Source organism: Paenibacillus tyrphae (assembly GCF_000722545.1).
Classification (GTDB): Bacteria; Bacillota; Bacilli; order Paenibacillales; family NBRC-103111; genus Paenibacillus_G; species Paenibacillus_G tyrfis.
In genome coordinates, this window is sequence record NZ_JNVM01000040.1 from 1 (window position 1) to 49637 (window position 49637).

Annotated in this window: 56 protein-coding genes, 1 pseudogene and 1 other annotated feature; of the genes and pseudogenes, 9 read left to right on the plus strand and 48 right to left on the minus strand. The window is 51.4% G+C overall.

Annotated elements, in window-relative coordinates:
• A pseudogene (locus tag ET33_RS31350) lies at window positions 1-610 on the minus strand (DNA-binding protein); the annotation flags it as partial.
• A gap of 744 nt (window positions 611-1354) precedes the next feature.
• Between ET33_RS31350 and ET33_RS31355 the strand changes: the two are divergent.
• The gene (locus ET33_RS31355; protein WP_036691535.1) at window positions 1355-1864 is read left to right on the plus strand and encodes a hypothetical protein; all 510 of its coding nucleotides are present in this window, start codon (window positions 1355-1357) and stop codon (window positions 1862-1864) included.
• Window positions 1865-1911: 47 nt separating this feature from the next.
• The gene (locus ET33_RS31360; protein WP_036691537.1) at window positions 1912-2709 is read left to right on the plus strand and encodes a LolA-like protein; all 798 of its coding nucleotides are present in this window, start codon (window positions 1912-1914) and stop codon (window positions 2707-2709) included.
• 209 nt (window positions 2710-2918) lie between these two features.
• Here the strand turns inward: ET33_RS31360 and ET33_RS31365 are convergent, their stop codons facing one another.
• The 34 genes from ET33_RS31365 to ET33_RS31535 form a co-directional block, all read right to left on the minus strand.
• Window positions 2919-3590 (minus strand): glycoside hydrolase family 73 protein, encoded by a 672-nt coding sequence (locus ET33_RS31365; protein ID WP_051775865.1) that lies wholly within the window; start codon window positions 3588-3590, stop codon window positions 2919-2921.
• Window positions 3587-3991 carry a phage holin family protein gene (locus ET33_RS31370; RefSeq protein ID WP_051775867.1) on the minus strand — a complete coding sequence of 135 codons (405 nt, stop codon included), beginning with the start codon at window positions 3989-3991 and terminating at the stop codon, window positions 3587-3589. The genes ET33_RS31365 and ET33_RS31370 overlap by 4 nt, the downstream gene beginning before the upstream one ends.
• A gap of 80 nt (window positions 3992-4071) precedes the next feature.
• Complete coding sequence (locus ET33_RS36795; protein ID WP_152570734.1) at window positions 4072-5199, minus strand: phage tail-collar fiber domain-containing protein; 1128 nt, start codon at window positions 5197-5199, stop codon at window positions 4072-4074.
• A gap of 21 nt (window positions 5200-5220) precedes the next feature.
• The gene (locus tag ET33_RS31380) at window positions 5221-5784 is read right to left on the minus strand and encodes a phage tail protein I (RefSeq protein ID WP_036691542.1); all 564 of its coding nucleotides are present in this window, start codon (window positions 5782-5784) and stop codon (window positions 5221-5223) included.
• The gene (locus ET33_RS31385) at window positions 5777-6898 is read right to left on the minus strand and encodes a baseplate assembly protein (RefSeq protein WP_036691544.1); all 1122 of its coding nucleotides are present in this window, start codon (window positions 6896-6898) and stop codon (window positions 5777-5779) included. Before ET33_RS31385 ends, ET33_RS31380 begins: the two co-directional genes overlap by 8 nt.
• On the minus strand, window positions 6895-7215 hold the full coding sequence (locus ET33_RS31390; protein ID WP_036691546.1) for a GPW/gp25 family protein: 321 nt from the start codon (window positions 7213-7215) through the stop codon (window positions 6895-6897). The genes ET33_RS31385 and ET33_RS31390 overlap by 4 nt, the downstream gene beginning before the upstream one ends.
• 12 nt (window positions 7216-7227) lie before the next feature.
• Window positions 7228-7617 (minus strand): phage tail protein, encoded by a 390-nt coding sequence (locus ET33_RS31395; RefSeq protein ID WP_036691548.1) that lies wholly within the window; start codon window positions 7615-7617, stop codon window positions 7228-7230.
• Window positions 7614-8063 (minus strand): phage baseplate assembly protein V, encoded by a 450-nt coding sequence (locus ET33_RS31400; protein WP_036691551.1) that lies wholly within the window; start codon window positions 8061-8063, stop codon window positions 7614-7616. The genes ET33_RS31395 and ET33_RS31400 overlap by 4 nt, the downstream gene beginning before the upstream one ends.
• Window positions 8063-9070, minus strand: coding sequence for a phage late control D family protein (locus tag ET33_RS31405; RefSeq protein WP_036691553.1), 1008 nt, complete (start codon window positions 9068-9070; stop codon window positions 8063-8065). Before ET33_RS31405 ends, ET33_RS31400 begins: the two co-directional genes overlap by 1 nt.
• A complete protein-coding gene (locus ET33_RS31410; protein ID WP_036691556.1) occupies window positions 9067-9279 on the minus strand; it encodes a tail protein X in 213 nt (70 codons plus the stop codon). Before ET33_RS31410 ends, ET33_RS31405 begins: the two co-directional genes overlap by 4 nt.
• Window positions 9272-12223 carry a phage tail tape measure protein gene (locus tag ET33_RS31415; RefSeq protein WP_036691559.1) on the minus strand — a complete coding sequence of 984 codons (2952 nt, stop codon included), beginning with the start codon at window positions 12221-12223 and terminating at the stop codon, window positions 9272-9274. The genes ET33_RS31410 and ET33_RS31415 overlap by 8 nt, the downstream gene beginning before the upstream one ends.
• Before the next feature lie 147 nt (window positions 12224-12370).
• Window positions 12371-12694: a phage tail assembly protein gene (locus ET33_RS31420; protein ID WP_051775871.1), complete on the minus strand. Its 324-nt coding sequence runs from the start codon at window positions 12692-12694 to the stop codon at window positions 12371-12373.
• A 15-nt stretch (window positions 12695-12709) separates the two neighbouring features.
• The gene (locus ET33_RS31425; RefSeq protein ID WP_036691561.1) at window positions 12710-13228 is read right to left on the minus strand and encodes a phage major tail tube protein; all 519 of its coding nucleotides are present in this window, start codon (window positions 13226-13228) and stop codon (window positions 12710-12712) included.
• 15 nt (window positions 13229-13243) lie between these two features.
• On the minus strand, window positions 13244-14683 hold the full coding sequence (locus ET33_RS31430; RefSeq protein ID WP_036691564.1) for a phage tail sheath family protein: 1440 nt from the start codon (window positions 14681-14683) through the stop codon (window positions 13244-13246).
• Complete coding sequence (locus ET33_RS36800) at window positions 14683-15027, minus strand: hypothetical protein (RefSeq protein WP_051775872.1); 345 nt, start codon at window positions 15025-15027, stop codon at window positions 14683-14685. Before ET33_RS36800 ends, ET33_RS31430 begins: the two co-directional genes overlap by 1 nt.
• Entirely contained in the window at window positions 15014-15535 is a 522-nt protein-coding gene (locus tag ET33_RS31440) for a hypothetical protein (protein ID WP_036691567.1), read from the minus strand. The genes ET33_RS36800 and ET33_RS31440 overlap by 14 nt, the downstream gene beginning before the upstream one ends.
• A complete protein-coding gene (locus tag ET33_RS31445; RefSeq protein WP_051775873.1) occupies window positions 15532-16101 on the minus strand; it encodes a phage tail protein in 570 nt (189 codons plus the stop codon). The genes ET33_RS31440 and ET33_RS31445 overlap by 4 nt, the downstream gene beginning before the upstream one ends.
• Window positions 16098-16442 (minus strand): hypothetical protein, encoded by a 345-nt coding sequence (locus ET33_RS31450; RefSeq protein WP_036691571.1) that lies wholly within the window; start codon window positions 16440-16442, stop codon window positions 16098-16100. The genes ET33_RS31445 and ET33_RS31450 overlap by 4 nt, the downstream gene beginning before the upstream one ends.
• Window positions 16439-16729 (minus strand): hypothetical protein, encoded by a 291-nt coding sequence (locus ET33_RS31455; protein WP_036691575.1) that lies wholly within the window; start codon window positions 16727-16729, stop codon window positions 16439-16441. Before ET33_RS31455 ends, ET33_RS31450 begins: the two co-directional genes overlap by 4 nt.
• Window positions 16730-16742: 13 nt before the next feature.
• Window positions 16743-17888, minus strand: a complete 1146-nt coding sequence (locus ET33_RS31460; protein ID WP_051775875.1) for a major capsid protein — start codon at window positions 17886-17888, stop codon at window positions 16743-16745.
• 15 nt (window positions 17889-17903) lie between these two features.
• Window positions 17904-18299, minus strand: a complete 396-nt coding sequence (locus ET33_RS31465; RefSeq protein ID WP_051775876.1) for a head decoration protein — start codon at window positions 18297-18299, stop codon at window positions 17904-17906.
• Window positions 18300-18307: 8 nt separating this feature from the next.
• The gene (locus ET33_RS36805; protein WP_051775882.1) at window positions 18308-19405 is read right to left on the minus strand and encodes a head maturation protease, ClpP-related; all 1098 of its coding nucleotides are present in this window, start codon (window positions 19403-19405) and stop codon (window positions 18308-18310) included.
• Window positions 19389-20897, minus strand: coding sequence for a phage portal protein (locus ET33_RS31475; protein WP_235206870.1), 1509 nt, complete (start codon window positions 20895-20897; stop codon window positions 19389-19391). Before ET33_RS31475 ends, ET33_RS36805 begins: the two co-directional genes overlap by 17 nt.
• A 186-nt stretch (window positions 20898-21083) precedes the next feature.
• Window positions 21084-21578: a hypothetical protein gene (locus ET33_RS31480; RefSeq protein WP_036691582.1), complete on the minus strand. Its 495-nt coding sequence runs from the start codon at window positions 21576-21578 to the stop codon at window positions 21084-21086.
• 30 nt (window positions 21579-21608) lie between these two features.
• Complete coding sequence (locus ET33_RS38055; protein ID WP_036691586.1) at window positions 21609-21827, minus strand: hypothetical protein; 219 nt, start codon at window positions 21825-21827, stop codon at window positions 21609-21611.
• 44 nt (window positions 21828-21871) lie between these two features.
• Window positions 21872-22309: a hypothetical protein gene (locus tag ET33_RS31490; RefSeq protein WP_036691589.1), complete on the minus strand. Its 438-nt coding sequence runs from the start codon at window positions 22307-22309 to the stop codon at window positions 21872-21874.
• Window positions 22310-22663: 354 nt separating this feature from the next.
• Window positions 22664-24526 (minus strand): phage terminase large subunit family protein, encoded by a 1863-nt coding sequence (locus ET33_RS31500; protein ID WP_036691594.1) that lies wholly within the window; start codon window positions 24524-24526, stop codon window positions 22664-22666.
• The gene (locus ET33_RS31505) at window positions 24441-25040 is read right to left on the minus strand and encodes a hypothetical protein (protein WP_051775884.1); all 600 of its coding nucleotides are present in this window, start codon (window positions 25038-25040) and stop codon (window positions 24441-24443) included. Before ET33_RS31505 ends, ET33_RS31500 begins: the two co-directional genes overlap by 86 nt.
• A 129-nt stretch (window positions 25041-25169) precedes the next feature.
• Entirely contained in the window at window positions 25170-25694 is a 525-nt protein-coding gene (locus tag ET33_RS39400) for a hypothetical protein (RefSeq protein WP_036691596.1), read from the minus strand.
• A 99-nt stretch (window positions 25695-25793) separates the two neighbouring features.
• Complete coding sequence (locus tag ET33_RS31515; RefSeq protein ID WP_036691600.1) at window positions 25794-26204, minus strand: hypothetical protein; 411 nt, start codon at window positions 26202-26204, stop codon at window positions 25794-25796.
• A gap of 104 nt (window positions 26205-26308) precedes the next feature.
• Entirely contained in the window at window positions 26309-26509 is a 201-nt protein-coding gene (locus tag ET33_RS31520) for a hypothetical protein (RefSeq protein ID WP_036691604.1), read from the minus strand.
• Window positions 26510-26513: 4 nt separating this feature from the next.
• The gene (locus ET33_RS31525; protein WP_036691607.1) at window positions 26514-27890 is read right to left on the minus strand and encodes a DEAD/DEAH box helicase; all 1377 of its coding nucleotides are present in this window, start codon (window positions 27888-27890) and stop codon (window positions 26514-26516) included.
• Complete coding sequence (locus ET33_RS31530; protein ID WP_036691609.1) at window positions 27887-28168, minus strand: PDDEXK family nuclease; 282 nt, start codon at window positions 28166-28168, stop codon at window positions 27887-27889. The genes ET33_RS31525 and ET33_RS31530 overlap by 4 nt, the downstream gene beginning before the upstream one ends.
• A gap of 267 nt (window positions 28169-28435) precedes the next feature.
• On the minus strand, window positions 28436-30787 hold the full coding sequence (locus ET33_RS31535; RefSeq protein WP_036691612.1) for a virulence-associated E family protein: 2352 nt from the start codon (window positions 30785-30787) through the stop codon (window positions 28436-28438).
• A gap of 65 nt (window positions 30788-30852) precedes the next feature.
• Here ET33_RS31535 and ET33_RS31540 point away from each other — a divergent pair, with 65 nt between their 5' ends.
• Both ET33_RS31540 and ET33_RS31545 read left to right on the plus strand, forming a co-directional pair.
• The gene (locus tag ET33_RS31540) at window positions 30853-31047 is read left to right on the plus strand and encodes a hypothetical protein (RefSeq protein ID WP_036691614.1); all 195 of its coding nucleotides are present in this window, start codon (window positions 30853-30855) and stop codon (window positions 31045-31047) included.
• Window positions 31048-31160: 113 nt separating this feature from the next.
• Window positions 31161-31721, plus strand: coding sequence for a HEPN domain-containing protein (locus tag ET33_RS31545; protein WP_036691619.1), 561 nt, complete (start codon window positions 31161-31163; stop codon window positions 31719-31721).
• On the opposite strand, the gene ET33_RS31550 is transcribed toward ET33_RS31545, so the two are convergent.
• Together ET33_RS31550 and ET33_RS36815 are read right to left on the minus strand one after the other, a co-directional pair.
• Window positions 31722-33389: a DNA cytosine methyltransferase gene (locus ET33_RS31550; RefSeq protein WP_036691687.1), complete on the minus strand. Its 1668-nt coding sequence runs from the start codon at window positions 33387-33389 to the stop codon at window positions 31722-31724.
• Window positions 33390-33501: 112 nt separating this feature from the next.
• The gene (locus ET33_RS36815; RefSeq protein WP_051775886.1) at window positions 33502-34092 is read right to left on the minus strand and encodes a hypothetical protein; all 591 of its coding nucleotides are present in this window, start codon (window positions 34090-34092) and stop codon (window positions 33502-33504) included.
• A gap of 95 nt (window positions 34093-34187) precedes the next feature.
• Here ET33_RS36815 and ET33_RS31560 point away from each other — a divergent pair, with 95 nt between their 5' ends.
• The gene (locus tag ET33_RS31560; protein WP_036691622.1) at window positions 34188-34529 is read left to right on the plus strand and encodes a hypothetical protein; all 342 of its coding nucleotides are present in this window, start codon (window positions 34188-34190) and stop codon (window positions 34527-34529) included.
• A 1-nt stretch (window position 34530) separates the two neighbouring features.
• On the opposite strand, the gene ET33_RS31565 is transcribed toward ET33_RS31560, so the two are convergent.
• From ET33_RS31565 to ET33_RS31605, 10 genes are all read right to left on the minus strand, one after another.
• Window positions 34531-36498, minus strand: coding sequence for a DNA polymerase (locus ET33_RS31565; protein WP_200879259.1), 1968 nt, complete (start codon window positions 36496-36498; stop codon window positions 34531-34533).
• A gap of 304 nt (window positions 36499-36802) precedes the next feature.
• A complete protein-coding gene (locus ET33_RS31570; protein WP_235206871.1) occupies window positions 36803-37231 on the minus strand; it encodes a nucleoside triphosphate pyrophosphohydrolase family protein in 429 nt (142 codons plus the stop codon).
• Between the two features lie 68 nt (window positions 37232-37299).
• Window positions 37300-37896, minus strand: a complete 597-nt coding sequence (locus tag ET33_RS31575) for a DUF2815 family protein (protein ID WP_036691625.1) — start codon at window positions 37894-37896, stop codon at window positions 37300-37302.
• A 263-nt stretch (window positions 37897-38159) separates the two neighbouring features.
• On the minus strand, window positions 38160-39350 hold the full coding sequence (locus ET33_RS31580; protein WP_036691630.1) for a DUF2800 domain-containing protein: 1191 nt from the start codon (window positions 39348-39350) through the stop codon (window positions 38160-38162).
• Window positions 39347-39748, minus strand: coding sequence for a hypothetical protein (locus ET33_RS31585; RefSeq protein ID WP_036691635.1), 402 nt, complete (start codon window positions 39746-39748; stop codon window positions 39347-39349). The genes ET33_RS31580 and ET33_RS31585 overlap by 4 nt, the downstream gene beginning before the upstream one ends.
• A 23-nt stretch (window positions 39749-39771) precedes the next feature.
• Window positions 39772-39906 carry a hypothetical protein gene (locus tag ET33_RS40350; RefSeq protein WP_268808342.1) on the minus strand — a complete coding sequence of 45 codons (135 nt, stop codon included), beginning with the start codon at window positions 39904-39906 and terminating at the stop codon, window positions 39772-39774.
• 183 nt (window positions 39907-40089) lie between these two features.
• Window positions 40090-40362: a hypothetical protein gene (locus tag ET33_RS31590; protein ID WP_235206872.1), complete on the minus strand. Its 273-nt coding sequence runs from the start codon at window positions 40360-40362 to the stop codon at window positions 40090-40092.
• Between the two features lie 22 nt (window positions 40363-40384).
• Complete coding sequence (locus ET33_RS31595) at window positions 40385-40564, minus strand: hypothetical protein (RefSeq protein WP_036691638.1); 180 nt, start codon at window positions 40562-40564, stop codon at window positions 40385-40387.
• Window positions 40557-41405, minus strand: a complete 849-nt coding sequence (locus tag ET33_RS36820) for a hypothetical protein (protein ID WP_051775887.1) — start codon at window positions 41403-41405, stop codon at window positions 40557-40559. The genes ET33_RS31595 and ET33_RS36820 overlap by 8 nt, the downstream gene beginning before the upstream one ends.
• Window positions 41402-41599, minus strand: a complete 198-nt coding sequence (locus ET33_RS31605; protein ID WP_036691641.1) for a helix-turn-helix domain-containing protein — start codon at window positions 41597-41599, stop codon at window positions 41402-41404. Before ET33_RS31605 ends, ET33_RS36820 begins: the two co-directional genes overlap by 4 nt.
• Before the next feature lie 270 nt (window positions 41600-41869).
• On the opposite strand from ET33_RS31605, the gene ET33_RS40520 reads away from it, so the two are divergent.
• From ET33_RS40520 to ET33_RS31625, 3 genes are all read left to right on the plus strand, one after another.
• Window positions 41870-42409, plus strand: a complete 540-nt coding sequence (locus ET33_RS40520) for a helix-turn-helix domain-containing protein (protein WP_051775889.1) — start codon at window positions 41870-41872, stop codon at window positions 42407-42409.
• A gap of 5 nt (window positions 42410-42414) precedes the next feature.
• Entirely contained in the window at window positions 42415-42885 is a 471-nt protein-coding gene (locus tag ET33_RS31620; protein WP_036691643.1) for an ImmA/IrrE family metallo-endopeptidase, read from the plus strand.
• A gap of 161 nt (window positions 42886-43046) precedes the next feature.
• On the plus strand, window positions 43047-44240 hold the full coding sequence (locus tag ET33_RS31625; protein WP_051775891.1) for a site-specific integrase: 1194 nt from the start codon (window positions 43047-43049) through the stop codon (window positions 44238-44240).
• Between the two features lie 224 nt (window positions 44241-44464).
• On the opposite strand, the gene tyrS is transcribed toward ET33_RS31625, so the two are convergent.
• Window positions 44465-45721, minus strand: coding sequence for a tyrosine--tRNA ligase (gene tyrS, locus ET33_RS31630; protein ID WP_036691647.1), 1257 nt, complete (start codon window positions 45719-45721; stop codon window positions 44465-44467).
• Window positions 45722-45775: 54 nt separating this feature from the next.
• Window positions 45776-46076 (minus strand) — a binding site (T-box leader).
• A 187-nt stretch (window positions 46077-46263) separates the two neighbouring features.
• Between tyrS and ET33_RS31635 the strand changes: the two genes are divergently transcribed.
• A complete protein-coding gene (locus ET33_RS31635; RefSeq protein ID WP_051775893.1) occupies window positions 46264-49452 on the plus strand; it encodes a transglycosylase domain-containing protein in 3189 nt (1062 codons plus the stop codon).
• The last annotated feature ends 185 nt before the right edge of the window (window positions 49453-49637 follow it).

A 49637-nucleotide genomic window follows, 5' to 3' on the forward strand; every position in this document is an offset into this window, starting at 1 on the left:
TTAATTCGAGATTGTACATATTGGCCTTGCCCCAAGTTCGAAACTTCTCAACCTCCTTTTTCCCCATGTCATCCAGGCACTCGAACCATCCAAGGTCTGAATACTCGGCCACACATTTTTTCGCTTCTTCATATCGCCCTTGCATGGTGAGAACAAACCCTTTGATCCTGAGCCCATGACCATAATATACCACTAAATGCCGGTCAGTATGTAGGTTTTTAACAAAATTTTCTTTTTTTAATCGGTCATAAACAAAAATAGAACATTCATACAATTCGTCCCCATAGCGCTCGACCCTTTTCCAGTCACCAAGTGAATAGCAGACATTCGCCAGCAGTAACAAAGCATCAAGTCGCGTTTCTTCTGATAGGCGGCTATAGAACGGCTCAAAGCGCTCTAGCGCTCCCTTATTTTCTTCCGTGCTAATTCCAACGAGGCATTGAAACAGCCGGAATTGACACAGGAGAAACGTTTGATCGTTATGATCTGACCGTTCAGTGATAATACGATACAAGGGCGCTGCTTCTGCCTTCTTTTCCTCTTTGAAAAGTTGCTCTGCTACAGCATAGAATTGATCTTTCATTTCTGCCCCAAACCCTAGATTTGTCATTTGCCCCAAACACTCCCTTCAAGAGATACCATAATATTACATCTGGTAGTTTTCAATGGCAATATAGAACATTTAGAGGAGATTAACCGATTATCAGCAAAAAACAGAAAAAAACGAGACTAAAACAACGAAATTTGACATCAAACGTCAATTTAAGACATATTTTTACAATCAATTTCAGAAAAAGCCTATCAATATCGCTTAATCTAGTACTACTAAATGCTCATAAAAAAGTAGTTTTGTCCCATATGATTATATTGGTATACATGGTACTTTTTAGGAGAACAATTTAGTCGGCCGACCATTGTTCAAAATCAATCAATTTGGAGGGATGTGGCCGGATTTCAAGTGCGTGAGCGCATCGAGAAGCTTTACGCGAGCGGTTGTTTTTTTTATAGGGCAAAAAAAAGACACTAGCGTGTGCAACATTTTTATTTCATTATCCGTTTAAGTATTTAGGGTTGAATAAATTCCCAAATATAACTTGTTTTAGGATAATGAAAAATTGGGCTCGGTGGGAGGTGAAAAATGGAATAGCCCTGCATTTTAGTTTTTCTCTAAATGCTTATGGTCGGGGAAAGTCAGGAACGTATTCTGTATCTGTCTCGGATCGGCGCGATATTTGAACGACCATACGGCATCATACTATTTTTGTATTTAATGGTTTACAATTCCATATTATTGCATTAAAATACAATTTAGCTAGAAAATAATTGATTATATTTAGTAAAGGAGTCGAAGCGCATGAGGCAAAAAACTTTGTTTTCTCTGGTGGTTCTTATGTTATTTTTATTAGTATCAGGTACATCTTACGCTGCAACCACCATTGTCTACGATGGGGGAACGAACTGGTCCCAGGGGACCAATACCGGTGATGTAGGTATTCCCAAATCATCTGCTTGTGGTTATGACGGTAAAATGCGTTGGGTTAATGGAAATGGATATAGTACAGAGTATGTGTGGGGGAGATGGGATTATAATGTACCTTTTAATACGGATATTTCGTTACAGTATCAAGTATACATCCCCAATTGCAATTCTAGCGCATCCGTAAATTATTGGGTTATTTATGGCACGCAAAGTACTACTGTTTCCGTTGATCAGAACCAATATGTGGATGCATGGGTTAATTTAGGAAATTACTTTATTCCTGCAAATAAATCGTATGTCCAAGCTTTTATTAAATTGTACAACGATAATCTATCCAATGTTTACAAAGTAGGTTTTGATGAAGCTGCTTTTAATCAAGATTAGCTTATGATAAACCTCTAACTAAAAATTCAACCTTGAGAGGTGTAATTATGAGTATCAAGAAATATGTTACATTTACAATCATCGCTGCAGGCATAGTCGGAGTTGGTGCGTCAATTTATACAAAAACAAGCTTAACGCAGCACGCTGAAGCTAGTGATGCAGGAAAGAATAACGCCGTTTTTTCTAAGGCTAAAGAAGATATAAATAATATTCCTGTCATTAAAAACAAAGCACTGAATACGAATGCGAATTATTCGGTTTTGGAAGGAAGTATTTCAAGAACGTTTCATGAAAATGGGGATAAGCAAATTGTAGAGTTTACAATTGAACAGCCCGGCCGATTCCATGCAAAACACATACCAAATGCCAAAAATCCAAATCTATTCGAAGAATCTGTTAATGATGGGACGTTTGTTAAAACCAAAGGTTCAGACGGTAAATTAAACGAAAGCATCCCTCCTTCTATAGCTAAAAAGGAAAAAGCTCAAGATCTTGATCTTGATAAGAAGATTTCTCCTGATTACAATGGCACCTACTTGCCTTTCGGTGGCGTTAACGAAATGCTTCATCCTGAAATGTTCATTCAGGGGGCACTAAATAGAGGTAAAGTCACCGTTAAAGGCGAAGAAAAAATTCTGGGTCGTGACGCAACCGTGATTGTAATTGACCGCGATGTTAAAGAAGGCAAAATAGGCAACAGACAAACGTTTTGGTTTGACAATCAGACGGGAATTATTTTAAAAGCTGTAGATGCGGATGGCGATAAACCTCTTAGAACAACTGTTTTTGAAAAAATTAAATTCTCAGATAAAGCAAATGAAGCTATCTTTAAGTCTTTAAAGTAAAAATCTCAGCTTGCAAATCCTCATTTCCCCGGCACAGCCACTGCCCTTTTGCAAACCCGTGCGAAAAATTGGGGATTTCAGCCTTGAGCGACGATTTTGATTTCGTGGAACAATGCAAAAAAACGGCTCTTGTTCGCATCCTGAACAAGAGCCGTTTTTTATTTGTTGCCTCTTCGAATTGGTGGTTTAAAGGTTCCACGTTGTTTTTGTTAAACCTCAATTTGTTGCCCCGAAGCCTTCCGCAGCTCATTTGCGAGCCAATGAATGTAATCGGCCTGCTCCTCATACGCTGCGGCCGTGGTGCCATCTCCAGCCTGTTCTGCCTCCTGCCGTTTTGCGTCCAGCTCCTTCCATGCCGGACTCATCCAAGTACCGATAACTGTATTGGCTACACCTGCATCAAGCATTGGCTCCTCCGCCTCTGTATCATATTTTTCAAGCTCATATTCAGAAATGATGTGATTCAACTTTTTTGTATAGGCCGGATCGGTCGCATAGCCGCAGACCCGGAGCATTTCCGTCTGTTCCTGCGGCGTCTGAGCTGCGCGTACACGGTCATATCGGCTCCATTGGAAAAGTAGATCCTGATCGCGGAAACAATCTTCTATGCAGTCGTAGGCCCTCCAATGAGCTTGCACCCCATCCACGCGTACGCCGTTGTACACTTCCCAGGTCTTTGTACTTACCGATTTTCCTTTCCAAAAGCCGTTAGGCTGGCCGCTGCCGACTTTGTATCCTACGAGGTTATTCCATGCGTGGATTTTCCCGCCAGTCTCAAGCAAAGCCTGGGCGATCCGGACGGAAGGAAAGATCGGGGACCCTTCCTTCCGCAGTTGCACGGCGATCGGTGCGAGCCTTACGACGAATTCTTCTCTTGTCATCGGTTCTCCCCGCCCTTCCCTTTGCCCCGCAGCACCTCAATAGCCTGCTGGAGAATCGGAGGGAACGATACGCCCAGCCGCCCGAAGTTTTCGAGCACACTCAGCAGTTCGTTCGCCATCACATAGAAAACCGTCGCATCTCGGAATAGATGGGCGTCACCAAGCGCCGTGTCAATTAGGTGTGCGATAGCAACAACAGCAAAAAGACACACTTTTTTAACGATTCCCCATAACCCGATTTCGGAGGAAAGCTTCCCCTCCTTGCCCCCTGCTGCTACGCCTGTCGCATAATCGAACACAACGAATGCAAGCAAGATGGACAACAAACCGGACCAACCTCCAAACAAAAATGATGCAGCGGACCCACCAACAGCAACTATACTTTTGAAAAATGTATCCATGTTAAAGCCCCTTCCGCCCTCTTTCCGGGCAATGAAAATAACCCCGATCAGACCGGGGCGTTACGCTGCATATGTGGCTTTTACTCCATGATAACAGCAGAAGCGTACACCTGATTTAATACCCCTGCCCCCACTTGCACCTCAACTGTACCGGACTTACTAAGGACATACGTTACAGGTAAAGTATAGCTTCCTACAGCGTAAGGCTGTGATGGCGTCAGGTCTAAGTACTGCGTACCAGGCGGCGATCCTCCGCTTGCATAGTCCGTGTACTTTATTCTTATCGCCACGGTTGTACTTGTTGCTACTCGAAAGTATACAGATACGCCCACCATTTTATCCGGGGTCGATGGTGTAACTGATAGAATGGCATTGTAGTCAGGAGCTGTAATAAGCTTTTCTGTGACTTGATGACGGAACGAACTGATCGCCTGGGCGGTACGAAGCGGGGTCATATATTTGTCATTGGCCGTTCCCGCCTCTGCCTCACCCTGCGATGCAATACCAAAATTCTCGACATTGCCAAGGCCGACATCCCCTTTCTCCAGGGAGACAGCACCCGTTTTTCCGGCCACGCTTTTGACTGGTGCAAACTTATCAATCGCTTGCTTCGTCCGCTCCGGCGTCATGTAGGAGGCTCCATCCGTCCCAGATTCGGCCTGCTGCTGTGTGGAGACCGGATAATTCTGCACATTTTCAAGCCCGATTTGTTTCTTCGTGACAGCATGCGGATTATTTTTGTCGTTGATATGAGCATTCAACTGCGCGACGGTTGCGTATACGAGCGACCCGTCGATAACCGCGCTGACGTTTGGGGCATTCCCAACCAGCGTCACCACATCAATCTGCTTTTCGATCATATCAGGGCCGCCGCCTGGCGGGATATATTCGGCATTGTTCCCGGCATTTGCATAGCAGTATAGTATTTCACCTGCATCCGGATCTTGCGCGTATACGCCAAGCTCGCGGAAATAGAATCCTGTTGTGACGCTTTGGTTGGACATGGATGCGCCGACAACGGCCTTGCCGCCCGATTGGGTTTGAAGCTTGTTGAGCGGCAGCGACATCTTCAGGTCAATCAGCCCGTTCAGGTTTGGGATCGATTGGCCGGCGAGCTGCCCGGAGCCGATTCCAATTCTCGTATACTGCAGCTGGGTACCTGTTTGCGCCTTGGCCTGCAGCGCACGTCCCCGATTGGTGATTTGCATCCCCCCGAAAGCTCCCATATACTACACCACCTGTTCTACAGTCATAAATTCGCCCATGTGCAGGGCGTTCCCGAAATACAAATCCATCTCTCCAACGGTCGTGATCTCGATCGATTCAAGCCATGACCGGGTATTTTTCACGGAAGCAATTGCCGCAAGGAATTCCTTTGCCCGTTCGCTCGTGGCGGCCGGGTCGCTCGTCGTCACTTTGAAATGATACGGCTGGCCGCCGTATTCCCACCACTCGATGACTTCCCCGCTGCCGAAGATGGTCGTAATCAGCTCCGCGACCGCCGACGGCGTTCCTTTTCTTTTGTGCCACCGCAGGCTATTCCGGACCAGCTCCCTTTTTTGCTCCAGGGGAAGCGACGGTGTGTAGAAGTCAACGTGCCACTGCCAGGCGAGCTGATCAACCCATTCCTCCGGCAGCGTGTCGATGTGGTGAACGATAGCGACGCCGGGGATAATGTCCGTCACCTGCTTCAGTTCTCGGTCAATGGATTCAGCTGCAGCTTGTACTTTCTCATCGTCCCGCAGATTCGGAGGGATGAGATCCAGCAGCTTCACTTTGCCGATATCAATCATTTTCAAGCCCTCCATAGTTCGCCGTTATCGTGCCGGCTATCGCAACATCGGTCGGAGCGACAACGGTAAATGTTGGCGAAACGATCGCGACCCGGCGCGCGCCGGCGTTCATAATCAGGCGCGTCAGCTCCGAAGGGTTTATATCGCGACCGATTTTTGATTTTTGCCAAGATACATAGGCACCGATGGCACGCTGCACATTCGTTTGTATGGTCGTCGCCTCCGTTGCATTGGCGCTATCTATCCAATATGTGAGGTCGATATCGTATTTGACCACGTTCGGCGCCTTCACTGTAACCAAGTCGGTCAATGGCCGGACCGTTTCCGCGTTGCAAGCGGCTTTCACGGCGTCCAGGACCTCCTGCGCGGGCAGCTCGCCGCCAACCATGAGGACCCGGATCTCGACTTCCCCCGGGTTCGGAGACCAGACCAACACATTCATGATATCCTTGGACGCCGTCCGCGCCCAATACTCGTAGGCTCCCGTTGGTCCAGCGACCGAGAATCGTTCGGGCGAAATGTAGATCCGTTCCCGGTACGGATCGTCGGCTTCCTCGTCTGCCCCGCCGTTGCTTTCTGTAGTATTCGCCACGTTCGAAATGAAAGGCAGCGGGTCGACCAAAATATTGATCTGGCCGGGAATGTACCCATTTCCGACAACTCCGGCCGTAAGGCATTTCACAGGAACGTCCACATGCAGCTCGCCCGGCTTGATTTCGCCCACGGCTGCCACCGCAAAAAACAGATCATTACCGGGACTCACCCGGGTCCCGGCTGGGATCAGGACGACTTCCGGCCGTGGCGCCGACAGGTGAAAGCGGACTGTCGTCATGGACGGCGTGGCCGGCAGCCGCGGTGTCTCCATGTATGCCCCCAACTGGTCCAGGAAATCCCCGCTTGCGTACCGGAGCAGGTTCATTTTGGCAGCGTGGTTGATTAGGATACGTTGTTGAACAATCATGTCCCCTACCGAATATAAAAAAAGCCGCACCGGGTCGCCCGGATACAGCTTTTGACCAGATACGGCCTCGTAGACCGTCACCAAATCGGTTTTGATTTTTTCAGGCTCTACCGGTACAAACTTGATATCCTGGAGATCAAAAATACCATTCACACCGTGCCCCCCTCTCGCAATCGAATTTTCACAACAGGCAGGAGCCGGCCCTCTCCTTCTTCCGCCAAAAAGTTGACGCTCACAACCTCGACCCGCGGCTCATACTTCCGGACGGCGTCAATAATCCGCCCCGATAGCAGCGCGCGGGCCACCTCGATCGGCGTATCAATGTCGACGATATCGATGCCAAACCCTCGGTCAAGCGGAACGGTACCCTGTACGGTGGTCAGTATGGTCCGGACATTTTGAATGATCGCCTGTAGGCCGGTCGCCCCGAAAATAACCCCTGTCGATTGCGTTGAAACCGTATATTCCACGCCTGGCACCCCCTACACATATTCTTTCAGCGTCAGTTCGGCCTCGGCCGTGATGACATGACCGTGGTTATCCACGGCCGTCCACGTTTGGTTTATAGACTCGATGTACCAAAGCCCCACGCCGAGCCCCTTCCCGCCGATCGTGAGCGTCTGGGCCGTTCCGGAACGCGACATATCAAGCAGCTTGTCGAGCTCTGTCCGCGGGTTGATTCCGTAACGGATATCGAAACGCATCGTGAAGGATAGCGAGTCCTGACCCGGTCCGATATACTCCGCTTTCGGGTATTTCAGGTGGATCTCATGAACTGCCCAGCGTGCCGCCGTCGTGCGGGAAAAACTTTGAAACGTCCGAATCAATTCTGCAGAAGCCACAAATATAACATCGCCAAATGAGCCAATCATACCGATACGCCGCCCCCCGTGATCGATCCGTCGACCGTTAAGTTGCCGGAAATATGAACATCACCCGCAATTTCAAGGCCGGACGCCGCCTTGATGATGACTTTTCCTTTGGCATGAACCGCCAGCGTGCCGCTGGCCTCGTCAAAATCAATGTAGCTCCCGTCCCGATACCATGTTCCGCGCTTTTCAGGGGCCGTTGTCGGCGGTGGAGACGCATTAAAATAAAATGAGCCAAGGCAAAACCCTGTTTCCAAGCCATTGCCAAGGAAAAGGCAAAGGACCCGATCGTTCACTTTGGGCAGCACGTATTCCCCCGGCAGAACGACAACCGGCAGAAAATCCGAAACTAGGTCATCCCGATCCGGAAAGACGACACGCACCGCGCAACGGTCCGGATCGATGACGGAAACCGTTCCTACGCGAACCATATTTGCCAATGTAGCCATCAGTACGTCAGCACCTTTCTCAATTCGATCGAAGTCTCATACCCATTCCCGCCGACGGTGTGCGTGGCCGTCTCGATGTAATATTTATTGTCGAATTTTCCGAATCCTTGGACTTCCACTGTCACGCCCTGTACGAGCACCGGATCGCCCATCAATACCATGCGGGCCTTCTGTGCCTCCTTGTTCTTCTGGCGAAGCGCCTTCCGGGCCTTCCGGATCGCCTCCGCCTGAGAGGCCACCCTTTCGTTGATCTTGAGCAACGGCCCATCGCCTGGCGCCCGGAAAGTACCCGAAATGGTGCGGCCGCCTTTGCCGTCCGTATAGCTGACTTGGCAAGCGCCGTATGCTGCATCGATTGCCGACAGGTCGAACGAATACGATTTAATATCGCTCTTCCCGCGCGTGAGGGCTTTCACAGGCGGCATGGATTCGTATTTTAGATCGTCGAAAATGACGAGCGAGTCGTTTGTAACTTTGAGCGTGAGCCCTTCCTGCTCGGCCAGCCGGTCCAAAAAGGCAAGATCCGTTTGCTGCGTCTGATCAACACGATCAAAAGTCACGTCATCCGTTTCAAACATGAAATTGAGACCTGCATACGAAGCGATGCGCTTCGCAATTTGGGAAAGCGTTACTTTTTCCCAGGCTTTCGTTTTCTCCTCGTTTTTGAGGCCGGAAACCGGCGGGAAGGAAGCAGCTTTGATATCAACGGTGTCCGGGGGTCCTGCAAAGCCGACGGTATCGACTTGGAAAGTACCGCAAGGCAATGAAACTTTCGTGCCATAATCTTCCCAGTGATGCAGGATGATGTTGGCTTGAATGCGGTCGCCGTTCTGTGGCAGCCACGGATCGCGCCACATTTGATACCAGTCCGCGAGCGAAATCTGCAGGTCATCCGCCTTCCCAGTGCCATTGTCGGTATATGAAAAAGACAGCAAAAAAGGCGCGATATCCTGAGAGATATTCACGCCTTCGTATACGATTTCGATTTCCGCTCTACGTGTGTTCATAAGCCGCTGCTCCTTTTCCATGGCGGGAGGTCCGCGGCCGGCTTCGGCGGGATCGTAGGGACGGTCAAGCGAATGCCGGCTGAAAAAAACACGGTCCGGATGTGCTTCGGATTCAACTCCATCAGCGTCGACATTTGGGAGTCGCTGCCGAATAGCTTGAAGCTGATCACATCCCAGGTATCACCCTGGATCGTAACGTATTCAGACATTGAAATTCAGCCGCCTTTCTTGCTTCATCATAGCCGAAAATCGTCGTTCAAACTCGTCCTGCGCCTTTCTCAGCGCTTGTTCGAACTGTCCGCTGGCGTCCGCTCCGCCGCCCTGCACCGTAATTTGAGGCGCGAAGGTAACGGTAACATTGCCGCCGCCAGTATCACGCCCCATAATTCGGTTGGTCGCGTCCAGAAGTGCATGCGAACGCGGCGAATCGTTGAGAGGGATGTACGCCTCCGGCCCAGCCTCGCCAAATACGCCGAAGTGTGGAGACGTGGCGAATCCGCCTTCAGCATACGGCTTGGGATTCACAAACATAGGGGATGCAGGCTGCTGCTTGGGTGTATTTTCCTTGATGAACCGTTCTGCCAAGTTTACATTGCCCCATCCCGAGTTCTGCCAAGCCACCGATACATTGATCTTCTTTTCGGTCGGTATCAAATTCATTTCCTTATTAAGCTGAATAACGGCTGCGGCAGCTTCATTAAATCGTGCCTTTTCTTCGGCCGACAGCCGATTGAATTTTGAAGCTTGTTCTTCGAGCTTGCCGCCAAGGTTCAGCTCAATGAGATTTTTCTGTGCCTGATACAGCTCTTCATAACTTGACTTGGATTGCCCCAGTTCTCCCAGCTTTGTGACATACTTATCTATGGATTCGATTCTTTTTTGGGTCAAATCATCGATGGTATCGCCAAGGCTCATAAGTTGCGCGTTAGCATTAAAATGATACCCAACACTTTCCCCGACTTCATTGACCTTTTTTCGAAGCTCTTCCAAGCTGGCAGTACGATCATCGGACGGTGTCTGTTGCATGATCTTGGCAAACTGGACTTCGAACTCCCTGAATGCGGGTATTGCTGCATCCATAGCAGCTTTTTGTTTTTGAAACTCGGCGGTTTGTTTCTCAAGAGAACCAATCTCGTCTTCAAGCTTCGTTGTGTCCCGGCTCTTTTCTGCAACTTCTTTTTCCAGCTTGAGACGTGACAGCTCGCGTTCTGCATCAGATTCCTGTTTGACTAACCCCAGCTTTTCCTTGATTTTTCCGTTTTCAACGTCGTACTGGGTGATTGTTTGAGGATGCAGTTGCTGCAATTGCTTGGTGATTTCGGCCAAACGCGCCTTTTCAGTAGTCAGATCTTTGGAAGAGTCCGTGTTACTTTTTATGATCTTATCAAGCTCCCGATATTCCCATACCAGGTCATTCGTAAGCTTCGCTTTATTGGCAACTTCCTTGTAATTGTTCGAGGCTTCCTGGAGCTCTTTTCCCATATTTATGAGCTGCTGGCGGGCTTTCTCCTGATGCTGCTTATATGCGATAATGCCCAGCGTAAGAGCCCCGACAGCAGCAACGGCAATTCCAACGGGGTTCGTGAAAAAAGTTAATGCCGATCCGAGCATCCCCACCGACCGGCTTGCGAACGAGGCACCGGTGGCTGCCTTTGCGACAGCTCCTTCGACCATTCCAAAACCTTTCACAACACTAACGGCATTCTTCCCGATCATCGCAGCCGGCACGGCCAGCGCAAGAAATTTCATGAGATCCTTATTTTCGCCCGCCCAGGCCGCCAGTTTTTTAAGGACCGGCATTAGATCCTGTGCAATTGGGAGGATTAGGTCCGTCATCAGTTGCCGGCCGATCAGTTGGAAGTCAGCGCCGATCGTATCATATTTGGTTTTAGCGACTTCATCCATTGTTTGCTTGGTCAAATCAAACTGACTTCGGGCTGATCCCATCGCGGCGATAACCGTTTGCTCCAAATCCTCGAATTGCGTGCCAAAAAGAGCGACCCCGAGTTGGTTACGTTGGAGCGGATCTTTGATCGCCTGCAACTTAGATATGACCAGTTGCATCGCTTGCGCGCCGGTTTTTGACCCATTGGATAGATCGGTGAACAACTTTTCAGAATCGCCGAAAATGGAGTACAGCGCGTTCATCGCGTCGGAGCTGCCTTTTTTCAGGTTGTCGACGAGCTGCTTGGCCGTATCCTTGGAAACATGCTGCAGCAGCTCCAAGTATTCCGCCGATTCGGTGCCCCCTTTTGTCAGCGCAGCAGCAAAATCTTCGATATTATTCGGGGCAAAAAGCTGGGCCATAGCCTCCGTGGTTGATTTCGAACCGTCTTTCAGCCGGATATTGAATTCCTTCGCGGCGTCACCAACCTTGTCGAGGTTGAAAGCGCCGGCTTCAAGTCCAGCCGAAAAAATATCGAACATTTGATTCGCTGTGAATCCCAGCGCAGCAAATTGCGGCGCGTATTCATTTGCGGAATCGAGCAACTCGTTAGACTTATTGAGCCCTTTTTGCGCACCTTGGGCAAGCAGGTTATATGCTTGACTGCTATTGATCCCAAATTGCTTCACCATTGTATCGGCTGCCTTGACCGACTCTTTCACATCTTCCCCGAATACATCCCGGAAGGCGATGGCATTCCGGGTCGTCTCCTTCAGCGTATCGCCTTCCTGCTTCGTCACCTGCTTTGCGACCGTCAGAGCGTCGGTGATATCCTTGAACCCCTCCCCAATTGGGGTACGGTACAATTCCTTTGCGATCTTCTCGACTTCCGCCATTTCGGTAGCACTCGCGCCGGTCGCCGCTTGCACTTGCTTCATAGAGGATTGAAATTCTCCGACAGTTCCAACAATGTCTTGAAATGAACCAACTACACCTTGAACAATGGTAAAGGCGCCCGTATACTCGGCTACCCGTTTCAGCGTATCGCCAAAGCCACGTGCATCTTTTTCGAGTGATTCGATGGTATTTCCGGCTTTACGCGCGTCGGCCCCAATGCGGTCAAAGGCGTTCGATTGTGAGAGCTGCCGCAGGTCCTTTTCAATATTTCCGATGCTTTCCGATGCACTGCCAAACGATTTTCGGAATGACGATTCAAGCTCGGCGTTTAACTTGAAAGCTATTTCATATTCTCTACCCTTATTTGCCATGACCGGCGCCCCTCCTTTCTTTCAACCGATTTATCCGCTCGATCCAGTCAACCAATTCCCGAATGGGAAGCGAGAGAAAAAAAGGGATCGGCGTATAAGTGACCATTGAGAGAGAGGCGGCCAAGTCCTTGACGCCGATTTCTTTCGTCAATCCGATCCGAGTAAAAAATTTTGGGCTCTCAACGTCACACGGGAAAAGTCAGACGCTGAAAGCTTGCGAATCAGCTCTACCTGTACGCCCGCGGCCCGAGCGACAATATAGGACTGATATTCTTTGGATGTTTCCTTAACGTACGTAAAATCAGGCTGCCGGGCCTGATACTGCCGCTCGCAAACGATAATATCGTCACCGCTCAAGCGCTCGAAATCGAGCTTGAAGCTGCTATAATGCTCCCCTTCAAATTCGATGGGGAAACGGAGCGTAAATACGCTGCCGTCATGCTCTTGGACTTGTTCTTGTTTTTCGGTCATTGGGTTGTCCTCCTTTTACATTCCGAGTTGTTGGCGTACTTCCGCGAGGTAATCGGTACCTTCAACGCGGAAAATGAAGTTGAATTTGTCGAGTTCCAGCACTTCCTGCCCGTCCATGAAAATCTTGATATAGGATACCTCGAATTCGTTCGACGTTTCAGTTGGCGAAGCTGGCGCAAAGTTGCCGAGCGTGCCGGTCTTGGACATGACTTTCATTGTGACACGAATACCGGAAGGTCGATATTCACCCGTAGCAGAATTGTACAACTGATGCGACCCACGAAAATCGATCGCATGGGACTTCTGTCCGAGCAATCGGATCGCCGAGCGGTCAACGGTCCGCCAGTTGATTGTCGTGGTCATGCTGGAGAAATGTCCAAGCGTCGGGCTGTCCACTTCGCCGGCAATCCCGGCGCCGGAAAGGGTCTCCGTCATAGATTCAAGATTTGGGAGCGTCAGATCCGCCGCCCCTAAGTATTCGTTCCCGTTCAGATAGGCACTAAAGTTGATCAGTTTCTCAGGAATTTGTCGCATTTAGGTTCCCCCTCCTTAGCCTGCGGTCAGCGCAGACAAATACTTTGCATCGTACTCGACGATGAAGTCGATCTCCCGCGCAGGCGACGGCGGCGTCACATAGACATGGAATTTTACGGTGCCGTCCATAATGGCAGTATTCGGATTTTCCGCGGCCAAGAACTCGACGCGGCCGCCGAGAATGTAGCCTTGAGCGGACAATCCGTTCAGCCAAAGGTTCAAACTTCCGGTAATTGCCTCGATAAGTCGGCGCGTGATCGGCGAGTCAACATACTGCCATGTGCTCAGAACGATCGTATTTTCGATCCAGTTCATCATACGGCGTATCGGGATGAAGCTATCTTTCGGGTCCGTCGTTCCGGGGTACGTTCCTGTACGGTTCCCCCACGCCTTCCATCCACCAATGAAATTCAGCGCCGTCACGATACCGTTCCCATTGAGGTATGCGCCCTGATCTGGACCAAGGAAAACCGGGGTCCCGTCCGCCAGCTCGGCGCCGTTAGCCTGGAAATTCTGATTAGACGGCGACTTGTACGGGACGCCGCCGTTTGCCCCGTCCGTAGCCGCCATGACACCAGCAAGCTGCGTCGACAGGTGGAATTGCTTGTCTCCCAGCGCCAGTTTCGGGTAGCCGACAATTTGAAACGGCGAAGTGTAATTGTTGTTCTCTTTCCACGCCGGCGCGTCCGCGTACTTGGTGACCGTGTTCGTCGGAATATCTACGAGTGCCATCGCCTTAAAATTGCCGTTTATGTTGCTTGCCTTAGCCGCCATCACCGCGGCGACCGTCGAGTCGGTCGAGTAACCCGGCGCCAACACTGAGCCCGGGACTAGCCGGAAGCGCGGGAAGATTTGGTCCAGCAGCTCCAAGCCCGTCGGCTTTCCATTGGCATCTATGCCGCCGATGATGTCGGCCGCCGTAACGCCGCTCGGGTTGAGCTTGTCATAGTTGACTTTGAGCTTCGCATTTGCGGCAATCTGCCCCGACGGAAGCCGCTGAATAACTAGATTTCCAGCAGCGTCGAAATTGGTTTCATAGTCTGTTCCCAGGACGTACGTCGTTGATCCGTCGCTGTTCTTGACGACAACTGACGGTTTGAGAATGCCTTGTGTGAGTGTGGCGCTATCTTTTACAAGCGTCACATCACTAGCCGGTACCGCCGTTTTGTCCGTGGCCGGGTCAAGTACATTGACTAGGATTGCCGGGCTTGCACCGTATAAGGCAAAATATGAATACATGAATTCGCAAAGCGTGAAACTCCAGTCTCCCGAATATCCCAACGCTTCGACCGCTTCAGCATACGTATAGCACAGAACCGGTTCATTTACTGGTGCCTGCCGTTTCGATAGGTTAACCGGCGCTGTCCCGAACACAACCGGGATGATATCGCTCGCCACGGTCGGTGTGATCGATGTCGGGATCTCGTTGATATACACACCATGTTTGTAGGCCATCAGGATTCACCTTTCCTTTCGCGCAGCACGTCCTGCGCTGCTGCATATTCAATCGTTCCAGGCGTCGACGTTCGCGCCAAAGCCTCCGACAACCCCGAAACCGGTACAATCAGCCGCTCGATCTTCGGCTGCTCCCGGAGCGTGCTCTCCAGATATTCCGGGATTCCTCCGCGGAAGATACGAAAGCGAGACAACAACCCGCCCGGCAAGTTCGGCCCGATGTAAATGAAGGCTTCCTGCGGCGCCGTTTGCGCGGGAGCGGTGCGCTGCTGTTTCAATTTCGGTTTTTCTTGAATCGGCGCATCCGGCGTTACCCCTGCGTCATCAAATTCAGATGTAACCATGAAGGTCCACCCCCTCGATCATTTGTTGTGTGGCACTTTGCACCGTCCAGGTACTTTGTGCCGTGCCGACCCATAACGGGTACGGCTGCTCCTCCGGTATTTGCCACCTATACGGCTTCTCGATCCGGAATTTATTTTCTAAAACACCTTTGCGGAACAAGGCTATACGTACATGCTCCATTAAATTAAGAAGGTCATATGCCCCATCTGGATGTACGAAGCCATCATCTGCAGCGCTCTCGTGATATATCCCAAACGCAAGGTCGACCCGAATCGTAGAAAAAAGCGGCGCCATCGGCTCATATACCGGATCGTCCCCTTCAATGATGCGGGCTACGATATACGGAAAGTCTGTATGTTGCTCTGCTTTCGGATTTTTGAATGGCAAGAACCAATCAAACACCTTCGGGACTTGATATTCTCCACGTCCGCCTTGAGCTGCCGCATATTCGGCGACCGCCTCGCCCAAAAATGTCCTCAACGCCTGCAACAGCAAAAATGCCGTCATGGTTTGAACCTCCCAAGCACGCGATTGACTTCATGATCCAGCCGCTGCCCCATTCGTCGCTGCGCTTCTTCCTGAAGATGTTCAGCGACGCCAGGCTCCCCAAGCATGACCGGGATCGATGGACCGTATAGCTCGTCAACCGGTAGCCGTTTTTTACCCGCGCGCCGGAACACACCGACATGGCCGCTGCCCATTTGGACCACAAATGCGCCCCGGATCGGCTTCTTCCCGCCTTCTTTTTTGACAGCGGCTTTCAACACTTTCGGCTGGCGAGCCGGTGGAGTGCTCGGGGTCGTCCGAAATTTGATGAGCGGGATACTGGGCCCCCGGGAAGTGAGCAGCATTTCCAGCTTTGCCGGATTGGCCTTGCTAACCTTAATCGTTTTTAAAACGTCACCGTGCTTGACGTAGTACGTTTCCCTTACCTTCTTTGCCGCTTCTGTCTTGACCCCCGCGGAGACCCGGTTCATGGCAGCGGAAAAAGCCTTCGGTATGTTCTTTTCAACAAACCGAAGGCTGACCGTTGCCTGCTTCAGCTCTTTTCGAGTCGACGTAAAATCGATCATGTTTCGCTCGCCTCGATCGCGATCTCTAATATACCCACGTCCGAAGTTACGCGGCTTACGATATACGGATAGACTTCCTCGCCGGCGGGTGCAAATTTGATCAACTGATTTTCAACTGGGCGATATCCAAGATCCGCTTCTCGTATAAAAAGCGTGATCTTCGAAGCAAATGTACCGTCTGCGTGTTGATACAGCGGACCCTCTGTCGTATCGCGATCCACGACGGCCATCAGCTCCTGTGTTTCAAACCCACTCGCACCGAACAGGATCGGCTCTCCAAACTCATCCGGATTGATGAACACGGACATGTTGTCGTTTGCAACGATGTCTTTGAAATTCATTTTCGGCTCCGCTTAGGAGCAGACCCAGCGGCTGCATCCACAATCACATCGTCAGCGTGAAACGCAGGGACAAGGTCGTCATGGCCGTCAGCCTCCGCCCCGCCAAGTGCTTCATCGTCGTCAGCCGGGGCAACGTAGTTATCCGTCCCAAATGTTTCGCTGTAGACGGCAACGGTGCCATTCTGCAGCAGCTCTTCCATGTCATCAGGCGAGGCATCGAAAAAGGAGCCTTTCGAATGAAAGACCCCCTCGTGTTTCACATATCCCTTATTTACTTGGAATTTCATGTTCCCCCCTCCTTTACGTCGTTACCGTATTGATTACTGCCCATGCAGAAACATCGAAAGGTTGCGGCACCGGACGAGATTTTACGATCAAAGATTTGGTGTCGTTGTTGCGGTCGATCGTTACTTTCGTGGCCCTTGGAGCTTCGATGGTAACAAAATTATCGGACCCTTGCGGGATAAGCGTATTTGCCCCATACAGACGCTCGGCAATATTTTCAGGTCCAACAATCACCTTTTCTGGCGAGATGTACGGCTTCATCTTCCCATCATTCTCATCGAAATACCATGCATCATATCGATACAGGTCCAGTCCGAGCTCCGTCAGTCGGCCGATATAAATGTACCCGTTTCCGTTAGCAATGTTCAGCTGCGGGTTGATCGCTCCGAATTGTGCATATCGGAGGTCCATGTACTTATCCATAAAGTTACTATCAGCCCGCATATTGGCCCATGCCTCGCTACCAAGAATAGCCGCGGTCGGGTTGTAACCAGCTTGCCTAGAGGTAGTTACGGCCTTTTCCAAATCGTTGTATTTTTTTGAGGTGCTTTGATTCCATTGGTCGGCTCCGGTCAGATTGATGATGTTTTCGAATCCATAATCAATCGTATCCGTCCGCACGACGGTCGCGGAATCGTCGACATAACCCGTAATCGTAGCAATGCCATATTGCAGCATTTGAGCGATCATGAGCTCCTCGCGGCGAGTGATCATATCGTCCAACTCCATATAATCCTGCTGCATCAATTGGAGCGCACGCTCGTCGGGTGTCAGCCCGCCAAACACGTTTTCCCCTGGGAGCCTCGTCTGAAGAAGGTCAACATCGTATGGTGCTGATAGATTGATGAATGGGGCCTCGTAGATTTCCGTGCGAAAGCCATCACGACGAATATTGATCGGGCCGGACCCCGCAGCTACAAACGGAGCTACGCGTTGCTTATTTTTCTTGAAATCGAAGATAACGTGTTTCGTCGGAAAGGTATCGTATCCCGGAGCGAACATGTCCCGCAGGAACGTCGTGACCGGCATCCGTTTCTGGAAGGCCGGGCGCATCGTCTGAGGTTCATAAATGTTGATGTTACCGCCCGTTACCGTGGCATTTTGCGGGCGCATCATTTGATTTTGGAAACTGTTACGAATCGATCTCATCGAAATTTTCATATGATTCACCCTTTCTTAGTTAACCGTTGCCGGATAGTCCGTTTTGTAATAGATGCTTACGGCCCGCAGTTCATCCTGATGTGCTTCGACCTTGTCGCCGTTAGCAACATAAAGTGCATTGTAGTTAAAAATACCGCGCTTATACGCGACAACATCCAAGTCTGCGCCCGCCTCATTGGTATCAATCGATTCGATCGCCAGTATCATGGAAGCAACTTGGCAGCCATCGGTAGCAGAAGCATTCACGAGCTTATAGGTTTTGTCAGCCGTAACCTTTCCGAGTACAGCACCTTTACGCAGCACTCCTTGTCCGGCTGCCAGTTTGACCGATGTTGTCAGGGCAGAAACTTCCGTGCCGGCGAAAAAAGTACGGTTTTCAATGCTTCCGAAATTTGTCGTAATATCTGCCATGGTTAAGTTTACCTCCTTCTGATATTTCGCGGCTGATCGGCCATCGAATTCGTTGCGATCTGCGCGAATACTTCATTTACATCCTTGAGATTGCTCAGGTCATACTCCCGCTCGCCCCCCTGTGGTTGCGCCTGCGCTTGAACATCCCCTGTGCCGGCTGCTTTGTTTGCGGCGACAGCAGCGTCGAATACGCCGGAATTGATCATCTTGCCTTCCTTCATTGCCCGGAAAGCCAGTTGTTCGGCATTCATCGGATTGGCGCCATATTTTGCTTCTTCGACTAGGGCAGGGTCAATGTTTGATGCAATAGCGTCGATCGCTTTCAGGCGCTCCCGCTCCTGGACGGCGGCGTCGGCTGCGTTTGTGCTGACCGCTGCCACCGTTGTCGTCGGGGGTACCGTCCCGGTTGTAGATGCTGCAGCCGCCTGCGGGGAAGCAGGATTTTGTGTTTGAGGATGATCCATATTGTTCTTTTCTCCCTTCGGTTTCTGTTTCAAAATCTCGTTTCGTAGGCGGTCGATGACTTTGGCCGGGATCATTTCAGCGCCGGCCGAAGCCACCGCGCGCAACTGATTGCCTTCGTCGAACATGATTTCGTCGATGAAGCCTTTCTCCAGCGCATCCTGTGCGTTCATCCAAGTTTCTTTGTTCATGAGCGCAAGGAGCTCGCTTTGCAACATACCAGTTTTAAGTCGATACGCATTAGCAATAGCCTGGTCTACTGTATGCAAAAAATCTGCCGCATGTCGATGATCGCGTTTGTCGCCGTCATTCCTTGCCCTCGCGTTGTGGATCATCAGTAAAGAGGTTGGGGACATCTCGACTTTGTTTCCGCCCATAGCTGCGACGCTGGCCGCACTGGCCGCAGCCCCCACAATTTTGACCGTGACATTTCCAGGGTAACCCTTCAGGGCTGTGTAAATCTCCGAACCGGAAAACACGTCGCCACCGCCGGAATTGATGACGACCTCAAGATCATCACCACTCGCGTCCGAAATGGCTTGCGAAACTCTGCCGGGGCTGGTGGACTCCACTTCAAACCAGTCATAGATCCATTGTTCATCATTCGGAATTATGACCCCTCTGATATCAATTCTCGTCGGCATTCGTTTGTTCACCCCCTCTCTGTGCGGTGTCCGGTGTGACCGGCAGTTCGCGGCGCTTCTGCCATTCCCGCTGCAGCACATCCATGTTGCTATCCCAGTCCATGCCTGTCTGCTCGGCCGTCTCCCGCTCATGCGTTGAAAATCCGTTCGCGATCTTCCGCTCTGATGCCTGAACCTCTTTTAGAGGATCAATCTGACCCGGGCTCGGCCCAATCCAAATCGCTTGACTCCAAAGCTTGCGCCGAACTGGGTCATTGAAGAAACCAAGCGCCTGAATTCGGCCGGTCGCCACGGCTTCAAAAAGCCAAGTTTCATACACCGGCTGGCAAAAGTCATGCGCGAACCAGTCTCGCCGATCACGAAATGATCGCCACGCCTGAAGAAGCGCCGCGCGGGATGCTGAATAGCTGCTGTTGAATACGCTCAGCAGCACCTCGTACGGCATATCCAGCGAAGCGCCGGCGAGCTGCGCCATGGCCTTCATGAACGTATCAAAGCCGGCTGTCGGATGCTTCGGATCTCCAAATGACACGCTTTCCCCTTCGCCCAGGACGTTGATCGTGCCGGGTCCCATTTCGTAGGAGGCCAGCCGATCCTCGATCGGAAGCTTGACCCGATCCTCTTCCGGAATAGAATCCGCGAATGGGATTTCATTTTTGGGTCCATCTCCAACCGTAATGAATGCGGTGAAAAAGCTGTTTACGATTGCGGCCGCGATCTCTGCCTCGGCATAACGATTCATCTGCTTGATTTGCTCGATCACCGGCGCCAGGTATGGGACACCGCGGTATTGCTCCGCGCGCTCCGCATCCATCACGAACAAAATGTTCGGCAAGCCGCTGACCGGGTTGTATGCTTCCACGCGCGCCCACCGCATCGGCTGGTTGAACGGGATCAGGCTGTTGGGGTATTTATTGCTGATCCAATACGCCACTACGCGACCATCCGGGTCCGTCTCAACTCCGTTATGGATTGCCCCGCCGTTAGAGAGGTTGATGTATTCCACTATCTCCGTATCCGCAGCAATAAACGCAGGACCATATCCCGAGTGCTGTTCCGGGTTGTTCAGGCGGTCCGCTTCGATCAGGTGCAGACGGAGACGATACGGGTTCAATCGCTCCGGTCGGTCCGTGTATTTCATGACCGACAACGAATCCCCATTCAGTAGCCACCCGGTCAGCATGATCCGCTGCGAATCGTAAAAATCGTTCAGCCCAGTGTTGTCGACTTTGGAGCTCGCCCACAGGCTGAATTCGAATTCGGTCCGATCCTCCCACTCCTTCGCCTGCTCCGGTGTCAGGCCAAGCATGCGGTAATTAAGCTGGCATTTCAGAGAGAGTCCGGAGCCGAGAACGTTAGACTGGTTCTTTTTGATAGCGCCGGCCGCAAGCCCGCCCGACATATACAAGTCGCGGCTGCGCTCCCGCAGCAGGCGCAGGTTATTGCCGATATCCTCCTGCGGACTACTGCTTGTACTATTCCATCCCTGCATAGACTTCTTTTTCCGGCTCGCTCCACTATGCGAGTATCCGCTGTTTGTAAATTTCCGCAAGAAAGAGAGCCTTGCGCGTGCAGCTTCACGCTTCAAGGCTCTTTGCGGGGAAATCCATGCTATCGTTTTGTCGAGAAAGTTCACAAGTTACACCACCTCACCCATGCGCTGCTATAGTTCTACCTCTTACCTATAGATGATTATGTCAGCATCGAAATTATCGATAGGAAACGGCCAAGGGTCTTTTGCCCATATCCTAAGCACTGGATGGAACCTAGTACCGTCCATAGAGATATCTGTGCTACTCAGAATCAGCTCCTCGCCCCTTGGACTCATAAGGCTGGTACGTGTGCAATACCACCCGCCACCAACATTATAATACGTACACGAGTTCCAAGGAGAAAAACCGAGCATGGAACCGGATGCGGTTTGTAACTGCGTATTTAAGGTGATGATTATGACGCTTGTGTTAGACATGTTCCATCCAGGAACCTCAAACGGAACGTCAAGCTGGTATATGAAGTCGTCGCTTTTGTTAACAAGAACCTGTGTGGCTGCGCGTGCGTAAGTGCCCGCTGTTTGCATTGTCCCTGCTGCGTTATAGTACTGTCCCGCCGAAAATTTTTTACCCTCCCGCACGTCTGCGGGTGTCGCGTTCCCCGGCAAAACTAATTGTGACATAATTGTCAGCTCCCTTTCAGAACCCGAGAGTTACACACGTGGAGGCCAGCCCCATTGTCCACCTGCGTTCCCGCGCTTGACATTCAAATTGAAAAATTGCCCGGTCGGATTGAGTACACACAAATGGACTGTTTCCTCGTCGACAACACCCGTGATAATGGCGGCTCTTGGTTCGCTTTTGTATTCGCCGCCGGGCGTACCGTAACTTTGGTAATGAACAATTCTGCCTACTGTTGGTTCTTGATTCATGGTTTATCATTCCTCACAAAATAAAAAGCCGCTCGAATGAGCGACTATTTATAGGATTTGAATATTTTTACTATTTCCGTTTTATGGGCATCGGTTGCTTTTATTGCTCCGCCACCAAATAGCATCACAAGATTTCCATTAGTAAACATCTGTGCATCGTCGGACATTCCAATGTGCTTTTTAATGCCAGCTCTTAGACGTTTTTCTGCATCGTCCATACGAAGATCAAACACACTTACCCAAACATCTCCCTCGGCAAAACTTAAAGTCAAATCCACTCTTCCTTTTATTTCAAGTTCTGCCTCTAGGGGCGCGTACATTTTTTTTGACGCTTCGCTGTTTCGTGTCGTGTCTTTGGCTTTGATCCCGTTCTCCACGAAATACTCGTCCAGTTGGCCGATGTCTTTTATCTTCTCGGCCCCACACCCTGCCAGCAGAAGAAACAACAATGAAAATAGCGCTAATGACAGATATTTCCTCATTCTTCGATGCACTCCCTGTAAGGTTTTGCATCTATCGTACCATAAAATGTGGAAAAATGTCCTAAAAGTCTCGAAACAACACGCGGTACGACTTCCGTTTTGTCGAGCTCGTGCAGGTCGCAAGCGCCGCTTCGAGCTCATCTCTCCGTTTCTGTAACTGGCGGATCTCATTCTGGACGTATTGCAGATCGCCGCGCTTCAAAAATCGTGTACCGATTCGATATTCCTGGGCACCGGATAGTATAGCGTCCTCGGCCGAGTAATATGCATCCAATCGTTTCAGCACAACATCCAATTGTGCCCTGATACGTTCCTGTTGCTTTGGGTCGCAGCGTGACAATTCCATTCACCTACCTACCACACATCAGATTTTTTAACCAAGCCCTTTGCTGCCGTCAACTTCTTGGAGGGAACTGCTGGCAATGCGGCCGTCCCTTTCAGTCTCCGTTCAAGCGCATCGTAATTGGGCTTGAGCATTTCCCGCGCCGCCGTTGCATAGTTCCGCGTGTCCAATGCCTCGTTGCGAGCGCTGGAAGATATTTTTTCCCATGAGTACCGGGTCACGCCGTTCTTTTTCCGGGGCACCAGCTTTTCGGAAAGGAGTCCCTGAAAATAAAAACGGTCATAGCCGCGGCTATCACCGATTGGGAAATGGCAGTATTTTGGACCTGGTTCCTTCACTTTCACAGCTGAATAGATACTGCTCTTTCCATCGTCAACGCCGAGAATAACCACAATTGCGTTTTCTTTGTTGTTTCTGGAAATCTTGTGGATCAGCGGAATACCGGGGCCGCCTTGCCCTTTGATTGCGATCATTCGACGGTGTTCATTCCGCTTCGAGTATTTGTACACCTCAGTCGTGAAGTGGCCGCCCGAGTCAATGCAGCTGCAGGCGACTTTCAAACCCTTTCCATCCTCGAACCGGTAGACCTTATCCAGAACGTCATCGAGCTGCTGCCATGTCTTCGAGTCATCGGGCTTCCCGATAATGACCCCATATTCGATACCCCAGCTCTCATGCCCGTGTCCCCATCCGACGATCTCGTATTCTAGCCGATCGTCTTGTGTGTCGACGCCAGCTGTCAGAAGCAGAACACCGTCCGGCAATTCGGTAGGACCATAATCCTCCCGGCGTTTAAGCAGTACATCCTCTTCCATCTGCTCGCCGCGGTCCTCCCAAGATTCGCCCAGCACCGTGTTCATAAAGACTTTGAGCTTTTCGGGATCATTTTTGGATTCCAAGAATTCCTGAATAATCTGTTTCCAGCTGTACCATGGCGAGACGAACGCATTCAGCCAAAAGCTGCGGACGCGATTCTCCAGCGCAACCGGATTTTCGGCGATCCACTTCGCCGGCTGCCTTTTCATGGTGTATTCGTCAAAGTCCTGAAAGCATGACGGGCATCTCCACCAGATATCATACACCTGGTATATCTTTCGTCCGCCGGTTTCGTGAACCTCATGATCAAACCGAATGTCCCGAAGCACGATCGGATGATAGGCGCCGCAGCTCGGACACTCAATGCTCCATTTCTCTTGCGTCCCCATTTCGTACTCTTGCTCGATCCGAGATGCGCCTTTGATTGTCGGCGTCGAGACAAACAGCTTTTTCCGATTCCAGAACGTCACTGTCCGTTTCTCGCCCAGCGAAATCGGGTCGCCCTCGGAGCCTGCACTATCCGGATACCTGTCGACCTCGTCGCAAAGCAAAATGCGAATTGGGCGGCTCGCAAGGCCAGCAGGACTATTCGCGCCGGCCATCGCAAGAAAGCCACCGGGAAAGACTTTCATCAGTATCGTATTGTTCAGATCACGCGTTTTGGAATCGGCCACTTTCTGCGACAAGACTTCGGTATCCTTGATCATCGGGCTGATCCGGCGTTTGGAGTAGTCCTGCGCAATGTCGATCGTCGGTTGGATCATCAGCAGCGGACCTGGATCGATGTCAATGAAATAGCCGATCGTGTTGTTGATGATCTCAGATTTTCCTACCTGAGACGACCACATCAGAACGACTTTTTCGATTCGTGGGTCCGTAATGCTGTCCATCGGTTCCCGTTGGTACGGCGCCCGATCGGTTCGCCATTGCCCAGGCTCTGCAGCTGTCTCGGATGAAAGCCTTCGAAACTGGTCAGCCCATTCGCTGATCGTCAGCTTTGGAGGAGGCGCAACGGCCCGCACTATTCTCCGAAACAGATTCCTCGTTTTCGTCTTCATGGGCATCATCTCCCGCGAACATGGCCGGGTCATATTCGCTTAGCTCGCTCAACGCTTCGAGCAGTTCGTTGTTCACGGTATCACTGATTTCGGCCAAATTTTTAACGCCAAGCACCTTGGGCGCTATCTTATCCGGAATGGACAAAATACGTGTACGGAAGGTCACGAGCATATTTGTAAGAACCAGCTCCACATCGGCGGCATCATGCACTTGGTTCTTTAGCTTGGCAAGTCGCAGCTCGGCCGTCTCCCGCTTCGCTCTTTCATGCAGCGCCTTCTCCTCCCAATACAGGGCCTGCGCTTCATCGTCATCGTTGCCCCGGTCTTTGGCGCCAGTGCGAAGATACTCGATATACCTCTGCACATTTTTCATCAACGGAAAGCGACCGGCTGCTTGCTTTTCCAAAATCCCCTCTTTGGCAAGCTGGTTGATACGCTGCCGTGTAAAACCAAGCAAATTCGCCATGGCATCGGTGTTTACGATCAATTCCGACACGTCTTTTTTAGCTGTCATAAGATCACCTTATCGGAAAGAAAATCCATTTAAAAAAAATTTATGCCTAGCCTTTTTTCGGGGTCGCCAGCACCCGCAGCCGAGCCGGACCGTTGGAGGGACCCATCGGGAAGGAATTCTTCAAACCGGTCACCCCTTCAACGCAGCCAGCAGCGCATTGTACGCATTCGCCGCATCTTGGACGGTTGCGGTCGCCGGGTTTGCGATCGGTGTCAGCGCAGCGATCTGCGTCTTGGCAGCGATAGCCGTGACAGCTCCGGCCGCGTTGACAGCATTCGCCGCGATCCCGTCCAGCTTTGTCTTATCCGCTGCAGACAGGAAGCCGGCCGCGCTGGTGGTTGCTGCAGCGTGAGTGTGGTTGCCTGCTGCTGCCGTTGCCGCCGTGGTTCCGATGGTCGGCGGGAATGTCGCGGGCTTGCCCGATACGTTCGCCCAGGCGACAGCACTCGCCGAATCGGCTGTGCCAGCAAACGGTGCTTTCGCGTCGGCTGCGAGTTTGGCCGTCGTCACCGCGCCGTCCTGGATCATGGCCGTCGTGATTGATCCGTCCGCCGGTGTGCCACCTCCCCCGCCGGACAACGGCAACGGATTCTTGGTCGACACGGTAACCGGCTCCTTCTTGTCGTCATCCCAATATTGGATTAGCCCCACCATGTTCACGCCCTTTCGTAGAAATGAAAAAGACCGCCCATAGGCGGCCTGCTGTTATTCGGACATATTTTCACGATTTCAGTATATCAGGTTTTTGCAACTTCATTTTTCACTCTTTTTGCACTTTCGTACTTGGCTGCTAATCTTCGAAATGAAGCTGTAAGAATACCCCAATTCATCCGCGATCTTTCCTAACGGCATCCCCATGATATCCCGCATATAGGCGACTTGATACTCGATCCCTTGAAAGTCCCGTATGTTCGATTCGATCCGTTGCCGGATCAGCTTCTTCTGGGCCAGCCACTCCGACACTTCCCTGATCTTAGAGACAACGCTGTCGTACTGCTCCAGGGCTTTGTCGAGCGGCACATGAACCGGCAGCGGACTGGACGGCAGCCGGCCATCAAAACAAAGCTTCCGGGCCTGTTTCAGTTCGCCCTCCAGATCCTCCAGCCGCAGCTCGTAGATCTCAATCTCTTTGGTGATGTCGTAATACAGTTTGACGTAGTTCAATCCGCCTCGCCCTCCGTTCGTTTTAATCTCAATCCCCAATGGGCCGATAAATGCCTGTTCTATATTCTGGTTCCGTAGAATCAAAACCTTTGGACTCTTTATCCTCACTGCTCACGGCAGCTTCTTTTGTAGTCGATTCTTCCTTTACCCCCATGTTTGCCTCCATTTTCGCCTCTAAACTGATCTTGGGCTTGCAGAATATAAACTCGTCCGCCGAGAGAAATCACGGTCGGGATACCATTTTTGATTTTGATCGGCATTACTACCGCACGAAAGGACTGGCCGACATGCCGTTGTTTGGTCATTTCCTCATGCCCCTCTCACCTTTTGAATTCTCGCCTTCACGGCTTCCATTAGCTCGTTTTGCCCTGTTGCTTTTCTTTCCAGCGCGTCGACCGTTTCCTGGTCCATCGTGCCCTCGGCCACAAGCCTCATAACGACAATTCGCCGGGTCTGACCCTGCCGGTGCACCCGGGCGTTGGCCTGCTGGTCCTCTTCGAGGCTCCATATCTGGTCGTACCAAACAATCGTTTGGCTGCTTGACTCCTGCAGGTTGAGACCGTGACCCGCTGACTTCGGATGCAACAGAAGAAGCGGAATCTCATCATTATTCCAAGCCCGAATGTCTTCGTTCCCGTCTTTGCCCTTTCGCAGCGTCCGGGCTTGCGGAAACCGCTGCTGAATTCGTTCAAAGCTATGCTTGAAATCGTAAAATACCATGACCGGCTTCCCTTGTGCCGCCTCGATGATATCCTCTAGCGCATCCAGCTTGGCCTTGTGGATCTCCTTGACACCTCGATCCTCGTCATACACGGCACCGGAGGCCATTTGCCGAAGCTTGTTCGAAAGGACCGCTGCAGTATTCGCGACAACATCGGCGTCAACATATTCCAGAAGCAAGTCACGCTCCAGCTTTTTGTACAGCTCCCGGGCTTCCTGCGACAGCTTGACTGGTACGATGCGGTCAATCCGTTCGGGAAGCTCCAGCCAATCCTCGGCTTTCATGCTGACGGCAATATCGCTTATGGCCTCGTAAATCCGCTGCTCAGCCTCTTTTTTCTGTTTCCACTCGTAAACAACATGGCCGCTTCGGGCGCCGGGATTAAAGTATCGGTCGCGGAAACCGGTGATTGTCTTACCCAGCCGCTCGCCTTGGTCCAAGAGGTAGATTTGCGGCCAAAGGTCCATCAGGCTATTCGGCGCCGGCGTACCGGTTAACCCGATCACACGTTTCATCATCGGGCGTACACGCCGGAGGGCCCGGAACCGCTTGGAATTGGAATTCTTGAAGCTGCTCAGTTCGTCGATCACGACAGTATCGAACGGCCACCTGTTGCCGTATTCGCTCACGAGCCATTCAACATTTTCCCTATTGATCACGTAAATATCGGCTTCGGATTTCAGCGCTTTCCGGCGTGCTCCGACGCTACCCAGTACCTTCGAAATCCGCAGGTGCTGGAGATGATCCCATTTCTCGACTTCACGGGCCCAGGTGTCGTCGGCCACCCGAAGCGGTGCGATTACCAGTACACGCGCAGCATCAAAATAGTCGTTCAGCAAGCGGTCAATCGCTGTTAGCGTGGAGACGGTTTTGCCCAAACCCATCTCCAGCAATAACGCGATATAATTTGTGTCCAGGATACGCTCCGTCGCGTACTCCTGATACTGATGCGGCTTATACTTCAACCTCCGCTCACCTCCGCTATGAACCGATCGATGTCTTCGATCGAATCAATCTTGTAATGGCGATGGCCTCGTTTCGTGAGCTCCTTCGCCCATTTCCGCTGCAATGGTTTAAGAGGCTTCCCGGGGGCCTTGGTTTCGACGTACACAGTCACACCATTCGGCAGGATCACGAGCCGGTCGGTCACGCCGTTATTCCCGGGGCTTACCCATTTTGGGGCAAGCCCGCCGATTCGTTCCACCTCTCGTACCAGGCGGGCTTCTATAGCCGACTCACGCATATAGTTTCCTCCTGAGTGATGATTACACACGCACGCGTATAGACGTGTTCACGTTTAACCTAGGATTTACCTATATACCCTATCTACTTCTCCTAGGTTAATTTAATTTATCTTATATAGTAGAAAAATGATGTATCATATGAATCAGTAGGCCGTAAACCCTTGATATGGCTGGCTTTTACTGATTCGTTAAGGTGACGCATTACAGATTTTTTGACGCATCATATGCATCAAGGAATGATTCATTATGATGCATTGATGATCTTCTTAAGGGATCACCCTATCAAACGCGGTTTGTTGCCCATACCCCGGTACGCGGACCCGGCCCGGCAGCTCTTTCCATCCAGGCATGCGGCGCATGATGTCACAAATACTGCGGGCCTCCCACTTCGTCATTGCGCCAGTTCTATTGTGCAGTGCCTCCGCCCAGATCATTGCGGCGCATACGCGCTTATGCGTATACGGCTCACTGCCGAATTCGTCCTCCACAGGGGTCTCCAGCCACTCCTGAATGGTCCCCTCCCGCGGGTCGATTTCCAAGTGTGCAGCCTGCTGCTGTTTCGCTTCCTCGGCAGCCTTCCGATCCAGCGCCAAGGATTCCCCCGCCTTGTATAGGTGCAACGCCTCAGCCCAGATTTGCCCTACAACTTCATCCGTAAGATGCTCCCAATGACTGAATCGTGCCCGCGCCGGATCAACGTCTACGGGCCAAAAACGGCGGTTGCCGGTCTCGTCCCTCAGAAAGTCCCGTGTGTTCGTCGTCCCGAAAAATACGCATTTCCGGGGAAACTCCGATACCTGCCGATCGTAAGCCACGCGGTAACGGTCCTCTGTCTTCGAGAGAAACGCCTTAACCTCGTCTACCTCGGACTTCTTCATGGCCGACAGCTCACCGATCTCGAAGATCCACCCCGCCTGCAGGTGCTCGCCGGCTTCCTTGTTCTCGAATGTCCGCAGCGAATCGCTGAACCAATCCCGGCCGAGCTTCGCCAGCAGGCTGCTCTTGCCGGCCCCCTGCGGGCCAACCAGCACCAGCATTTCGTCGAACTTGCAGCCCGGGCGATAAAGCCGGGCGACGGCCGCCAGCAGCATTTTCCGCGTCACCTGCCGGGTGTAATGGGTATCCTCGGCCCCCAAGTAATCGATAAAAACGGTCTCGATACGCGATATGCCGTCCCATTGGTGGGATTCGATGTAAGCTTTAATCGGATGAAAGGCATTTCGATGCACAACCTCCGTAAAGGCGTTCTGAATCGTCTTGGTCGAGTTGATTTTATGGACCTTCGAAAACCAATGCTGCAGTCGCTTGTCGTCGGCACCCAGCCACGGCTCATATTCCTTGTGCGGCCGCTCAAGATCCCGCCAAGGCAAGGGCTTCCGGATGACCTCCGCATTCCCGAACGCGTCATAGGCCAGCACCCCGCGCCAAACGTCATGCGAAAGAATCAGCTCTATATTTCCCGCCGTGGGGAGCGGATCGCAGGTTTTATGGTGAAGCTCCAGTTTGTCCTTCCAGTCCTCGGGCTCCTCTTCGTCCTCTTCTTCATGATCCGGTCCCTCGTCCATCTCCCCGAACGTGTCCTGAAGCTCGTCCATTTTCAGCCGCTTGACCTCCGGCAGCCCGGCGACGAAGTGCTCCATCGCCACATGACTCGGCTTCTTGGCGTCTGGCGTATGCTCCTTAACCCGCTCGTCGAGATGGCCGAACTTGTGGACCCGCACGAGGTCAAATAAATTGTATGTCCGCCCGTCCGCGACCGGATCGCTGTCCTGGTGCGAATAGGCGAGATCCTGATCCGGATAGACCTCCAGCCCGTTCCCGCTGGTCCCGCCGGTGTATGTGTAGCGGTTCGGCATGGAGCCAGGGACGTAGATGTCAGAAAGGAACGTGTCGATGCCTTCCTCGATCGTGAACGCCCGGCAGAACAGGCCGATCGTGCCGTACTTCTCCCGCGGGTCCTGCGCCTTCTTACCGCCGAGCTGCGGCCCGGCCTTTGCATCCGGATGCCGGGGCCACTGCATAACATCCCGCCAGTCGCCGTATTCCGCCAGCAAGCCGTCGACGCTGAGTGGATCGCCTTCGTAAATCTCCAGCACCGGCTCCGCGTCATTGCTGCAGCTTGGCAGATACATCAAGCGGTGAACCTCAAATGTTGTCTTGTCGAAGTAGCTCATGCCGATCTGCTCCGCGAGCTTCCGACTGACGGCGGCATATTCGTCCAGCGTCATGGTACGATCCACCGGCACAATCAGGCGGTATTTCGGCTTGTGCGGCCTGTGGCTATGGGTGGAATAGATGACGTAGGCGCAGCCGCCCAGCACCAGCTCGGCCGTGAACAGGAAACCGTCGTCCGCGCGATCCACGTCCAAAGTGATCAGGCTGCGGGTATCAACGTTCTCCTTCTTACGACGGCCGCCCCGGACAAGCCCGCCGACAAAAGCGGGACCGTCCTTGACCTTGCCCCGGCCGATGTTGTGCATGGCGTCGTACTGCGCCATCGTCTCCGCCGTCTGCCGGACCTTCCGCAGCCGATCAACAAACTCGTTCCAGGTCAGATATTCAGGTTTCCAGTTTGTATCGGCCCGGTGCTTGCCGAAGCTAATATCGAGTTCCTGCATGTTTTCACTTCCTTATTCTCGAAAAGCTTCCATTTTGGTAATATTAGTGCGAGGTGATTATGGTCATGTTCAAATCTGGGTTTCTCCTTGTTTCACCCGAACAAATTGCAGCCGCCATATTCAATAAAAGTGATGTGATTGTTTGGCAGAGCGGCCGTATTCTTGACTACGGCGGCCCCATTGAATCACAAACAGAACATTCGGTTACTATCAATGGGGCAAAATATTTAAAAGAAAATTGCGAATTCCGGATTCGATGAAATAAGCTATTGAGTGCACGCTAACACCAATGTCCAGTTCATTTATATACTTCACTTCCGATGAAAAATAGTGAAATATATGGTAAAATATCATTTATACAAGGAGGTACAAAATGATAATAGGAAGGGTAACAATAACTAATATGGGAAATGAAATGTATAACGACGGACTGTTCTATGTTGAACAAGCCGAGAAACTAGAGAATCAAGAGAATAAATTTAACCACTGGCGTTATTGCCGTGCAGCAATAATTAGCTTTTGTGCTGCTGCTGAAGCGGAGATTGCAAAGCTAATTGTTGGTTCCTTAAAGAAGCAATCCAGATTATCTCGCGACGATAAGAGGGTTCTTGACTTTCTCACTGATCCCAATTTTAAGACCAAGAATATTCCCACTGATTTAGCGAGTATTTCCAAAAAATATAACTACCTTAGAAAGTTGAATAAATTAAGATGGAAATCGCTGGACGCCAAGTATGATAACTTAACAAAATTAAGAAACAAGATCATTCACTATTCATTCAGTTCACATGATGCTGTGTACTCGGATAATATTTTTATAGCCTCCAAAGATGCTTCGGTAATTGTAAAGAATTACATAAAAGAGCTATACACAATTGCAAATGAAAATCCGCCTCAATGGGTCAACAGCACGGCTTCTAAAACCATTGTTTGATTACGCCAGCATCGCCACCCAATCCGCCTTCGAATATCGATCCGTCATCTCCGGCACGCAGTGCTCCGGTAAATTGGCCCGGACCAGCGCCGCCGGAATGACGGGTGACACCGAATTCCCACATTTCGCCACCTGCTCCGCCTGTGTGAACGGCTTGCCGTTGTAGATCGGATCAATAATGTACGAATCCGGAAAGCCCTGCGCCCGGTACAGCTCCCGCGGGGTTAGCATGCGCATGCCGATGTCAACGATCACATAAGGGACGCCTTGAATATGCACCAGGACGAGGCCGAACCTGTCGTGAGTCGTTACCGTGCCAAGCGGATCGTCTACTGGCTGTCCAACGCTGCTGCCGTAATACGCGACCATGAAGGCGTAGACCGCGCCGATGTGCATGCCGCCGGCGGTAATCGTCGGGACCGGATCGGCCATATGGCTACCGATATTGTTCCCGCGGAACTTGATAAGGTGTGAAGAGACGATCCCATATCTGTTGGATGTATCCAGCGTCATGAGTGGCTGACCCAACGTTTGGCCCCGCACTTCACCGTTCCGCGTTTCCGTGTGGTACTGGATCAGGTTGGCGCAAAGAAGAGCATTATGGTCAGTTGTCGTGATGGTTGAAAGCGGGTCCTCCATTGAGTTACCTGGGCCGTTGTATCCTCCACCGTAATGTTTGACCATGGAAGCCGCTACCAACATATGATGCCCGCCGGTTGCTATGGTTTTAAGAGGCTCGTTAGGTGAACTGCCCGAGCTGCCTGTCGTGTTTACTGCAAGAATAGGAGTTACAATACCGATCCCATTCTTCCCTGTGATTGTTTGGAGTGGTTCGTCCAGTCCTTGGCCGCGGAATCCGTCTCCGCTGTGGTTTACGTTGACCAGATACGGCGCCATGAACGGGATGCCGCCTGCCTCCGCCACCTTAATAATGAATTTGTCTATTCCCCGAGCAATTCGGCGTTTTGTATTGTCAGCCAGCTCGCGCGTACGTCCGAAGATAGATGGCACCGGAATCGACCAGTCGATGATATCGGCAGCACGCCGGTATGGCAGAGGACCGCCCGCCGTGATTTTGAACGGCTTCGTCGCTGGAATGTGGGTCGGCTCGGGCCAGACAATCGCACGGCCGTCGCAACGAGCGATTAAGAATAGCCGCTTGCGGATCGTTGGGGCTCCGTAGTCACAAGCACGAAGGATACGCCATTCGACTTCATAGCCTTGTCGCTTCAAGGCGTTGACAAAACTGCGGAACGTTCGGCCCTTCTGCGACTTGATCGGTCTCCCATCCTTGCCCAACGGCCCCCAGTCCAGAAACTCCTCGACGTTTTCCAGCATAATGACTCTTGGCCGTTCGGTAGCTGCCCAGCGAACCGCCACCCAAGCGAGTCCGCGTATTCCCTTTTCCCTTGGCTTTCCGCCGCGTGCTTTACTATGATGTGTGCAGTCTGGGGAAAGCCAGAGGAGGCCGACACGGCGACCAGCCGCAATATCTCGGGGGTGAATGCCCCAGATATCTTCACAATGATGCCGCGTCTTAGGGTGGTTGACTTCGTGCATGGCGATCGCCGCGGGGTCATGATTGACTGCCTCATCGACGCTGCGACCGATCGCATATTCGATGCCAGTTGAGGCGCCTCCCCCGCCAGCGAAGTTATCAACGACGATTTCATCTTTCCAATATTCCGGGGTAGAGAGGACCTTTAACCATTGCTGGCGACTCTCACCAACCGCTATTGCAAGAGCTCGTTCCCTTCTCCATTTCCGTCTGCGGTTCATATCAGCAATCCCCGTTCAGTAGGCAAACATTTGCCGAAAGCTTGATAACAGCCGGCAGGTTTGAATTTTCTGTTTTAAATCCCTTCAGGTCGACGCCCAATTCTTCGAGCCGTTTGTAAGCCTTATCACCATTGTGACAAGAGTCGATGATGGTCAGGATCTCCTCCGTCAGCTTAACCAAATCACGGTATTCCGAAATTTTAGCTGCAAGCTTCGTTTTCAGTTCTTCGACAGCTGGCTGCAGCTCTTCCATTAATCCGTTTGTTCCCCGATCAAGTAAGTTATGAAGGATGAGACTTGTTTCTTGCTGGACAATATCTGATCTTAAGCTGATAACGTGCCTGTTAACGTCGGTAATAATGCTTTTCATACGCCAGATGTCGAACCGATTATACCGCTCGATCAGGTTTAGAAAGGAATCATGGAACAATTGAGCTTGACGTTCGACTGTGTCCGCCTCTTTATAGGCTTCGAAAACAATCGGTTTGACAACGGACTCAACCTCCGCACGGGCCACTTTCCGCAGAGCATCTTTTCTTTGGCGTGCCTTGGTTTCAATAAATTCTCTTAAATCGCTTTTCTTAATCGCCACGATATGGGCCTCCTATTAATAGTTCTGATGATAGAGAAAGGATTTTGGTAAATTATGTCGAAACACTTATAAATAACCGTTTGGGAGGGACAACTATGCATATTCGAATTTTTCAAGAAGAAACAAGCAAGTTTTCAATTCATTCTGTTGAAGAACTGATTAGTAATATCGCAAACTTTTTACACAATAAGGACTATTGTCGAGTAACCAATGTGCTTAACAGAGCAGTTGGTCACAGTGCAGGAAGTGGTCACTTCCCAGAAGCTTATCCAACGAAATGGCATGGACTTATAGACGGTTACATTATTGATAATTCCTTAAGTGTTAAAGATATTGTTGAATTGCTTTCGAAAGAGTTTGGCGCGCCTCTCTACATAATTAAGGAAAACTATGAATACTTAATCACTGACGAAGAGGAAGAGGACGCCATCTTCTAAACTAATCCTTCTGATAGAAATCACATTCAAAGCCGGCTGCCTGCAACGGCAGCCCGGGCGCCCAGTAAATCAGTTGCCCCATAATCTCAGTCACACGCTCCAAAGACCCACTGCCAATCGGCACTTCCAAAACCACTTCGTCGTGAACGTGCATAACGATGTCGTAGTAATTTTTATCAAGCCTCATCATGCTCTCAGCCAAGCAGTCCCGCGCAATCGCCTGCACTAGATTCTCCACAAGCCGGCCGCCGTACGTACGGTGCGACATCCATTTTTTCTTGACTTGGTCCATGCCGTCGAAGACGAGGCCGTCCTTGTCAAACTTCGGATCTGGTTTGATCCGCGGATTCACATAGGCTAGGCTCCGGCCACTCGGCAGATCAGCGAACAGCACGCCCTGCTCGTAGCGGTATTGGACCCCGTGCTTGAGTTTAACGGTCGTTTTCTCGCGCACCGCCGTCACGGCCGCTTTCTCGGTAGCATACCAGAGCTTGACGATATTCGGGTTGGCCGACCTCCACTGCTTAACGAGCTTCGGATATTCATCCGGATCGACCTCTTTTTTAGTGTCCATCGCTGCCATTGCATTCGGCCCGCCTTGGTATCCGCAGGCTAAAACAGTAACCTTACCTGAAGCGCGATATTTGTAGTTCTCATGCCCTTTGACTATTGTCTCAAACGGCACCTTGAATATGTTGGCCGCCGTTGCTTCGTAAATCTTGCCGTGCCCCCTGAATACGTCCAGAACCCAGTGTTCATCCGCCAACCATGCAATGACGCGGGCCTCAATGGCCGAGAAATCACTGACAATGAACCGGCAGCCGGGCGAGGGAATAAAAGCCGTCCGAATGAGCTGGGAGAGGACGAACGGCGGCGCGCCGAACATTAGCTCCAACATTTCGAAATCTCCGCTCCGGAGCGTTTCCCGCGCCAGAGCCAAGCCCTCAATCTTGTTCTGCGGCAGGTTCTGAACCTGTATGAGCCGCCCGGCCCACCGCCAAGTGCGATTTGCTCCGCAGAACTGTAGCAGCCCGCGCGCCCGGTCGTCGGCGCAGATCGTCCGCGTCATGGCGTTGTATTTGTCCACGCTGGTCTTTGCCATCTCCTGCCGCAGCTCCAGCACCCGCCGCGTCTCGTCATCCGGCGCCGCATCCAGCAGCACCGGCATGTGCTCCTTGGCGAGCCCATCCGGCGTCTCGAGCCCGCGGTCCGCCAGCCAGCTCTTGAGTTGCTGCAGGCTGTTCGGATTATCAAGCCCGGTAATATCCCGGGCCTCTTGCAGCAGCCGTGCCTCGTATTGCTCGTCGCAGGTAATCGCCTGCCGGACCAGCACCGGATCGAGCCGGACGCCCCGATCGTTGATTCGTTGATCGAGGGCCCATAGCCGCCATTCGTTGGTGGGCACCGGGAAGCGCTCCAGCTTTTTGCGGATCTCCCGTTCGACGACAACGTCCTGCCGATTGTAGGCCTTGTAATCCTCCCACTTGTCCGGCGCATGGTGCGGATAATTCCGCGTCCGGCCACCATTCGTCTTCGTCGTTTTACACGGCACGCTGAAATACTTGATCAGCGCTTTGCCCTTGGCGTCCTTCTGGGCCTCAAGCTTCAACACCTCCGCGACGCCTTCCAGATATCCCGGCAGCCCGAGCGTCAGCGCATGGACGGCAGTGCAACGCCATTGTTCCGCTGGCATCGGCATATGGAACCATTTAGAGAGACAAACTCTTTCGAATGCCGCGTTGAACGCCGTCTTGATAATGTCCGGAGCGGTCAAAGCATCATAGACATCATCCGGTAAAGATTCAAGATCAGTCAGGTCGACGACTGTAACTGGACCGTCGTCCCAAGCGTAGGCAAACAAAAGGATCTCGAAGTCCGATGCCTCTACGTAGCGGTGGACGCCGGCCGTTTTAAGATCAACGGAAGAATAGGTTTCAATATCTATGGTCATTTGCCGGCAACACTGCATGGTGAAATGCCCTCCAAAAATAATTTCTGGTATTTCCCCTCGTTTTCTTGTAAAATTTTGTTGAAAGGCCACTCCTTTATAGAAAGGAGGTGGCGCGCTATGGCATTGACAATAAAAGTCGACGACACCAAAGCAATTGAAATCAAAATTATCGTCAAAATTGAAACAAAACCAACGCGTCGACAGCCAAGAAAAACGAATAAAGTCAACTAGCGCCCCTCGGTTTGAAGGCATTAATGGTGCCTTCACCCGAGGGGTTTAAACGTAAAATATGCATAATTGATTATTTTTTTAAAAGAGAAAATCACAATTTCTTCCCTCCATGCCGCTGCGGCCGCGTTGCGTTGTACGTCATTTTCTCCCGGATGGCCGCCTCAAAATCGATGCCAAGATGCCCGCAGGTGTCGAAGATGCGGATCACCGTATCCGCCAGTTCGACCGGAATGCCGCACGGTTTTTCGCCCTCGTAGTAGATTTCCCGGAACCCCCGCCCGTTCCGGTGTTCCTCCAGCGCCTCCGACAGCTCGGAGTGCATGAGCGCGATCATTTCGCCAAAGGTGCGGGGCTCCTCGTACCAGCCTTTGTCGATCGCGTTATCATGGGCAGCTTGGACGAATTCGTCGATACTCTGAGGCTCATTGTCAATGAATCCAATAGGCCGCTTCTCCTCAACCTGTACTGCCATGCCTTGTTCATTTCTCTTTACATAGAACCGTTCTTGCTTCCATTCCATAAGATGAGGACCTCTCCTGTATACTTGGATTAGAAAGGGGACCCGCTGCCGAATCCCCTCCAAACTGATTAATTCAAGAAATCCTCTTCGTCGCCGTCCATATCGATGTCGAAATCCTCATCAGCAAATTCTTCGTTGACGCTGGAGCGGCCGCCAAGGAACTCACCGTCCTGTACTTTGACAACGTTGTTCAGGCCAACCGCGACGCCGCGGTTCCCTTTCGCATCGAAAGGAAAGAAATTAAGACTCACTTTGGCGTAGCAACCGGAGTAAACCTCCGTGCTGTCCGTGATCTCTTGGAACTTGGTCTTACCATCCGTTCCCTTGCCTACTGGCTTCGCAATACCTGGTTTGTTCTTGCTTGTCGCGTTCAGGAAGTAGTGGCCAGCATACGCTTCATCATCCGGGCGCTCTTCGTCGCCATCCCGCAGCGGTGTTTTGCAATTGGCTGGAATTTTGCCGCCCCATTTGCTCTTGCCGAGCTCCTTAGCGGCGTCAACGGCTGCCTTGATTTTGCGCAGCGTCTCCTTGTCCGTTTTGGGGATCAGAATCGCCGTGCTGTATTTCTCATCGCCGCCGTCAATGGATTGCGGCTCGAAGATATGAGTGTAAGAAAGACGTACCTTGCCCGTGATTACTTTTGTAGTTTGATTGTCTATTGCCATTGGTTTTTGTCTCCTTTGAGATGAATTATTTAGAATCTTTCCATTCTTTGAAATACGCGTTCCTTTTCGTGTGATTCTTGTTATTCCATCGTTGGCGAGCCTATGCCCGTCTGGTGCAATTCGCCAAGTCTCAAATCGCCACTTGCGAGCGTCGTCACCGATTTTCTCTCGAAGCCTTTTCCGTGCCAGCTCCTCTGACGGTTCAGCGATGCCGAAACACCACTTCTTCGAAATGCCGCTCCATATCCCCCACTGCTCAGGCATTAAAAATCCTCTCCCGCAAAATCCCCTTCGACGCTATTCAATTCCGGCCGATTGTCCGTCTCCGGAACGAGAACCGGCTTGCCCGGGGGTTTTACGATCAGGCCGCCGAGCATTTCGGCAAATTCCTTCTTGCCGATCCGCTTCTCAAGCTCGCTGATGCCCAGCAGCTCCTGCGGCTTTAAGTACTGGTCCTGTGAGAGACCAGCGGCCTCCAGCGCCACCCGGGCTGCGTCCCTATCGGTAATGGTCCGGTTACTCCGGCCCTCGACAAGTTTCCAATGCGGGATACGCTTGCCTATCTTGGCCTGTTCGAAGGCGTACTCCTCCACATCTTTCGCCCAGGCTTTGAGCTGCTCCGCCACATGAAGGATAGAACCGATCTCCTCCAAGCTCAGCAGCGCCGGATCACGGAATTCGTGCTGCAGCGCAGCCATGTTCTCGTCGGCGCGCGCCCGGCAGAATGCTTTCACCTTGCACCATCGGCAGTGATCCCCGGCTTTGAACGTTCCCTCGCCAGCAAAGGCCAGCGCCGCCGCAGGCTTGACGACCGTCTCCGCCCACTCCAGCAGCTCATCGACCCGCATCGTGTCCGTGCTGACACTATCAAGGCGCGGTTGCATGATCGTCATGCTGATCTCACGGATGTCGTACAGGTAACTGTATGCCGACCACGCGCCGAGGCCGTATAGCCGGATCTGCGGATTGCCGGCCGCACTGACCGGAACGCCCTTGCCGTACTTAAGGTCAATGATCTCCATCAGGCCGTCCGCGATCAGGACAACGTCGCCAGTTCCGTATCCGTCCGGCACCCATTCCGTGAAGTCCAGCCGTTCCTCCAGCAGCACGACGGCATCGGAGGATCGGGCTTTTGCGGCCATGAATCGCCCCTCGACCAGATCGACGTATTCCTGCACGGCGCTCTCCATCTCGGGGCAGTAGAGCGGATTCGCTTTGATCTTCTCCAACTCGGCGTCGAGCCGCCTTCTCTCCTTAGAATCACAGATCAAAAGGCGCCGCCGCAGCTTGTTCTCAGCCAGCTCGTGCGCCAGTGTTCCCTCGTTGGCATATTCGCTGCGCTTGTCTGGTATGCTCTCCTGCAGCCGGGCACTCGGCGGGCAGCTGATCCACTGATCCGCCTTGGAGGCGCCCAGCAAAGCATGAGCGCGTTCAGCATGTGCTTGCTGCGTCATTCTGCCAATCCCGCCAATCCGGACATGAACGCGTGCCGCTTGTTCTCGGGCACATCAGAGATTGACTTACTGCCAAATTCATCCAGTAGCGCCTTGATCGCCTTCTTTGCTTCCGGCGTTGTGCCGACTTCCTGCGCCTTCGCCCGCAGTTCGACGACGGTCGGGATCGGTCCGTCCTCGTCTTCCTCGCCGGGACCGGATTCAGCCGGTTCGTTCTTCGGCTCTTCCTCCGCTGCTGCCGCTGCTGGTTTTGCAGCTGCCCGCCCGCGGGGTGCCTTCGGTGCTTCCTGTGCTGCAGCCGGAGCAGTTGCCTGACCGTTGATACCTGCTGCCAAAGCAGACAGTTCCTTAATTGCTTCGCCGGCATTTTCGCCGTTAATTTGAATAAGTACAGACATGGATAATTGCCTCCTTGAATTCCTTATGATAAGATGGACCCGAAAAGGTTTTTAATTTTGTTGCGCAGTCGGCCCGCCAGCCGGCTGTTTTTCTTGCCGTAAAACTCACTCCGCTGTTTCGGAGTCAGGTATTGCATTACTCTGACTTTGGCTTTCATAGGTATGTAACACCTCCCCGATTGTCAGCTTGTTTCGGAAATAGCTGTCCGGCAGATCGCCGTCGCAAGCCAATGCTATGAGCTTCGAAGTATCGCGCATGTAGTTGTTCACCTCCCTTCAATGGTGTTCTCGTTCCACGCAAATCCTGTCAAAGCGTCTACCCACGCGTTGATTTTTTTTTATTACCAGCTATTTACGATTTCTTCGATTGCCTTCAAAGCCGGCTGAGCCAACCACCAGCGCTTGCGATTCTTCTTGCGCTCGTGAATTCTGACTCTTGGGTCAGGTAAAATTTCGTCTTCCAGATAGCGAACGGACATCGACGTCAGCTCGCTAAGCTTGCTGATATCAACCAACAGCAACTGCTGGTTGATTTGCCTCTGCAATTCACGCTCAATGAAACTTACTACTGCCTTTTCATCGATTTCAATGTTGATTTTTGTTGTTTGTAGCAATTTTCTTCACCACCTTCTTTATTCATGATGCAACGTCGTCCGATTGCAAAGTCACGACTAACGATCCGTCGCATACTTGGTAGTCTTTGATGGCGGCCCCGTTTTGAATTTCCATTACGATGGCCTCGAAATACACAAGCAGATCGCTTGAATGGTCGCAGGTATTCAGCGCGTAGGTTGTTTCAGTAAACTTATTAGGCATGCTTCTGCCCCCCTTTCCCTAGCCCGATCAGGTCGAGCAGATCAGCGAATTTATTAGGATAATAATGAGGTGCCGTCTCCCTTGGGTTATTTGGGCTGATGATATTCTTACCGTATACTAACCCAGCATCGGTAATTGACTTAAAGAGCTTCGTTCCGCCTTTGCTGGAAGGGCGTTCCTTTTCTTCGAGCACCCCATGTCCGATGAGTAAAAGGTTAAAAGCTTTGGTTTGAATCGCTACCCCATGTTTCTTGAGCAACTCGGTTGCCGATTCGGTAATTGGTTCATCAGCATATGCTGGAAGTGGGACCTGCAAGCCGTGCTTTTTATTGAAGTCGCCCATTAGCTTGAGCTTTCCACTCTCGGGGAGCCGCAGCATTTCGGAAGCAGCCTCTAAAAAGAAGACCTCTTTCTTAAATTGCAGCAGACCAGGATCGTCGTAACGTGTCGATCGATCGGCTTCAATGTTAAGAAGCTGATCGCGTACTGCCCGGGCTACAAAACTATCGCGAAGCAGCATACCAATTCGGAGCAAGGCACGACGTGGAATGATAGTGAATGATCTAGCCTTTTTGCTAATAATTGCCATGTCCTTAAAGGACATCAGTTCATCGCCGGTTAAAACTTTCAAACCATCCGCTTCCAACTCTTCGCGATTATCCTTTATTAAAGAGTTGACAGCCTCTTTCCCAACCTCGTAGTAACTAGCTGCCATTTCGACACTGACATTCACATCATCCGGTAACAGAGTCAGTTTCTTAACTTTGTCCAGTACATCTGTCCGATTGACAACGGATTCGCGTAACGACTTACTTTCAATTAGAGCGTCGCTTTTGTTCATTTCAATACCTCGCTTTCCATACCAAGCATTTTTGCAATTAGGGGCTTTTGCTTTTCGCCTGGTCGCGTTCCCTTGAAAATCTCTGACACATAAGTGACAGACACGCCGAGTTCCTGTGCTACATCTTTCATTTTGATATTTTTTTGGAACATGATCTTTCTGGCTTCGCCACCGAACTCGGTATAGTACTGCATCTCTTAACCTCCTTCTCCTAATGTTTGTAAAAAACACAGCTTAATTGTTGACATTGAACCGAAAATATTCTATTATCGGTAAGAAGGCATAACCAAATAAACGTCGTTGGGGAACGATTTTTTAAAGCGGGATCCTGTCCATCTGGTTTTTTGTTGCCTTTTTTGCCATAAATTAAGCTGTTGACATCATAATAACCGAAAATATAGATTAGGTCAACAACAACAATCGAAAATATAGATTTTTTTGCAGAGAGGTGTATGAATTATCCTATGAGCATAGTCGAAAATATAAAGAAGTTGTGCAAGGAGCGCGGGACCGCGATTCCTAAATTAGGAGTCGAACTAGGTTTTGGCAATGGTGCTATTTATAACTGGGACAAGAGCTCTCCGTCTATAGACAAAATTCAAAAAGTCGCTGAGTACTTCAAAGTACCTGTCGATGCCGTATTGTATGGCTTCGAACTCACCAGATTTGAAGAGATGTTCCGAATCATCATGAACAAAAGAACCTGCGAACAGTTTGCCGCAGATACTGGCATCGATCTGGACACAGTTGAAAATTATGCAATGGGAATAACCACAGAGCAGCCATCCCTCGAACTGGTTAAGAAAATAGCAAATAGCAATCCATATAAAATGATTGTTGATGACGATAGCCTATTCTCGGCAGCAGGATACCCAGATAAAAATAAATACGAGCCCGAAACCATCGCTGCTCACCATGACGGGGATGATTGGACAGAAGAAGAATTGGAGGATATCAAACAATTTAAGGAGTTTTTGAAGTCAAAACGAAAACATCAGGAGTGACGCCTTTGTTGTATGACAATCTTCTTAGAGAGGCTGAACACCTTGGAATTGACACCTATGAAAAGCCGATGAGCCCAAGAAACAAAGGATTGTACGGTGATAACATAATATGGATTAATAAAATGATTCCAACCAGAGTTGAAAAAGCTTGTGCCCTGGGAGAAGAACTCGGCCACCATCATACTTCGTATGGTGACATCCTAGATCAATCGGATGTATGTGCTCGAAAGCAAGAATTGCGAGCGCGGCAATGGGCGTACTGGCGACTTGTTCCGCTGACCGAAATTGTACGGGCCTATAAAGCCCGCGTTTCAGGGCGCCATGAAATTGCTGAATTTATTGGAGTAACCGAAGCGTTTTTGCAGGATTCTATCGATCGATATCGTGAGAAATACGGGTTATTTGTTGTTTTGGACAAGCAATACACGGTTTATCTTGATCCATTAGGCGTTGCGGAATTATTTCCTGAATCATAACTTTGCTCTTTCTGGGCGCAAAGCTGTTCACATACACCATCTAACCGAACGTACGTTCCAGTTATGGAAAGTGTGAATTGAAGCAGCTTATTTCTGAAAGGAGGTGGCGCCTAACTATTCCGTCCCCAAGAGCGTCTACCCACGCAAAAGGATGGATATGGATGGAACTTCACAAAACGAAACATGATGAAGTGTACTACTATTTTCTGAAAAACGGCGATAAGCGTTATTTGTACCGGCACAAGTATTACGATAATTTGGGAAAGCGGAAAGAGAAGAAAGAGAGCGGGTTTGTAACGGAGAAGGAAGCGCTACAGGCGCTGATAGAAGTAAAGGCCGCGCTACTGAACGGGCAAGTGAAACAGGTTGAGCATAGCCAGATGACCGTATCCCAATGGTTGGATATCTGGTATGAGACGTACAGCAGCGGCTGGGAAATTACATCGAGACTTCAGCGGGAAAACGCCATCAAGTACCAGATGAAACCGCTTCTCGGCAAGTACAAACTCAACTCTCTGGACAAGACGACGTATATCCGGGCGTACATCAATGTACTCAAGCAGAAATACAGCGACAGGACGGTAGCACTATTTCACCGTTTGTTTAAGATTGCGATTAACGCTGCCGTGGAGGATGAGATCATCCCCAGGAATCGTTTCCAAAAAGTCACCGTCGAAATTAACGACGAGCTGGAGAACGTCCTGACAGCGGCGGAACTGGATTTATTTCTGCAAACGGCCAAGCAATACGAGAACATCACGAACTACACGTTCATCCTTTTACTCGCCTTTACCGGCCTCCGCAAAGGCGAAGCGCTTGGCTTGCGATGGAAGCATATCAACTTTGACGAGAAAACGCTGACAGTTGAGTGCACTCGTGACCGGCATGGATGCAGAACGCCCAAAACGAAAAACAGCTACCGTAAGATCCCGATCGATCAGGTGCTGGTTAATCAACTTCTTACTTATCAGCGGTGGTGTGTAGAGACGAAGTTCTCATACGGCATGAAGCTGGATAAGGAGAACGATTTTATCTTCATCTCATATCAGGACGGCGTGCCGATCGCGGAGAACATGGCCTTCTATTCATTCAAGCGCATACTCAGAATCCTCGAAAAAGAAAAAACGCCGATCAGAGAAATCAGCCCGCATGGCCTCCGCCATACACATGCAACCATTCTGATCAATCAGGGGATACCGGTCAAGACAATCGCTGATCGGTTGGGTAATACGCCAGACATGATTCACAATGTGTACGCCCATTCGTTCAAGGAATACGAGTTGAAGGCGGTATCTGCTTTCAGCGGCAGTTTGACATTTGGTGGGGCGAGTGGGGCTGCAAGTGGGGCTAATTGATCGGGCAACGCCCGCAAGCCCTTATATATCAGGGATTTTTGTCGTCAGCGAGTTCTACAGCCGCTAATTTTTAATCATAAAGAGCTGCTTTGCAAACAGGGAAACCTGCTGCGAAGCAGCTTTTTTTGCGCCGTGACTCTGCCCTCCCCTGCCGGAATACCGAAAAAAAGGATGCTTCCGCCGAAGTCGAGACAGACTTGCGGAGCATCCTTTTCTCATATGGCTTACCCTAACTTAATTCGGGCGAATTTGCGTTTGCCGACCTGCACGATTTCGCCGCCCTGCGGCGCGAGCTCAGCGTTCGGATCGTCGATTTTCTCCTCGTTGATCTTCACCGCGCCCTGCTGCACGCTCCGGCGCGCCTCGCTGCCCGAGCTTTGCAGACCAAGCGTAACGAGCAGCTTCACAATGCGGATCTTACCGTCTTCCAGCGCATCCTGCGGCAGGACTACTTCCTGGACATCCTCCGGCAGCGCTCGCTGCTGGAAGACGGTCACGAAATGCTGCTGCGCTTCTTCCGCAGCCTGCTGCCCATGATACATCCGGACGAAGGTGTAAGCGAGCCGCATCTTGGCATCCCGCGGATGAACGGTGCCGTTGCCGAGCCCGTCGCGAAGCTGCTGCAGCTCTTCATTCGAAAGGTCGGTCGCCAGCTCGTAATATTTGAGCATCAGCTCGTCCGGCACGGACATCGCTTTGCCGTAAATTTCATTCGGCTCCTCATCGATTCCGATATAGTTGCCGAGGCTCTTGCTCATCTTCTGTACGCCATCCAGCCCTTCGAGCAGCGGGTTCATGATCGCTACCTGCGTATCGACGCCGTATTCCTTTTGCAGGGTACGTCCCATCAACAGATTGAACTTCTGGTCCGTTCCGCCCAGCTCAATATCGCTCTTCAGCGCCACCGAGTCGTAGCCCTGCATCAACGGGTAGAAAAACTCGTGGATATGAATCGGCTGGCCGCCCGCATAACGCTTGGAAAAATCGTCCCGCTCCAGCATGCGCGCCACCGTCAGCTTGGCCGACAGCTCTACGACATCGACGAATGTGAGCGGTCCAAGCCATTCGGAGTTGTAGAACAGCTGTGTTTTTTGCGGGTCCAATATTTTATAAATTTGCTTCTGATACGTCTCCGCATTGCGTTTAACGTCTTCTTCCGTCAACTGCTTGCGCGTCTCGGATTTGCCTGTCGGGTCCCCGATCCGCCCGGTGAAATCTCCGATGATCAGCTGCACCTGATGGCCGAACTCCTGAAACTGGCGCAGCTTGTGCAGCACGACCGTATGGCCGACGTGAATATCGGGAGCCGAAGGATCAAGTCCCAGTTTTACTTTAAGCGGAGTTCCCGTTGCGACGGAGTTGATGACCTTCTGCTTCAACTCATCCTCAGGTACGATCTCGACGACTCCGCGGCGAATCGTCTCCAGCTGGCGGTTCACCTCCTGCTGCTGCTGCGGTGTCAATTGCTCCCATTTTGCCATTGCTCGTTCCTCCTGCTTGGTCTCTAAATTTGCAATAAAAAAAAGCCTCTCATCCCAAGGGACGAGAAGGCTTTGCTCGCGGTACCACCCTAATTAAAGCCCGGCAAACGAAACGGTATCATAGAAGAAACTGCACTTCCTTCACCGAGGTTCGTTACCGAAGCTTTCACTTCATCGGATAACGGGCTGCTGCCCGATCGGAAGCTACTGACGGGCGGCTGTGACATGCCGTTCCGAGGTTCCCTTCCGCTGCTCCGGACGGTAATTCGGTCTAAGGTTGGCTGCCGGTTCGCACCATCCACCGGCTCTCTGCAAGCTTAATTCCTTATCCTACTAAGTCCATCAATGCATTTCAGCGGTATACAATTATCCCTATTTATATCACAAGGCCAAAACGATTGTCAAACCCCTCGCTTCGCAGCGTCAACCCAGACCGAAGTCAGCAAATCGTCATGGAAGAACAATTTTGCGGCGGTGTGTAGCGGAGTGCTTTTATGCTATAATGTTAAGGAATGTTTTCCAATCAGGAGGAACTCGCTTTCATGGAGAAGGAGACAAAACAAAAAAGGCCAAGATATCAAGTCATCTTGCTTAGAACTGGCAAATATACTCTACATACGATCAAGTGGCTTTTTATCGCCGGTTTGTTTGCGGGGTTGCTGGGGGCCGGCGCCGCTTTCGGTTATGTCAACGCACTGATTAAAGATGATCCGATTCGGAGCAAGGAAGCAATGGTGACGCAAATGCAGGACGACGCCTTGACCGGATTCGTGTATTTCCGCGACGATACGGTAGTCGGCCAGCTGCGTACCGAGGAAGACCGGCGGATGGCGGGCTTGAAGGATATCCCCAAGCCGGTGCTGGACGCCGTATTGGCGATTGAGGACAACGACTTTTATCAGCATCACGGCATAGACCTCAAAGGAACGGTCCGCGCGGTGCTCCAAAAGCTGCTGAATGAAGACATTCAGACCGGCGGCAGCACGATTACGCAGCAGGTCGCCAGACGCGTCTTCCTGACGCTGGATAAAGCCGACAGCCGCAAAGCCAAAGAAATTTTTCTCGCCATGCGCATGGAGCGCCTGATGTCGAAGGATGAAATTCTGCTCGCCTATTTGAACAAAATTCCTTATGGCAACGGCTCTTCAGGCTATAATCTGTACGGCATTAAAGCCGCCGCCAAAGGGATATTTAACATCGACGATCTCAGCAAGCTGAATATTGCGCAAGCAGCCTATCTGGCTGGCGTACCCCAGCAGCCGAGCAACTTCTCGGCCTTCACCAGCAAAGGCGAGGTCGACGGCGCCGCTTTCAAGCGTGCGGTTCAGCGTCAGCAGCTCGTGCTGAAGCGAATGCTGGAGGAAGGTAAAATCAACGAGCAGCAGTACCAGGAGGCGCTGCAGTTCGACTTGAAGGGCTCGCTTGCCGAGCGTGTTAAAAAAGCCTACTCCACCTACCCTTTCCTTATGATCGAGGTGGAGAAAGAAGCGGCCAAGGCGCTGCTGTCAGTCCAACAGCCGAAGCTGGACCCACAGGCCAACCCGGAGACGTACAGCGAGGCGCTGAAAAGTGTACAAGCCCAACTGTCCCGCGGAGGCTATCACGTGTATACGACGATCGACAAAGACATCTATGAGTCGATGCGCAACATCGCGAAGGACGAAAATAACTTTACTCCTGACGATAAAGTCAAAGGAACCGAGCAAATCGGCGCCGTAATGATGGACAGCAAAACCGGAGCCATTCTCGGCATGATGGAAGGCCGCGACTTTTTCAAGGAGCAGCTGAATCACGCGACGCAAGCGCTCCGCCAGCCCGGATCGACTATGAAGCCGATTGCCGCTTATTTGCCTGCCATGGAGAAGGGCGCTATACAGCCCGCCTCCGTCATCGACGACGTCCCGATCATTCTCAAGGACGGCAGCAGAGGCTTTCACATCCCGGAAAACTGGGACGACGGCTATCACGGACTCATCACGGCCAGACGGGCGTTAAACCAGTCATACAACATTCCGGCGATCAAATTGTTCGTCGATGTCGTCGGCATTAAAGAGGCATGGGAATTTGCTAAAAAGATGGGGATCGTTTCCATTACCAAAGACGACTATCAAGCCCAGACGGGCGTTATCGGCGGTTTGAAATACGGAGTAACGGTCAAAGAGCTGACCAATGCCTACGCGACGATCGGCAACAAGGGCGAGTTCAATGAAGCGTTCATGATTCGAAAAATTACCGATTCCAACGGGAAAGTCGTCTACGAGCATCAGCTTAACCCGACAACCGCCTTTTCCGAGCAGACGGCTTACCTGATGACCGATATGATGCGCACCGTCATTACGTCCGGTACGGCAACCGATCTGATGAAAAATTTCAAGCACTACGGCAAAATTCCGATCGTCGGCAAAACCGGCTCGACCCAGGACGACGCCGATGCTTGGTTTATGGGCTACACGCCGGACATTACGCTGGGCGTCTGGGCCGGGTATGACCAGCCGATTCACAAGCTGAGCAAGAAAACCGGCGGAACGAACCGGGCCAAAAATATTTTTGCACTTGTTTTAGATGACGCGATTAACAAAGAGCCTGATCTGTTCCCGACAAAAGAGTTCAAGCGGCCGGATAATATCGTCGAGGCGACCGTGTCCAGCCTTTCCGGTAAGCTGCCGAGCGAGGCGACTTCAAAGGCGGGCAAGCTCGTCACGGACGTATTCAATAAAAAATTCGTTCCGACCGAAGAAGACAACGTCATGGTAAGCTTGCCGATTATTACGTATAACGGAATCAATTATATCGCACAAGACGGAACGCCAAGCGAATTTGTTCAACAGAAGAGCGTGATCAAGCGGGAAAAGCCGCTCGGACCTTTGTTTAAAGAGCTGGCGAACGCTATGGACAGAGTCAAAGCGGACCGCCGCCGCAGCCTCGATTTTTATCGTCCGAAGGATTATCAGGACGATGCGCCTTCCGAGACCGATCCACGGGCGGACGACGGAAATCCGCCGGCAGCGCCGACAACGGTCGTCGCGACTCATGCGGGCGACACCAGCATCATCACGTTCCAAGCGAGCTCAAGCGCCGATACCGTCGGCTACCGTTTGTACCGTTCCGTCAATCACGGACCGTACCAACGGGTAAGCAAAGTCGTGATAGCCGGCGACGAGGCGAAGTTTACGGATTCCGTCAACGGAGGAAACCTGTACGGTTATTACGTGACCGCTGTCGATGTGGCCGGTAACGAATCCGTACCGAGCAAAGCGGCTTACACGGACGGGACGTCCGTCGATCTATCGTCGCTCCCCCCGGATGGAGGCCAAAAGACCGCTCCGGAGAGCAAACCAAGCGATGGAAAAAATAACGAAGGTACAGGCGGCTCGGGAATGGGCACCGGCTCTGAACCGAATAAGGAACATGGCGCCGGCAACGACTCTACCGACCATGGTGATCAGACACCCGTCAAGACGCCTCCGGCTGCGCCTTCCGGCTTGACGGCCAAGTCTACCGGCGGAGGTGTCGAGCTGAGCTGGAAGGATAATGCCGGCAAAGAAAAGGTTAAGGAATACACGGTATACTATAGCGAAAAAGAAAACGGCAAGTTTGAGAAAATCGGTACGGTAGCAAATGCAACGCAATTCAAGTACTATGCCGTCTCCTATGACGGCTATTACAAAGTATCCGCCACAAACGAGTTCGGCGAATCCAAGCTTTCGGCGGCGGTGAAGTTCAAGAAATAGCAGCAGTGAAAAAAGGGATACGGACCGATTGCGCGGTTCGTATCCCTGAGCTTGTTGAGAAACCCGCTTCGCGTAGAAAATTCTCAGCATACGATGGTGGGGTATATCCCTCCAGCCGCTCTTAAAACCCGTGAACTTGATTAGAATTAGCGGTATTTTCACGGGTTTCAAAGTATTCCTGTAAG

Excerpts from the sequence above, each read along its gene's own strand:
- ET33_RS31355 (WP_036691535.1), top strand. The coding sequence starts at position 1,355 with ATGAGGCAAAAAACTTTGTTTTCTCTGGTGGTTCTTATGTTATTTTTA.
- ET33_RS31360 (WP_036691537.1), top strand. The coding sequence starts at position 1,912 with ATGAGTATCAAGAAATATGTTACATTTACAATCATCGCTGCAGGCATA.
- ET33_RS31365 (WP_051775865.1), bottom strand. The coding sequence starts at position 3,590 with ATGACAAGAGAAGAATTCGTCGTAAGGCTCGCACCGATCGCCGTGCAA.
- ET33_RS31370 (WP_051775867.1), bottom strand. The coding sequence starts at position 3,991 with ATGGATACATTTTTCAAAAGTATAGTTGCTGTTGGTGGGTCCGCTGCA.
- ET33_RS36795 (WP_152570734.1), bottom strand. The coding sequence starts at position 5,199 with ATGCAAATCACCAATCGGGGACGTGCGCTGCAGGCCAAGGCGCAAACA.
- ET33_RS31380 (WP_036691542.1), bottom strand. The coding sequence starts at position 5,784 with ATGATTGATATCGGCAAAGTGAAGCTGCTGGATCTCATCCCTCCGAAT.
- ET33_RS31395 (WP_036691548.1), bottom strand. The coding sequence starts at position 7,617 with ATGATTGGCTCATTTGGCGATGTTATATTTGTGGCTTCTGCAGAATTG.
- ET33_RS31400 (WP_036691551.1), bottom strand. The coding sequence starts at position 8,063 with ATGGCTACATTGGCAAATATGGTTCGCGTAGGAACGGTTTCCGTCATC.
- ET33_RS31405 (WP_036691553.1), bottom strand. The coding sequence starts at position 9,070 with ATGAACACACGTAGAGCGGAAATCGAAATCGTATACGAAGGCGTGAAT.
- ET33_RS31410 (WP_036691556.1), bottom strand. The coding sequence starts at position 9,279 with ATGTCTGAATACGTTACGATCCAGGGTGATACCTGGGATGTGATCAGC.
- ET33_RS31415 (WP_036691559.1), bottom strand. The coding sequence starts at position 12,223 with ATGGCAAATAAGGGTAGAGAATATGAAATAGCTTTCAAGTTAAACGCC.
- ET33_RS31420 (WP_051775871.1), bottom strand. The coding sequence starts at position 12,694 with ATGACCGAAAAACAAGAACAAGTCCAAGAGCATGACGGCAGCGTATTT.
- ET33_RS31425 (WP_036691561.1), bottom strand. The coding sequence starts at position 13,228 with ATGCGACAAATTCCTGAGAAACTGATCAACTTTAGTGCCTATCTGAAC.
- ET33_RS31430 (WP_036691564.1), bottom strand. The coding sequence starts at position 14,683 with ATGGCCTACAAACATGGTGTGTATATCAACGAGATCCCGACATCGATC.
- ET33_RS36800 (WP_051775872.1), bottom strand. The coding sequence starts at position 15,027 with ATGGTTACATCTGAATTTGATGACGCAGGGGTAACGCCGGATGCGCCG.
- ET33_RS31440 (WP_036691567.1), bottom strand. The coding sequence starts at position 15,535 with ATGACGGCATTTTTGCTGTTGCAGGCGTTGAGGACATTTTTGGGCGAG.
- ET33_RS31445 (WP_051775873.1), bottom strand. The coding sequence starts at position 16,101 with ATGATCGATTTTACGTCGACTCGAAAAGAGCTGAAGCAGGCAACGGTC.
- ET33_RS31450 (WP_036691571.1), bottom strand. The coding sequence starts at position 16,442 with ATGAATTTCAAAGACATCGTTGCAAACGACAACATGTCCGTGTTCATC.
- ET33_RS31455 (WP_036691575.1), bottom strand. The coding sequence starts at position 16,729 with ATGAAATTCCAAGTAAATAAGGGATATGTGAAACACGAGGGGGTCTTT.
- ET33_RS31460 (WP_051775875.1), bottom strand. The coding sequence starts at position 17,888 with ATGAAAATTTCGATGAGATCGATTCGTAACAGTTTCCAAAATCAAATG.
- ET33_RS31465 (WP_051775876.1), bottom strand. The coding sequence starts at position 18,299 with ATGGCAGATATTACGACAAATTTCGGAAGCATTGAAAACCGTACTTTT.
- ET33_RS36805 (WP_051775882.1), bottom strand. The coding sequence starts at position 19,405 with ATGCCGACGAGAATTGATATCAGAGGGGTCATAATTCCGAATGATGAA.
- ET33_RS31475 (WP_235206870.1), bottom strand. The coding sequence starts at position 20,897 with ATGCAGGGATGGAATAGTACAAGCAGTAGTCCGCAGGAGGATATCGGC.
- ET33_RS31480 (WP_036691582.1), bottom strand. The coding sequence starts at position 21,578 with ATGTCACAATTAGTTTTGCCGGGGAACGCGACACCCGCAGACGTGCGG.
- ET33_RS38055 (WP_036691586.1), bottom strand. The coding sequence starts at position 21,827 with ATGAATCAAGAACCAACAGTAGGCAGAATTGTTCATTACCAAAGTTAC.
- ET33_RS31490 (WP_036691589.1), bottom strand. The coding sequence starts at position 22,309 with ATGAGGAAATATCTGTCATTAGCGCTATTTTCATTGTTGTTTCTTCTG.
- ET33_RS31500 (WP_036691594.1), bottom strand. The coding sequence starts at position 24,526 with ATGAAGACGAAAACGAGGAATCTGTTTCGGAGAATAGTGCGGGCCGTT.
- ET33_RS31505 (WP_051775884.1), bottom strand. The coding sequence starts at position 25,040 with ATGACAGCTAAAAAAGACGTGTCGGAATTGATCGTAAACACCGATGCC.
- ET33_RS39400 (WP_036691596.1), bottom strand. The coding sequence starts at position 25,694 with ATGGTGGGGCTAATCCAATATTGGGATGACGACAAGAAGGAGCCGGTT.
- ET33_RS31520 (WP_036691604.1), bottom strand. The coding sequence starts at position 26,509 with ATGACCAAACAACGGCATGTCGGCCAGTCCTTTCGTGCGGTAGTAATG.
- ET33_RS31530 (WP_036691609.1), bottom strand. The coding sequence starts at position 28,168 with ATGCGTGAGTCGGCTATAGAAGCCCGCCTGGTACGAGAGGTGGAACGA.
- ET33_RS31535 (WP_036691612.1), bottom strand. The coding sequence starts at position 30,787 with ATGCAGGAACTCGATATTAGCTTCGGCAAGCACCGGGCCGATACAAAC.
- ET33_RS31540 (WP_036691614.1), top strand. The coding sequence starts at position 30,853 with ATGTTCAAATCTGGGTTTCTCCTTGTTTCACCCGAACAAATTGCAGCC.
- ET33_RS31545 (WP_036691619.1), top strand. The coding sequence starts at position 31,161 with ATGATAATAGGAAGGGTAACAATAACTAATATGGGAAATGAAATGTAT.
- ET33_RS31560 (WP_036691622.1), top strand. The coding sequence starts at position 34,188 with ATGCATATTCGAATTTTTCAAGAAGAAACAAGCAAGTTTTCAATTCAT.
- ET33_RS31565 (WP_200879259.1), bottom strand. The coding sequence starts at position 36,498 with ATGCAGTGTTGCCGGCAAATGACCATAGATATTGAAACCTATTCTTCC.
- ET33_RS31570 (WP_235206871.1), bottom strand. The coding sequence starts at position 37,231 with ATGGAATGGAAGCAAGAACGGTTCTATGTAAAGAGAAATGAACAAGGC.
- ET33_RS31575 (WP_036691625.1), bottom strand. The coding sequence starts at position 37,896 with ATGGCAATAGACAATCAAACTACAAAAGTAATCACGGGCAAGGTACGT.
- ET33_RS31580 (WP_036691630.1), bottom strand. The coding sequence starts at position 39,350 with ATGACGCAGCAAGCACATGCTGAACGCGCTCATGCTTTGCTGGGCGCC.
- ET33_RS31585 (WP_036691635.1), bottom strand. The coding sequence starts at position 39,748 with ATGTCTGTACTTATTCAAATTAACGGCGAAAATGCCGGCGAAGCAATT.
- ET33_RS40350 (WP_268808342.1), bottom strand. The coding sequence starts at position 39,906 with ATGAAAGCCAAAGTCAGAGTAATGCAATACCTGACTCCGAAACAGCGG.
- ET33_RS31595 (WP_036691638.1), bottom strand. The coding sequence starts at position 40,564 with ATGCCTAATAAGTTTACTGAAACAACCTACGCGCTGAATACCTGCGAC.
- ET33_RS36820 (WP_051775887.1), bottom strand. The coding sequence starts at position 41,405 with ATGAACAAAAGCGACGCTCTAATTGAAAGTAAGTCGTTACGCGAATCC.
- ET33_RS31605 (WP_036691641.1), bottom strand. The coding sequence starts at position 41,599 with ATGCAGTACTATACCGAGTTCGGTGGCGAAGCCAGAAAGATCATGTTC.
- ET33_RS40520 (WP_051775889.1), top strand. The coding sequence starts at position 41,870 with ATGAGCATAGTCGAAAATATAAAGAAGTTGTGCAAGGAGCGCGGGACC.
- ET33_RS31625 (WP_051775891.1), top strand. The coding sequence starts at position 43,047 with ATGGAACTTCACAAAACGAAACATGATGAAGTGTACTACTATTTTCTG.
- tyrS (WP_036691647.1), bottom strand. The coding sequence starts at position 45,721 with ATGGCAAAATGGGAGCAATTGACACCGCAGCAGCAGCAGGAGGTGAAC.
- ET33_RS31635 (WP_051775893.1), top strand. The coding sequence starts at position 46,264 with ATGGAGAAGGAGACAAAACAAAAAAGGCCAAGATATCAAGTCATCTTG.